Here is a 47,637-nt window from a genome sequence, read left to right on the forward strand (position 1 = left end):
TTCTTCCAGAGACAGTACAACGATCCCAGCTTCACCATTGACCGGAACACCCTCCATCTCTCCAGAGAACGCATCGCAGACATCACCGCCTCCATCGAGCGCGGAGAGACCGATTTCCCGACCGTCGTTGCTCCACCCCGCAGAGAAAACCTCACCCCCGAAGAAATCTCCGACTCCGATCTCTCCCCCTCTTCTCGAGGGGGAGCTGGAGGGGGTGGTATTCCCCGCACCCTCCCCCGCGTCCTCTTCGACCGGCTTATCCGAAACCAGAACATCAAAATCTTTCCATGCACGAACCCCACCCCCGACGAGTTCCTCGACCAAATCCGCGACCTCACCCTCCAGGACCTCACCCGCACCGATCTCACCGATGCAGATGGCAATCCCGTTGCGTTCGACAAGGGCCACTGGCTTGCATACCTTACCGCGCTATACCCCAAGCTCCCGCGCCAAGGCATCATCACGGAAGACACCCACGAGACCCCTCCCCCCACTCTCCACTTCATGAAGTGGGAGAAGAATCCACCAGCCGACAGAATCATCCCAAACACCACCGAGACCATCGCAAACAAATCCCAGATAGACGCCGTCACCCACCGATACCCCCTCGCACCTCTCTCCGCATACCTCACCCTCTTTGCCCAGCACCATGAGAAGACGGGGGAACCGCTGGATGACTGGATAAAACCGGGAGGCACCTGGTCATGGCTCTTTGGTGTCATAGACCCGAGTACCGCGTCCGGCAGGCCTTGCGTGTATGCGAACTGGATCGCCGATGGGCTGAACTTGGATCGCTATCGCCCTGGGAATGCGACTGAGACTTCGCGGCTGCGGTTTGCGTGTTGAGCCCTCGTGTAGATTTTGGTTTTGGATTTTGGTTTTGGTTTTCCGCCAACACCCGTGTCATTGCGAGGGAGTCCCGAGGCAAGCTCGGGATTCCCTCGCAATAACAAAAGGAGGTCTGGTGAGATTTCTCTCTCCGCTGCGCTCCGTTCGAAATGACATGTTGGGAGGAAACGCATGCACCGTTCCCTCTGTCATTTCGAGCGATTCCGCGAGCGAGAAATCTCACATGGCGCACTTCTGGTGTCAGTGGCACCCCGAATCCCCGCGTCGTCCTCCGCAGAGCGAAGGACCTCGCACCAACAGGGGAGCGTGCACCACTCGCGGACTCGTTTCTCGCAATGAAAGAGGCATGTGATGAACTCCAACCCGTATGAGAAAACTATGACGGTGCTCTTCACTGGCGGTGGAACGCTCGGATCGGTGACACCACTCTTGGCGGTGGCGGAGGAATTGCGGCGCGTAAAACCGCGAACGTCGTTCGTATGGATCGGCACGATGCGCGGCCCGGAGCGCGCGCTCGTGGAGCGCGAAACAATCGCGTTCATCGCGCTGCCGGCGGGGAAGTTGCGGCGGTACTGGTCGTGGCAGAATCTCGTAGATCCCTTCGTTATCGCGTGGGCGTTTTTTCGTGCGCTGTTCGTCTTGCGCCGCGTGCGCCCGAACGTCGTCGTGGGTGCGGGATCGTACGTCCAGGTTCCGGTGATGCTCGCCGCGCGCGCGCTCCGCATCCCCATCGTCATCCACCAGCTCGATGTCCGCCCCACGCTCGCGAATACGCTCGTGGCGCGTTTCGCCGCATCGGTGACCACGACGTTTCCGCAGGAGGAGGGGAGTCGCGCAGCCGCCATCGGTACTCCCGTGCGCCGCGCGATCCTCGCCGCGCGTAACGCTGATCAACGCGAGGCGAAGCGCCATTTTGGATTCAATGGCGACCGTCCGGTTCTCCTCGTGCTCGGTGGCGGCACCGGCGCTCTCGCGGTAAATGAGCGCGTCTGGGGCGCGCTCGCGGAGCTCACGAAGCAGGTGGACATCATCCACGTCGCTGGCAGAGGGAAGATGAACGATACGTTCGCGGAGGTCGGAGGACCGCGCTACCGGCAGTGCGAGCTCCTGACGGACGACCTCATTCCCGCGTACGCTGCCGCCGATCTCGTCGTGTCGCGCGCGGGAATCGGTACCATCGCGGAGCTCGGTGTGCTCGGTAAATCAACAGTGCTCATCCCCATGCCAGACACGCACCAGGAGGACAACTGCATTCCGCTCGAGCGCACGGGTGCCGTGGAGGTATGGCACGAGCGAGGCCTCAAGAGCGCGGATGTTTTTGCTAGTCGCGTGCTTGCGCTCCTCCACGATGCGACTCACCGCCGCGCGCTAGGCACCGCACTCGCCGCGATGTTCCCCAAAAACGCCGCTGCAGCACTCGCCGCCATCGTCGAGCGCGTGACGATCAAGCGGAAGCAGAGATGACGCGTGCGCCGTGTATGATGTAGCGGAAACCTTTAGGTTTCCATGTATGCGGTAGGGGAGATGGAGGCCTGAAGGCCTCCGCTACATCATTTTTCTGCGGTCTCAACAAACACCACTCCGATGGAAATCGGAGTGGTGTTCTCTGCCCCCGGGAGGGATCGGACCTCCGACACTCGGCTTAAAAGGCCGCTGCTCTACCACTGAGCTACGGGGGCAACGAGTGAGCGACGCGGGCGCACGTCCGCGTGTGTATATGCGTTCCATCTCTCCCCCTCTCCGCATGTACTCGTGGGGAGAGGGGGAGGTGGAGGGGGAGAGGTGGTCTGGTATGCGTGCCAGTGACATTCCATGGCCACCCCTCCCTCCCTCACCCTCCCTCCCCCCCTTGCGTACAACGGGGAGGGAGGGGAACAGGAAGTGGTGACAGCATTTGAGGTTACATGTTCTCGAGCGATGACCCCCGTATCGCCGCGATTACAAGACCGTCTCGTGGAGTGTACGGAACGTCACGTCCGGTGTCAAGGTGACGGAGTTCCCAGCGTGATCCATGGCATCGATGCGAACGACGTAGTCCACCTCTGGCAGGAGTCCGGTGAGCGCGATGTGGTGCGTGGTCTGCGCCGTTGCCGGACGGGTGATCGTTGCTTCAGGCACAGGAGTCGCTCCGGTAGGGGAGGGTGACGTGAGTGAGATGAGGAGCTCGGTGGGTTCGTTCGTCGCGACGGTGATCTCCATCGTGTTCGCGGTTGGTGCCCCGGCGTGCAGGCCAGTGAAGCGTGGCGCCGCGCGATCTGTACCGTCGAGTGTGACCGTGCACGTGCCGGACTGCACCGTTTCTCCTGTGGATACGCGGCGTGCGTACACGCGGTAATGGATGGTCGCTCCGCTCGTGAGGTGCTCAATGCGCGCGGTGTGCTCGGTGCCCGCAGTCGCCTGGGCGACGGATCCAAATGAGGGGTCTCGTCCATACATGACGTGGTTCTCCTCCGTCGCCGTGGTCGTCTGCCATGTAATGTCCAAGCCGCGATGCGTTTCCACCGGTGCACAGACGCTCCCAAAGATGTGGAGTTCCTCCGCAGCGCTGTCCACAGCCCCATGCGCCTCAATGGCGGTTGCGCCAATGAGGAGGAAGGTTGCTGCGAGGATGCTGCCGCTCACTTTCACCGCACGCTGCCGCAGTGATCCGTGGTGAAATGCGAGAAAATGCTTGAGGTTCTCCATGATGATCCGTGCGCGTTCTACAGTACCTATCGTACCGCGGACACGAATGTGTCGCAACGGCACGTGCGTGGTATACTGCTCCTACACACTACTCTCAACCTATGCAAGGAACGACGTTGCGCGACCGCGCGATCGGATTGGGGACTGCCGCCATGCTCCTCGTGGTCGTTTTGGTCGTGTCCAAGGTTGATGCGGCACAGGAGCTCGTCCACGTGGAGGAGTTCACCGTGGTACCCGCTGCGGTGCTCGATAAGTGGTCGGCGGGTTTTGATGCTGCAGGCGGTCGTGTCGTGCTTCGCAATGCGGGAGCTGGAGGGGCGTGGGCTGATTCCAGTGCCCTCGTCGGTGTCGCGGTGTACGATGCGGTCTACTCACCCAATTACGCAGGAGACCGCACCGCGCTCCTTGCGGCGGCGGATGGCATTTACCGAACGACCAATAGTGGTTCCAGTTGGACACGCACCCTCACCACGCCACATCCGGTCGTCGCGCTTGCGCGGTCGCCAGCGTTTGGGAGCGACGGTACTGCACTTGCCATCACGAACGGGAGCGGGTTCTGGAAGACGCAGGATGGCGGGGTGAGCTTCACGCAGGTGGATGCGAATCTCCACGGGTTCGGTATCGCATTCTCACCGGCATACGCGACGGACCGCACGATGTTTGTCGCGGGGTTCGATCGCGTGCTCCGGAGTAGTGATGGCGGAACATCGTGGGTATCGGTGAGCGGGTCGCTGCCGGATTACATCCTCGTCAGTGGCGACGTTCGCGGCATCGCGCTCGATCCTGCGTACGCGACGAATCAGACGGTGTTCCTCTCCACGATCGAAAAGGGTCTGTACCGTTCGACGGACGGCGGTTCGAGTTGGGCAATCGCCAATCCGGCGGGCGTGAGTGTGCCCTATGTCACCGGCCTCGCATCGGGTGGCACCAATCGCGTTGCGGCAATGTTCCTCTCCGGCATCTACGAGACCACGAACGCCGGAACGAGCTGGACACGAATCTACAGCGGCGATGATGCAAATGACCTCGCCTACGGACCATCGGGAGCGCTCTTCATCGCCCGCGCATCGGGGGTGGCCATGGTGGGTGCCGATAGCGGTGCGACCGCGATCGCACCAGGGTGGTCTGGCGGTGATGCACTCGCGGTGAGCATCGCGCCAACGTACCCCGCGGACAGGAGCGCGCTCGGCGGGCGAGCGAACGGCATCAACACGCTCGTTTCCGGTCTCGTCTCTCCGGGGATCGCCGTATCTGCAGTCGGTATTGATTCCACGACCAGTCGCATCGTTTCCGCGACGATCACGCCCACCGCGACGACTCCGGCGGGATCGTCCATCACCTATGCGTTGAGCGTCGCTGATAACGGTGCACAGTGGGAGGGCCCCATTGAGCCAGGTGCGCCGTGGACATTTACGGGGATTGGTTCCACACTCCAATGGCGGGTGACGCTCGCCTCGACGGATGGTCAGGCGGCACCGTCGCTCACTGCGCTCTCCATCGCGTACACAACCGAGAACGGTCTCGGCGCACCGCAGATCGCGACACCGACACCCAAGGCAACGTTCATCCGTTGGGCGTTTACGGGCGCACCTGGAAATCCCACGGGGTACCGCGTGCACGATGCACAAGGGAAGGTGCTCGCGGAGACCACGTCTGGCAGCGCGACATTCATTGAGGAGACAGGTCTCACATCCAACACCGAGTACTGCGGACGGCGCATCGTCGCGGTGAGCGGAACGCAGCAGTCACCGCAATCCGCGGTGTACGCATGCGTCGTCACGCTCGCGGGGATGCCGGGGGCCACCCAGGCCGCTGCGATCACCTCGTCAAGTGTGGAGATCACGTTCAGTCCCGGATTTGGGAATACCAACACGAGCACGCTCTTCGCGGTGAAGGACAAGCAGTCCGGTGCGTTCATCGGTGCCGACGGCGCTATCGGTGCTCCGGAGGCGGTGTGGAAAACTTTCGATGCGTGGAATAACGGAAACGTTCTCGTCATCGGCTTGACGCCGGACACCGTGTACGCGTTCTGCGCCGTCGCGCGGAACAGCGTCGGCGTTCCGTCGGATTGCTCGAATACCGCCATCGTCCATACGACCGTCGGCGATACGCGTGGCGATGTCTCCGTCACCTCGGGGACGTCGCTTATCCCGCCCACTGTTCAGGCGGGTGGGGCCATTCCGTTCACGGTGGTGGTGAAGCAGGTGGGTTCCGGCATCGCACGCGATGTCGCGGTGACGATCCCGATGCCCACGGGGATTCGCCATCTGCCGGGAACGCTCACGATGAACGGTACGCCGCTCACGGATGGCGTTGATGGTGATGCGGGTTCCGTGAGTAGTACAACACGAGCAGTGACGTTCAACGTCGCGACGCTCGGCGTTGGTGCGCGTGCGACGTTTGGCATCACCTTCACCACGATGCAGGACGCGGCGGACACGGTGACGTTCGCGCCGATCCTCACCTACGTGCCGTCCGTCGGCGCAATGTCGCGCATGGCCGCGCTCAACACGACGAGCGTGCGCGTCATCGTGGCAGCAGCTCCGGAAGTGCCACCAGAGGTACCGAGACCACCGGAACCATCAGAACCATCAGAGCCAGTAACGCCACCAGACGAAGGTGCGCCAGAGGTGCCACAACCGCCAGTACCGGAGGAGGGCGCACCGCTCACACCGACCCCCGAGCAACCTGGCGCACCTCCAACACCGATCCCTGAGGTGCCGACAGGTGATGTGGAGCGCGCGTCTGCGGAAACACGGTTCGAGCTCTTCGCTCCCACGGATGGCGCAGTGCTCCCTGCGGGTGATCTCGAGGTGCGCGGCGTAGCAGTCGCAGGCGCGAGCGTGACCATTTCGCTGGATGGTCGCTCGCACTGGCGTGTGACGGCAGGTGCGGACGGCGTGTTCTCACTGACCATTCGCAGCGTTGAACCGGGCACCCATCGCATTGCGACGACGGCGGACGGTGCAGCCGATGCAGCGCAGGTCCGCATTGCGGCACCGCCGGAGCGCGAGCTCGTGCTCACGAGTCCCGTTACGGGATCAGCGACGAACGCGCAGACCATCATCGTGAGCGGTCGTGGCCCCGCGAACCTCGTCGTCACGGTTGCACTTGATGATGTCGTCGTGACAACGGTGACGAGTGGTGAGCAGGGCGGATTCACCGCGCTCCTTCCGATCGCGGTGACGGAGGGTGCGCACGAGGTGAAGGTACAGGCCGTGACGACAAGCGGACTCACGCTCGTGTCCACCGCCGGATTCCTCGTTGATCGCACACCACCATCGGCGCCACCGGTGGGCGAAGTGCGGACGGTGCGGCAGGGAGCATCCTCGGCACGCGCCGATGCGTTCGATGTGCAAGTAGAAGTGGGAGGGAGCATCTCCGTTTCCGAATTCGTTGCACTTGATGCACTCCTCATTACCGTTTCCTCAGACCCTGTGACATTCACGTACCGTCCGACAGAGCCGACGTGGTCGTACCGCACGACCGTAGCACTTGAAGCGGGAAGCCACACCGTGCGTGTTGCCGCGCGTGATCGCGCGGGGAACATTTCGCCGCTCCCGCAATCCCTCACGTTCACCGTCGCGCCGGCGCTGTGCGCGGACGGACTCGATAACGACAGCGACGGGCTCGCAGATTTCCCCGCGGATCCTGATTGCACTGGCCCCTTTGATCAGAACGAGGCCACGGAGGGTGTTGCGACGCGAGCGGCAACCGCGGTTGCCGAGGCGACCACGGCAACCGCGAAGGCCGTTGCGACTGTGACGCAGCAGACCGCGAAGACCACCGCGAAGGCGGCAGAGCAGGCGGCAACCACGGTGCAGAAACAGGTTCTGGACAATCCGGCCGTGGAGGTGACCACCGAGCGCATCGTTGCTCCGGCGGTCGTTGTTGCGGTCGCTGCGAACACCGCAACCGCGGTGCATGGGTTCCAGCTCCTCGCCTACGGTCAGTACCTCATCGGCTTCCTGCTCTCCCCGAGCCGGCTCTTCGCGCGGCGGAAGCGTCAGGCGTGGGGGACCGTCTACGGATCACTCTCCAAGCGTCCGATTGATCTTGCGACGGTCCGTTTGGTGGATGCAAAGACCAGTCGCGTCATTCGTACAGAGGTGACCGACCACCTCGGCCGCTACCACTTCGCGGTGCAGCGGGCCGGCACCTACCGGATCGAAGTGAAGCACAGTGAGTTCACGTTCCCCTCTGAGCAGCTCGCGGGGAGGAAGGAGGACGGGGAGTACAGTGACCTCACCTTTGGAGATGCCTTTGCGGCAGCAGAGGGCTCCTTCATCACGAAGAGCGTGCCGATGGACGTGAGCGCGAAGCGTGCCGTCACCTCGGACGCATCGGTCGTGCGGAAGCACTACGGACGCATCGTGAGCGGTGCCATCTCCGACGCGGGACTCGTCCTGTCCATCGTGGCGTTCGCGGTATCGCCGCGCCCGCACGTGGGCGCGATCCTCGCCGCAAACCTCATCTTCTACGTGCTCTTCCGCCGTCTCGCGCTGCGCGAGCGCGTGAAGAAGTCGTGGGGTGCGGTGAAGGATGCAATGACGAGTGCGCCACTCCACCTCGCGATCGTTCGCCTCTTTGACCAGGAGTTCGGCAAGCTCCTCGAGACGGCTGCGACCGATCGCTACGGCCGCTACCGATTCCTCGCGGGGAAGAGCGTGTACTACGTCACCGCACAGAAGACGGGCTACGAATCCGAGAAATCGCACGAGCTCGACCTCCGCAAGCGTGAAGGCGTCGTCGGGGTTGATCTCAAACTCAAGCCAATCGGCAAGCGTGCCAATCGAGCGGCGAAAGGCGCGAAGGAGGACGCGGACCTCCCCTGATGTCCGTATGCGTAGAGAGCACTGGGCAGACCTCCTCGACCGTATTGCGGAACGGTTCTCCGTCACCGATCGCGGGACGACGACGCTCGAAGATGTTCCGAGCAGCGAGGTGCTCTACGTCGAGTTCACTGGGCCGATGGGTCACATGCGCGTGGAGTTCATCACGAAACCGCGCACGCTCGGCGAGCGCGCGCTGGGATCGCGGCGCATCGGCGGCGAGACCACGGTGCAGAAACGCTACGACGAGAACGACCTCGTCTCGTTCCTCCGCGCGTTCCGGTGGGATGATGCAGAGGCCGCCTGGGAGGAGATCAACGCCGATGCCATTCCCACATGAGTACGCGCACCGTGAAGAGCACCCCCAAGGCATCGTTGCTGATGCCAATTCTCGTGATCGTTGCGGTCCTCACGGGTGGCGCGGCCATCGCGTTTGTCGCAACGGGAACCCTGCGTTCCCCGGTGGTTCGTGACCCCCAGGGCGCGCTCGACGTTGCTTGGGAGAGTGCCCTGGATGCCACGTCGGTTCACACGCGAGCGCGCGTGGTGTTTTCAGATGAGGGGCCCGGAGCGGGGCCCTCTGGCATCATCACCTACGACGGGACATCGCAGAGAGATGGGGACGCGTCTTCGAGTGACGGCATTTTTACCATTGCGCTCGCAAAGGACGCGGACACGCTTGAGGCGGTGCTCGATTTCCGATCATTTCCAGATGCGCAGTACGTTCGCCTCACGGAGCTCTCGATGGTGGGGGACAGTCCGCAGCCGCGCGCCTCGGCGAGCGCGATCCAGCTCATATTCGGCGGGCGGTGGGTGCTCGTGGATGGCGAGAGTATCGCTGCGTTGCAGGAGACCTTCGCACCGTCATCTTCTGCGGTTCCGTTTGTCGCGTCCGCATCACCGCAGGCGCTTACGGAGCTTCGCACCGTTGCGCGTGCGCATCGGCCGTTTCGGTTCGTCGGAGACCTCGGCCGTGAGCGCGTGGACGATACATGGGCGCAACACCTCCGCGTGACGCTCGACCCCGATGCGATGCGCGTCATCATCCCCGCGGTCCTCGGTGTGCTCGATCGTGACGGTGCCGCGCGTTGGAGCCGTGATGCGGAGGGACTCCTCCCCGATGTCATCGGTGAGACCGAGTCGGACGTCTGGCTCACGCGCCGTGGCGGGGAGCTCGTCCGCATGCATATTCCTCTCGCATCGCCTGCAGGAACAGCGGCCACCCGGGTTGGCATCGAGCTCTCCTGGTCTGCATGGAATGTGCCGGTGACGATCGTTGCACCGGAATCTGCACTCCCGCTCGAAGAGTTTCTCATTGTTGCGTTCGGTCGCAGTGCTGCAGCGCGCGCGGCGATGGGACAGCCGGATGCCGACGGCGACGGCCTCACCGACCGCATGGAGGAGCTCTACCGGAGCGATTCGAACAATCCGGACTCGGATGGTGACGGCTACACGGATGGTGATGAGGTGACGAACGGCTACAGCCCCGTGGGACCGGACCGCCTCTAGCACCTCGCTCACTCCATGACTCCCGCACGGAAAACGAGAGGCGCGTGGAGCGGACACGCCGCTGCGCCACACGCGGCTGTCCGAGATCCGCGCCTCGCGGTGGTGGCGGGGGCGTTCGCGTTCTTCTTCGTCGTGATCGTGGCCCGGCTCTTCGTCGTGCAGGTACGCCAGCACGCGTGGTACACCGGGCTCGCCAATGGACAGCGTGAGTTGTTCCAGCAGCTCTCCGCAGAACGCGGAGAGGTTTTTGTACACGATCGGCAGCGGCCTGGCGGTGTGTTTCCGATCGCGACGAACGAGCGCACGTATACCCTGTACGCGGTCCCCGCCGAGATCACGGAGCCCAAGCATGTTGCCGGGCTCCTCGCGCCGCTCCTTGAGCTCTCCGAGGAGGCAGAGATCGCGCTCGCCGAGCGACTCGCGAAGCAGCGCGACCCGTACGAGCCGATCGCGCGCGATGTCTCGTCGCAGCTCCACGATGCTGTCCTCGCGTTTGGGCTCGACGGTATCGCGTTCGAGCCCACGCTCTCGCGGCTCTATCCCGATGGGCCACGCATGGCGCACGTGACGGGTTTCCTCGGTGAAGATGAGCAGGAGATCGCCGGACGATACGGCATCGAGGGCGCATTCGAGACATCGCTCGCGGGTCGCACGGGGTTCTTGGAAGGCGAGCGCGATCCGGCAGGTCGCTGGATCCTTTTCGGCGATCGCTCGGTACGGCGCGCGGAGGACGGTTCCGATCTCACGCTCACGATTGAGCGTGAGGTACAGCTCGAGGTCTGCCGGCGACTCGAAGCCGCGGTTGCAGAGCATGGAGCGACGGGCGGGTCCGTCATCGTACTCCACCCCATGACGGGTGCGGTCCGCGCGATGTGTGCGGTGCCGTCGTTCGATCCCAATAACTACGCGAACGTCGAGGACATCGGTGTGTACCAGGCGCCGGCGGTCACGAATGCGTACGAGGTGGGATCGGTCTTCAAGGCCGTCACGATGGCGGCGGCGATTGAAGCCGAGGCCGTTTCGCCGGGTACGACATTTGAGGATGTGGGCAGCGTCACGTACGATGGCTACACGATCAAGAACACGTCCGATCGTGTCTACGGGCGCGTGGATATGGCCGACGTGCTCCGGTACTCCATCAATACCGGCATCGTATTCGCTGCGATGGAACTCGGGCACGAGCGCTTCCGACAGGCCGTCGAGCGGTTCGGGTTCGGCGTGCGCTCCGGTATCGCGCTCGATGCGGAATCACCCGGGAACATCGCAAACCTCGCGCAGCGCGGCGACATTTACCTCGCTACCGCGTCGTTCGGCCAGGGCATCACCGCGACGCAGCTCCAGCTCGCGTCCGCGTACGCCGCAATCGCGAACGGCGGGAACCTCATGGAGCCGCGACTCGTGGAGGCCATGGTCTCCTCGGACGGGACGCGGCGGACGTTCGAGCCGCGGATCATCCACCGCGCAGTGAGCCAGCGAACGGCGACCCTCCTCCAGGGGATGCTCGTGAGCGTCGTGCGGGACGGCTACCCCAAACGCGCCGGTGTCCCGGGCTACCTCGTCGGCGGCAAGAACGGCACCGCACAGATTCCGTACGCGGATCGGCCCGGGTATTCCGCGGACACCATCCATTCGTTCGTGGGTATCGGGCCGGTGGATCGCCCCACGTTTTCCATCGCGATCCGCATTGACCGCCCGCAGCGCAGCTTTGCCGACTCCACCGCCGCGCCGTTGTTCGGCGAGATCGCGAAGTTCCTGGTACAGTACGATGGAATACCGCCGCGAAAGGAGTGATGGTGCCTCCTTCCTCTCCGTCATTTCGACCGAGTGCGTCCGCGAGCGAGTGGAGAAATCTCGTTTCGCGGTTCAATGGGTCGTGGTACTGTAGGACGAGATTTCTCGACTCGTGGACTCGCTCGAAATGACGAAAAGACGCTATGCACAAACTCCTCGAATCCCTCCTCGCCTTCCTCGCCCGCGCGGTCGTGAGGCGACAGCGGCCGTTCATCGTGGGGGTGACGGGCAGCGTGGGGAAGACGTCCGCGCGCGAGGCAATCCGCGCGGTCGTCGAGGTGGACCGCAGCGTGCGCGCAGCACCCAAGAACTACAATAACGAGATCGGTCTTCCGGTGACGATCATCGGCGGTCGCGCACCCGGGCGGTCACCGTTCGCGTGGGCGTCGGTGCTCGCGCGCGGCGTGTGGCGCGGGCTCGTGCGCGGGTTCCGCTACCCGGAGGCACTCGTCCTTGAGTACGGCGCGGATCATCCGGGTGATCTCGGGTACCTCCTCCGTATTGCGCGGCCGAGCGTGAGCGTCGTGACGGCCGTCGGTCCGGCGCACACGGAATTCTTCACGTCGGTTGACCGCGTGTGTGGTGAGAAGCGCAAGCTCATCACCGCGCTCGATCGTGACGGCATCGCGGTGCTCAACCGCGACGATGAACGGGTGTGGGCGATGGCCGATCGCGCGCGTGCCCGCGTCGTCGCGTACGGGACGCACGAGGCCGCGGATGTTCGCGGGATCGAGTACCGTGTGACATACGGCGAGCGCGGCACCACTGCGGACGCGAGTACCCCTCCTACTGGAGTGACGTTCAAGGTGGTTTCCGGCGGCGCGACGGTGCCCGTGCATCTCCCCGGGTGCCTCGGTGAGGGGCACATGCTCGCCGCGCTCGCGGGCGCGGCGGTAGGAGTGGGGCTCGGCATGCACCTCGTGGAGATTTCGCACGCGCTGTCACAGTACGAGCCGCCGTGCGGTCGCATGCGGATCATTCCGGGCATCAAGGGGACAACGATCCTCGACGACTCGTATAATGCCTCGCCGCTCGCCGCGATCGTTGCGCTCCGCGCGCTCGAGTCACTCACGATTGCCGGTCGCACCTTCGCCATCCTCGGCGACATGCTTGAGCTCGGGCCGCTCACGCAGCGCGAGCACGAGAAAGTTGGCGAGTTCGCCGCAGCGCAATCGCTCACCACCCTCATCTGCATCGGCGATGCGAGTCGCTCTACCGCACGCGGCGCGCGGGCAGCGGGTATGCCAGAGGATTGCGTCCTCGAGTTCTCCCGCGCCGAGGACGCCGGCCGATTTGTCCAAGATCTCCTCCGTCCCGGCGACGCCGTGCTCGTGAAGGGCTCCCAGGGCATCCGCCTTGAACGCGTCGTCCGCGAGCTCATGGCCGATCCGCTCCGCGCGAAGGAGCTCCTCTGTCGCCAGGACCCAAAGTGGCTCGATCACTGAAAATGAAATCCCGCCCGGAACCCCATGAGGGTCCTAGGCGGGATGGGTGACGTTGCGGGCGCGTCGTAGATGTCTGTAGCAGCGGGAGCAGCGGCCGAGCGATTGGATGACTTTCGTCTCCCTGCAATCGGCGCACGTACCGACGCTGCTCCTGCGGTAGCAGTTCGCGCAGATTGGCTCTCCCGTGTCGGTGCGCGTTCTTACCGGTTTGACCGTCTCGCACCCGGAGCACCGCTCGTGTGTGGAGGAATCATGATACCGAGCGCGGTGGTAGCAGTTCGTGCAGATCGGTTTTCCCGTATCGGTGCGCGTTACGACCGGCTTGAGCTCGCCGCACCTGGAGCATCGTTTGTGTTTGGTGGGATCATGATGCCACGCGAGCGAGTAGCAGCTCAGGCAGATCGGTTTGCCGGTTCTCGTGCCTGAAACAATCGCCTTGATGTCATTGCACGTGAAACACTGCCGGTGCGTAGAGGGGTCGTTTCTGCGGCAAGCCCGGCAAACGAGCTTACTGTTTTTTCGACTGCGCTGGACGTCCTTACGTTTGCTGCAGACGCTACACGTACCTTCCATGGCGCGTGTTCCTTTGCTGTTGCGGTAGAGGTTGAGAAGGGGCAAGAGGGATCATGACACCCGACACCACGAGCATAGGGTATGCCGTGTCTCGTGTCAAGACCGGTCCAAAGAAAACGCATCGCGCCGCGTGCTGGCGCGCCACAACCAAAACCACCCCGATGGATATCGGAGTGGTTTTGGTGACCCCACCGGGAATCGAACCCGGGTTTGCGCCGTGAGAGGGCGCCGTCCTAGCCGCTAGACGATGGGGCCGGAGGTTGGGAGGAGTGTATGGGGCGACCGTGCTCAACAAGTATACTCGCACGCTGCGTGCTGTTCGTCAAATCGAGTCGCTCCGTACGATGCGTCATTGTGAACGGTAGCGCGCGCTCCAAGAGGAGAGACCCCGGGTGTCCGGGGTCTCAGGGGTGGCGCGTGAGCGCCTAGAGGCGGGTGACGCCGTTTGCGCGGAGCGCGATGATGTTCGCGTCGAGCGCGGTGTGTTTGGCGAGGCATCCGGCGAGGAAGAGCGCGTCGAACATGGTGAGCGTCACGCGCGGTGCGGATGCGACCGATGCGCGCGCGAGGTCAACGGGACGAACGAGCTCGCGCGCGAACAGCGCATCCATCATCGCGCGCATGAACGCGGTGGGGGAGTGCGGTGCGTGCCGTCCGCGCGTGCGCGGGTACACGGTACGCAGGAGCAATCGCACGGTGGTTGGCTCCTCCAGCGCGGTGAAATGCTTGCGCGCGAGGCGCAGGCCGCGCGCAGTGAGCTCGTGCTGTGATCCAATCGTGAGTCCGTAGAGCTGCATCGCGATGGATGAGGTGACCGGCGAGTACGTGTGCATGGGTGGCTCCTCTCGTGAAAGGTACACTCCCACGCTAGCAGTTGCGTCGCGTGCAGGCAATCGTGTGCATTGAACCAATACAGGATTTGCATTGGCCCCATGTATGGGCTTGCACCGCGCCCATGCCTGTATTATGGTGGATATTGTCGAGTGGAAGAAAGCAACATGCGATTCCCACGCCTTGGAGTGGAGGACGGAAATGGCCTCTGCGGGCGTGCAAGCAGTTGTGAAAAGCTCAAACCTGACCTCCTCGGTCAGGGGTTAGAGGGGCCGACATCAACGCAAGCCCGAATGCAGTCGGTACGCTCGCACGAGCTCATGCGCGTCTTTCCCTGTCCGTGCATGCCCGAGTAGTATGGTGCCGTGATGAGAGCGGCAGCATGCGAATCAAGGTGTTTCCCAGTCGCATTGATAAGTGGCGTATGTGCGAGGCGCGTAAAGGCGCTGCACAAGGAACACCTAAAGCTAAACCCACGCGGTTGGGCAGTCCGCGGCTCGACATTGTACCCGTCACCCTCGTGGTGACGGGTACTTCCTTTTTGTCATTGCGAAAGGGAACTATAGACAATACTACCCCAAAATACGCTATCGTTGATGTATCAACAGCATAGCTTTTATGGACGAAAGAATAAGCACAAAAGAACACCATACTACAATCGTTATCATCGGAATAGTTTACGCGTTCCTTGGTACGACTTATCCAGTGACAACCCTTTCATTCTTGAGGGAGTTTGCGCTGAAATTGTTAGAAAACGGAATGGTAATCACTTTCGCATTGTTCATAGAACTCATTTACAACGACTTCAAGAACAGGAAGCGTCCGTAGGAAAAAATCAAAAACACTACGGGCTTTTTCTTGACTTTCAATCGTGACTTGACAACCCTAAAATGGCATTGTACAGTATGAATATATGAAGAAAGCAGCCAAAAAGTCACTATCCGATTTCCTTACAGAGTTTCCCAACGAGAACACCTGTCATAAGTATTTTGAGGCGATTCGTTTCCGTGATGGCGAGTATTGCGCACACGGATGCGGGAGCACGAAGATATACCGCTTCAATGACGGTAAGCGGTTTCGGTGTGCGAAATGCAAAAAGGACTTCACGCTCAAAACAGGAACGATATTTGGCGAAAGCAAGGTGTCACTTCGTAAGTGGTTCATTGCGATCTACTTGCTCACAACATGCAAAAAGGGCATCTCCTCCGTGGAGCTTTCCGAGAAGGTGGGCGTATGTCAAAAAACGGGATGGTTTATGGATCATCGCATCCGTACTGCTATGCAACAGGGCAGCAATCCATTCGTCGGTTCCATTGAGGCAGACGAAACTTACGTCGGTGGTAAGGAAAAGAACAAACACGCATCAAAGCGAACGAGTGGAACAAAGGGGCGATCCACAAAGACCAAGGCGCCTGTATTCGGGATGCTAGAACGTAAACAAAATGAGATGCCGCATTCACGCGTCAAGGCAACGGTGGTGAGCGATGTGCGCCGAAAGACACTAGAGCCGATGATCAAAAACGCCGTTTTGGAAGGGTCAAACCTATACACAGACAAGTTGCTCTCCTACGCAAAAATTGGTATAGTATATACACACGAAACGGTGAATCATGGCGTTGGGGAATACGTCCGAAATGATGCCCATACCAACGGAATCGAGAGTTTCTGGGCGATCTTCAAGCGTGGGTATGTTGGCGTGTATCATCAGATGAGCGAAAAGCATCTCCAGCGGTATGTGGACGAGTTTGCGTACCGCTTCAATTCCCGCATACTCGGATTCGATGACCTTTTCGCCGATATGGTCAATCGAGTGTCTGCAAGTGAGAACCTTTCGTACAAGAAACTGACTAGATAACCTATGAGCCGCGAGAGGAAAACGCACAAGCCGCTCGCATCAACGCTCGACAAGGTTCTCGGAGCGATAGCCGACAAGGGAAGACCGAAAAAGAAGGAACGCAAAAAGAAGGCCAAGTAACTTGACATTGGCTTTCCTGGGTGATAAGAAGTATCTATCCTGGACGCCTACTACAGGATTATCATCAAGACGGCATGAAAAATATTCTTCAGAAAATCACGAATAAAGTGTGGCTGAGCGTGCTTGTCTGGGCTGGTTTATTGCTAGTAAGTAGGTACGTCATCAGAAATGATATCTTTGGGACAGTTGCAGAACTCGGTGGAGTATTCTTGTTCATTGACGCACTGTATAAGTGGTCAAAAAAAACAAAATCAAACAAACAATCTGTTGATCGTTCCAAGAGTGGATGAGAGAAGTGACGGAGGGGAAGGGATTCGAACCCTCGGACGTGGTATCAGCACGTCGGTCGTTTATAAGACGACTGGTTTAGGCCTCTCGCCCACCCCTCCTCATCTCTCTCACCCGCTGTTGGAATGATTGTCACAACACCCTCTCACAGGGGATCGCGATTGTGCTGCGTGCTGCTGCTTATACCCAGCCACGCATGTCACGACCCCCTGCGAGAGGGTGTTTTATTGTTCCTGCGTTGGCTGTTCTTGTCTGGCGTCCTTTTTTGCGTACACCCCACGCCTTACAATCTCGATTTTTCCTTCCGCTTTGAGGTTCGATAGCGCACCCTGTACTTGATCCGCCGAAACAGAAACACCATGCACCGTCTTGATCCATGGAACGATGCCTGACTTTGCAGCTCCAGCCGACCCCTTTGAGTCAATGTATGCAAAGACGCTTCCTTTCAAGCTGAACCCACGGGGCAGCGAGGATGATTTCTTCCTGCCACTTTTTGTCTGCGGATGATAGATTTTCCGTAGCTCGTCCTCCAAACGAGCGATTTCCGCGATGATCTCGTTCGCTCGTTGGTGTTTTGCTTTGATCCCTTCGTCTACCATAGAAACGTATTGTACCAAATGCACGCCGCCACTTGCAACAGCTAACCGTACCGTATCCATTCAAGTATACGGACTACCAAAAAATCATGCAAGCACGCACCTAGCCACGGAAAACAAAACAGCCCCGAAGGGCTGCTCTACTAGGGTAGTGTTGTCTATAGTTCCCTTGCGAAATGGTGGACGGGAGGGGGTAAACCCCTCCCCTACGTTTGCGTGCAGAGAGCAATCCCAAAGGAGAAGCCCCCGCGCGCGTGGCGTCAGGGGCTAGGAGGTCTCGTTGGGGTTGGGGAGGGGCGTCTCACGCACGGTGAGTTCGGCTGCGTAGCAGTCGCAGAGGATAGAGGAGAGGCGATGCGTCTCCACCTCGAGCTGGACACCGTCCGTGATGATGCGGCACTGATTGCGCGTGAGCAATGCATCAATGGCGAGCGAGAAGTCGCCCATGGCCTGCGCGTGGTCGAGGAGCGCGGGGAGATTCGTCCGGAGCAGCACTGCGTCTTCTGTATTGACATCCAAGCGCATCCAGCGTCCGTGTCGCAGTGCGTTGACACGCTCTTGGGCAATGACTTCGGCATCAGCGCGGTGCGGGGTGTCCGGTCCAAAGAGTTTCGCAGCGATCGCATGCATGAGGTCGCGAACTTCCGCGGCCTGCAAGTGATCCGTATCGCGCGCCTCGATGATTCCGCGCAGGAGCATCGCCGCGGCTTCGAGGGCACCATCGCGCAGGCCTGCCTCGCGGCCGCGCACCCATGCAGCATTCCTGCGCGCGGTGGCTGCGTCCGCAGCGGACCTTCTGATCGCGTCCACCTCGCGTGCGGTTTGCTCCTCGAGGACGTGGATTTGGAGGTTCGCGTCGTGTGCTTCGCTCTTGATGACGAGTCGGCTGCTCGTCTTGGGTTGTTGCGCGTTGCCCTCACCATGCTTCGTATCGGAGTGTTTGAGGATGCGGACCATGAGTCCTCCTTGGGAATGTGCGTGCGAACACCATGATGATAGCGCGTATGCGTTGCGGAGTCAAGGTGCGAGCGGGGGCGTGCTATGCTAGACAAAGAGGTGAAAGCATCACAAAAGTGATTGGCATCGAACACTATGCACAAGGCACGCATCGTCGGGGCGGCGCTCATCGTTATTGCGGTCGCGGGGGTGACGTATGCGATGCGGCCGGTGGCGGTGCCGTCGGAGGCCATCGCGGAAACAGCGGCGCGGTTGGGAGGAGAGGAGGGAGTCGGCCAGGTGTACACCATCATCCCCGAGCAATCCCAAACACTCTTCCAGCTCGATGAGGTGTTGCGCGGGGAGGCGATTGTCGTCGAGGGGAAGACGAGCGCGATTGCCGGTCAGGTGACCGTGGGAGGCGGCGCGACGACACTCGACCTTGGCACCATTGCGGTGAACGCGCGCACGCTTGAGACCGATGACGCCAAGCGGAACCGCGCGATGGCGAACGTCATCCTCAATACGGACACGTTTGAGTTCATCACATTCACGTCGGACGGCGCGATTTCGTTCCCAGGCCCGCTCGTGGTGGGTGTGGAGTACGCCGTGGAGATCCCGGGGACGCTCACCATTCGTGACATCACGCGCCCCGTCACCTTCGCGGCGATGGTGACCGCGGCAGACACCGATACCATCTCCGGCACCGCGACCGCAACGGTGCTCCGGAGCGACTACAACCTCATCATCCCCGACCTCCCGTTCATCGCGAGCGTTGGTGACGAGGTGACGATCGTCGTCGCGCTCGTTGCAGTGCGCGTGCAGTAGCATATGGCGTTCACCCGGAGCGATTGGAATGACGTGGCCGCGCAGGAGCGGCGTCTCGATGTGGCGATCGCGTCGTTTACCGCGGGCGAGGTGGAGCGCATCCGCCATGCGCTCGCGTTCGCGCGCGATGCGCACGCAGGGCAGCTGCGGAAGGGGAGCATCGGCACGCCATACATCGTCCATCCCGTGCGTGTTGCGGCATCGCTCGTTGAGGAGCTGGGCATTCGAGACGCTGACGCGATTGCCGCGGCACTCCTCCACGATGTCGTGGAGGACTGTGACGTATCCCTCGACGCGATTGCGGCGTCCTTCAGCGATGCTATCGCGGGCGCGGTGCGATGGCTCACGTGGGTGCCGGGCCGCGATGCGAAGTGGATGCAGGCACGCGCGCTCCTCGACGCGCCGATGCACGTGCGCGCGGTGAAGGCAGCGGACATCATCGACAACGCGCGCGACATCGCCGCGACGCCGTCCGTGGGTCGTCGCATCGCGCTGCGATCTTATTACGGGTATGGACGTTGGGGCCGCCTTGTCGTTGCATCACTCGATCGAGATGACGCGCTCCGCCTGCTCGATGACGCGCTTGCCGCCGTGCGCGGGACGCACTTTTCGGGCGACCGCGAGCCGCTGTTCCGTGCGAACGTCGGGAAGGTGCTGACGGTGCGCGTGTCCGACGCCAACGGTGCGGAAGTGCCCGTTACGCGCTACCCCGTGCGCACGAGCGTCATCGCGGCGGGGGACGACCTCTTCGCCCTCGTGCGGAAGTACGCGCTCGAAGCGCTGCATCCCGATGATACCCTCGCGATCTCCGAGCGCGTCGTGGCGATCACGCAGGGCCGCGCGTACCGCATTGACGAGATACGACCGCGGTGGCTCGCCACGCAGCTCGTACGGTTTGTCTCCAAGAATCCCGCGGGCATTGGACTCGCGATTCCGCAGACCATGGAGCTCGCGCTGCGCGAGGCCGGCACTGCGCGCATCCTCCTCGCCGCGTTCGTGTCCGCGATCACCAGGCCGTTCGGGGTGCGCGGGCTCTTCTACCGCCTCGCCGGTCATAGCGTGAATGCGATTGACGGACCCTGCGACTACACGCTCCCGCCATACAACGCGTACGCGGTGCTCGGCCCCAAGGACCCGGATGACGTTGCTGCGCACCTCGCGCGGCGCATCGGCGTGGACATCGCGATCATTGATGCGAACGATCTCGGTGTCGTCGTGCTCGGTGCGTCGGACGGCGTGGATCGGGATTTCATCCGGCGCGTGTTCAAGGACAACCCGCTCGGCCAATCCGCAGAGCAGACGCCGATGGCCATCGTGCGCCGCAGAGACGAGAAAGCCGACCTCTGAGAGGTCGGCTAGGAGCGGGGGATAATGAGCGTCCGGTGGAATCGGCGGATGCCGGCACGCTCGGCAGGTGGACGGGTGTCGAGGAGTTCGCGTGCAGTGCGGCCACAGACCGGATGTCTCCAGTCCGGCGCGCAGGCGGCAAGGGGAACGAGCACGAATGAGCGTTGTGCCAGGCGCGGATGGGGAACGATCACTCCATCGTCTGTGATGACACGCTGTCCGTAGTCGAGGATGTCAATGTCCATCTCGCGCGGCGCATTGCGCGTGCGCTCGTGGCGGCCCAGCTCGCACTCGATGCGCTTGAGGACGGCGAGGAGCATGCGGGGTGCATACGTCGTCCTCGCGATGAGCACCACATTGAGGTAGCGCGCTTGCGGGGGACCGATCGGCTCGGTCTCATAGACCGGACTCGCAGCAACAATGCGCAGGTGTCGTGCGAGTATCGCCATCGCGGATGCACAATGCTGGAGACGCGGCTCGATGTTCGAGCCCAGCGCGAGCAGAACGGTTTCCTCGTCCATGGTTCCTCCTGTTGAAAGGATCGGCAACGTTGGATCGAGTATAGCCGACGACGCGCGCATGGGCAAGTGTTTTTTTCATGAATGACAGGAACGAACGTAGGGGCGGGTTTTACACCCGCCCGTGTGCAGGCGGATGCTCGGGTATGGTGGCGTTCCAGCGATACAGGAGGGGGTAAACCCCTCCCCTACGAGGGAATGTATCAACACGTTGTAATCTGATTAGCACTCCTCGGTGATGAGTGCTAATGTAGAAAAGTAGCTGGATATGCTCACGAATCGTCAAATCGCTATCCTCTTTGAGGTTATTGCAGCGTACGTCGCGGTGCCGGAGCCCGTGTCGTCCGGTGAACTCGCGCGGCGTGGCATCGCGGCGAGCGCGGCGACGATCCGCGCAGACCTCGCGGTACTCGAAGCGCAGGGCTACCTCGTGCAGCCGCATACGTCTGCGGGACGCATCCCGACGCCCGCGGGGTATGAGGTGTATGTCGCACACGTTCGCCAGTACACATGTCAGGTTGCGGAGCAGCGCGTGGAGCAGTTCGCGCGGCTCATCGCCGAGGTCATGGCGGACATCCACCTCGCCGGACAGGCCATCGCGCGCGCCATCGCGTCCGAGGCCGGACAGGCCGTCGTCGTGGGCGTGAGTCGGGACAATGCGTACGCGACGGGACTCTCGTACGTCATCGTGCAACCGGAGTTCCATGATCCCGCCGTGCTCCGCGCGTTCACCGCGGCGATTGATGACCTCCGTGCGTCCGTTGCGGTGATTGACGCGCACCTCACGGATGATTCGACAGTCATCATCGGCACCGAGAATCCGTTCGGCGAGCAGTGCGGAACCGTTGCAAGTCGGCTTGAGCTCCCGGAGGGGCACCGCATCACAATTGGGATCACCGGCCCCATGCGCATGGCCTACGATGCACAGCTCGGCTTGCTCCGCGATGTGCGCGCGGCTGTTGCAACGATGTAGCGGAGACCTTCAGGTCTCCATGGTGAACAGGATATGGAGAGCGATCAACCAACAAACACCACCGAGGCACAGGATGCACACGCAGCGTGCGAGGAGCGCGCTGCCGATCTCGAGCGCAAGTGGAAACGTGCGCTCGCGGATCTCGTGAACAAGGACAAGGAGTTCGCGCGCGCGCGCGAGGAGCAGGCGAAGTTCGCAACGGCCAACTTCGCTCGCGACCTCCTCCCGATTGTGGATGCGGTGGATGCCACATCTGGCTCTCCCCCTCATCTTGAGGGGGAGCAGGAGGGGGTGTCTGTCGGTCTCCAGCGGGTGCGTAAGCAGCTCCACGATTTTCTCGCCGCGCACGGCGTGACACCCGTTCCCGCAGATGGACATCCCGACTATCTCCTTCACGAGGTCGTCGGAAATCGTGAAGACGCAACTGCCGACCCCGGCACGATCGTCGAGGTCGCCCAGCAGGGCTACGCGATGCACGACCGCTGCCTCCGACCCGCAAAAGTCATCGTCGCCGCAGAGAAAGACGCATCATCATCGGATGGGACGGTGTAGCGGAAACCTTCAGGTTTCCACGATCACGTCATGAGAACCTTTCAACGGAAACCTCACCGACTCGCACCGACGATCTATCGAGACATGCGAGCGTACTCACTCACTACCTGCACCGCAGATCGACATGCGGCATTCCGTGATGCACGAGTCGCTCGATACTGCATTACCGCACTGCGCGCTCTTGAGCCGTTCGATGTATACCTCTACTGCTTCATGCCAGACCATCTTCATCTTCTGCTCGTCGCGAGCAGTGGTGACGCAGATCTCATTGAGGCAATGAAGCGATTCAAGCAGGGTACCGGATTCACCTACAAGCAGCAGGAGCGGCAACCGCTCTGGCAGAAGAGCTACTATGATCATGTGCTGCGTCGCGATGAGGACATTCGTTTCGTTGCGCGGTATATCGCAGAAAATCCCGTTCGTGCGGGGCTGGTGGAACATTACGGCGAGTATCCGTTGACTGGTTCGTTGATCGGTCGGGTGGAGGATCTCGTCGCGTGATCGTCCGGATGGAGGCCTGAAGGCCTCCGCTACACGTCGGTACTTGTCAAATGTCCACGCTCATGGTAGTGTATGACTTTGAACACGTCAAGAATAAATACGGATCATTCCGCGCGGAGCGAGTGATCGCACGGTGCCGGGTGGTGTGTGCGATTGTTCGCTTCGCTCGAGATGACGCAGCAACACTATGCCAAAAATCATCGGTATTGATCTCGGGACCTCCAACTCTGCTGCGGCGGTCATGCAGGGTGGGTCCGTGAACATCGTTCCGGCGGCGGAAGGGGTATCCATTGGCGGGAAGGCGTTTCCGTCGTACGTCGCGTTCACGAAAGACGGGCAGAAGCTCGTGGGAGAACCGGCGCGCCGTCAGGCCGTGTCCAACCCGGGACGCACGTTCCACGGGTTCAAGCGTCGGATGGGGACGGACTGGAAGGCGACCGTGGACGAGAAGACGTACACGGCACCGCAACTCTCCGCGTTCGTGCTCCAGAAGATGAAGCAGGATGCCGAGCAGTACCTCGGCGAGTCGGTAGAAAAGGCCGTCATCACCGTGCCGGCGTATTTTGATGATGCCCAGCGGCAGGCGACGAAGGATGCGGGCAAGATCGCTGGGCTCGATGTCGTGCGCATCATCAACGAACCCACGGCCGCCGCGCTCGCGTACGGACTGGATCAGGATCGCAAGGAGGATCAGCACGTCCTCGTTTTTGATCTCGGCGGGGGAACGCTCGATTGCACCATCATGGAGATTACCAAGGAGGGCACATTTGAGGTTCGTTCGACATCCGGAGACACGCAACTCGGCGGACGCGACATGGACAGCGCGCTCCTCACCTTCATCGCGGACACATTCAAGCAGCAGGAGGGCATGGACCTCCGCAAGGACCCCATGGCACTCCAACGTCTCCACGAGGCGGCGGAGAAAGCGAAGATCGAACTCTCCACGACTATGGAGACAGAGGTGAACCTCCCGTTCATCTCCGCGACGCAGGAAGGTCCCAAGCACCTCCTCGTGAAGGTGACGCGCGCGAAGCTCGAGGAGCTCGTGCGTCCCACGGTGGACAAGTGTCGTCCGCCGGTGGTGCAGGCGCTGAAGGACGCGGGTCTCGACGCGAGCGCGATCAACCGCGTCATCCTCGTTGGTGGCCCCACGCGCATGCCCATCGTCCAGCAGCTCGTTGAGGAGATTGTCGGGAAGAAGATCGAGCACGGCGTAGATCCCATGGAGTGCGTCGCGAAGGGCGCGGCGATTCAGGCGAGCATCCTCTCCGGTGAGGACTCGAGCGTGAAGGACATCCTCCTCCTCGACGTCACGCCGCTCACGCTGTCCATTGAGACGCTCGGTGGTGTGGCGACGCCGCTCATCACGCGCAACACGACGGTACCCACGAGCAAGTCCCAGGTGTTCTCCACGGCGGCGGACAACCAGACGAGCGTCGAGGTGCACGTCCTCCAGGGCGAGCGTCCCATGGCGAAGGACAACAAGTCGCTCGGGCGTTTCATGCTCGACGGCATCCCGCCGTCGCCGCGTGGTCTCCCGCAGGTGGAGGTGACGTTCGACATTGATGCGAACGGCATCATTACGGTGTCCGCGAAGGACAAGGCGACGAACAAGGAGCAGAAGATCACGATCAGCGGATCCGCGAAGCTCTCGGACGAGGAGATCGAGCGCATGAAGCGCGACGCGGAAGCGCACGCGGAGGAGGACAAGAAGCAGAAGGAGCTCGTCGAGCTCCGCAACCAGGCGGAGGTGGCAACGAGCGCCGCGGACAAGGCGGTACGGGAACTCGGCGACAAGATCGAGGCATCGCTCAAGGCCGACATCGAGGAGAAGACGCGCAAGGTGCGCGAGGTGAAGGATGGCCAGGACGCAGCGGCGATCAAGCAGGCCATGGACGACCTCCAGCCCGCGCTCTCCAAGATCGGCGAGCAGATGTACAAGGAGGCGGCAGAGAAGGAGAAGCAGCAGAAGGAGCAGGGCGGAGATCAGACAAAGGATGCTGGCGGGGAGCGCGTGAAGGACGGTGATTTCTCCCCCAAGTCGTGAATTGGGCACTCGGGAGCACCATTACCCATGCATGGGGTAATGGTGCTCGTGGTTTGTGGGTATTCCGTGGTTGCGAGTCGTGGAAATAAAGACGAGACCGTAGAAAAATGCGTCATTTCGACCGAAGGGAGAAATCTCACACGCCTCAATATATTGAAACATGTGAGATTTCTCCTCGCGGATTCGTCGAAATGACAAAGATATGCACTTTTTCTATGGTCTCAAGATTCGCTGGACAGCGCGCGTGCTCTGCGTGTAGGGTGGAGGTGCGGGATCGGGTCGTCCCGCGCTGATCGCTTGATGCCTCTCGAGGCATTTTCTTTTACGGAGGATTGTATGATTGCGTCACGTCGTGTCGTCGTGGGATCACTGGTTGCATTGGCATTGGCACTGCCTATTGTCGCGTTCGCGGAGAGCGAAGCTGTGGGCGGTGGTGGTGAGCACACGAACTACGCGTTCGTGTTTGGTGCGATCGCGCTGCTCCTGCTCGCGGCAAAACTCGGTACGCTCGTGGAGCGCATCGGGCAGCCGGCGGTGCTCGGCGAGATTCTCATCGGTCTCCTGCTTGGTAACCTCGCGCTCGTGGGCGTTCCCTTCTTCCATGCATTTGCGAATCACGCGCTCCTCGTGTTCCTCGCGGAGCTGGGTGTGGTCATCCTGCTCTTCCAGATTGGTCTGGAGAGCGACATGAAGAAGCTCGGGAAGGTAGGTGTTCCGGCGTTCATCGTGGCGATTGTCGGAGTGATCGTCCCCATGGTGCTCGGATGGAAGGTGGTGGGGCCGTGGTTGTTCCCCGGACAGAGCGATATCGCGTACTTGTTTCTTGGAGCGGCGATGACGGCAACCTCCGTGGGTATCACCGCGCGCGTGTTCCAGGACCTCGGGAGCATCCAGACGAAGGCGGCGCAGATTGTCCTCGGTGCCGCGGTCATTGACGACGTGCTCGGTCTGCTCATCCTCGCTGTAGTATCCGGTATCGCTGCGACCGGTGCGGTCGCCGGTGGTGCGGTCGCGGTGATCATCGGCAAGGCCTTCGGGTTCCTCGTGGTTGCCGTCGTGTTGGGACGGTTGCTCGCGAGTCCCCTCGGCACACTGTTCTCCAAGATCCATACCGGTGTTGGCATGAAGCTGGGTCTCGCGCTCGCGTTCTGCTTTGGATTTGCGGCTGCGGCACAGGCCGTGGGTCTTGCGCCGATCGTGGGAGCGTTCGCGGCGGGTCTCATTCTGGATCCGGTGGCGTTCCGTCGGTTCCGCAGCAGCGCGTTTCTCGATGACCTCAAGCAGTTCATTCCCAGGGCCGCAAGCGCGGAGTCCCGTACGGGACTCGAGGAGCTCGCACGGAAGCATGAACATCGCCACATCGAGGATCTCGTGGCGCCGATCGCGCACTTCCTCGTCCCCATCTTCTTCGTGATGACCGGTATGCGCGTGGACCTCGGCGTGCTCGCCGATCCCCATGTCGTGCTTGTCGCGGCAGGCGTGAGTGTCGCGGCGATTGTCGGGAAGATCGTCGCGGGTCTCGTCGTGCGCAAGGGGGATCGCCTCCTCGTGGGGATCGGCATGATCCCACGCGGCGAGGTCGGTCTCATCTTTGCGAACATCGGAAAGTCGCTCGGTGTCATTTCCGACGCGCTGTTCGCGGTCGTCGTCATCATGGTCATCGTCACCACACTCGTCACTCCGCCGCTCCTCGCCATGCTCCTCAAGAAGCGCACGGAGCCCGAGCACGTCCCCGGTGCCGTTGCCGCGTGAGGAGTTGCACCGCTGTCCTTGCAGGACCCTCGAGCATGTCTCGAGGGTCCTTGTCATTGCGAGGAGTCCGCGCCTCTCTGTCATTGCGAGGAACGAGTCCACGAGTGACGCGGCAATCCCGGTCATACTGGTACAAGGTGAAAGCCGGGTGCACTGCATGACCGGGATTGCCGCGTCGCGGACTCCTCGCAATGACAGAGGGGCGTGGACTCGGCTCGCAATGACAGCGTCGGGCCTTGACAATCGTACAAAAACGTGCTTTACTAATGAGTACGAGTCCGTAGGAAAACGTCACCGTTTTGCGGATTTGTACCGATCAGCTGTTTCCCAATAGAACGTAGAGATGCGGGGTATGATCCCCGCGAGAAAGAGGAGGTACGATGGGCAATGTCAAGGATCTCCAGCGTGAGATCGAGGTGCTCGCAGTGCCACAGGATTTTGACGATCTCGTGGCGCGTGCGCTCGCGCACAAGCAGGCGCGCGATGGGGCGCGCATCCACCCACCGCAGTCGGCGTGTCCCCAATGCGACGAGCTCTCGCTGCGCGCGAATCTGGCCACACCCGCGAATCGTTTTCGCGACGGCAAGACGTGGTGGCATCACGTGTTCAGCACCGCGATCACCTGGGCCGGCGTGGTCGTCGGCACGTTGTATCTCACGTTCCTGCCGAAGCTCTTCACCATGCAAGCCGTCACGCCGGGGCTCTGGGTCCTAGTCCTCATGTTCATCGGTGGGATGCTGCTGCATCGCAACACAGAGACCGCCGACGAGTTCGCGAAGGAAGACGGCTTCAGCACGTTTTGGATATCGTGCGTGTGCGGCTTCGCCAACTGTTTCTCGCCGCTCTGGCTCTGGTACCGGCCGTTCCGACTCCTCTGCCACAAGATCGGGCACGGGGTGCGGCGCGTGCGCGCGTGGTTCCGCAAGCGGTTCGTGGAGGAGTGCGACACCTGTCGGAAGTGGCAGCTCGATCGGCGCGTCGTCTGGTCGGCGGTCGCGGTGATGAGCGGGTTGGTGGCGGTGCGTGTCGGCGCACTGTTCTTTGCCGCTGCGGATCGGCGCGTTGGTTCATCAGGAATGGGCTTCGCGGAAATCGCGATGTATTTTGTGCTGTTGGTCGGTGGTGCGGTGGTGGGTTTCTTGGGCCTCCTGGACCTTCGGTGGCGACTCTTCACCTCTGTCTTCGGCCTCCGGAGCATCCTCCATCGTCACCTTGACGAGGTTCGTCAGCGAGATGCGATCGCGTACCATCGTACGAAGCTCGCGGCGCGCCACGCGAACCTCTCCGATGACGACATCGCCACGCTCGTGCGGGAGTACCTCACCGAGCAGCTCATCGTCGGATCGCGTGAGCAGCTCATCGGCGGGACGAGTTCGTATGGAGCGCTCATGGCAGAGACCCTGTGCAACATCGCGCAGGGCAAGGCCAAGGAAGCGCGGTGCAACGGATTCGCCAAGAGCCTTGATCCGTTCCTACGCGAGCAGAGCGCGTCGCTCCAGGAGAGCATCGCGACGTACCTTCGGGAGAACGAGGAGTGCCGTCTGATCCTCGAGGACTTCAAGGCCAAGGTGACCGCGCGCTTCGAGGAGCTGGAGAGTCGTCTCGGTGGCGTGTCCGATCGCATGCAGTTCCTCGCGCTCTCGCGTGACACGGACGATCTCATCGCGAGCGGTGAGGATCACGCCGCGCGGGTTCGCGAAGCCGTCGTGCAGCTCACGGTGGACCTCTACGAGGCAACCGCGAAGATCCGCGTCGCCATTGATACCGCGCTCAGCCACGCAGCGGGTGAGGCCGAATGCGAGGTGGCAACGGCCGACGGTGCCGCAGGGGGCGATCTCGTCCGCCTGCGTGCGTCCGCACAGCGCCTCCAGGCGAGCATGGACAGCGACGACGAGCAGCTTTCGGGCGACCGCGCCCGCAGCGTACCTCAGGCGCAGACCACCTGACGCAGTATCGAGAGCTCTCCCTTCATCGGGAGGGCTCTTCTCTTGGAATATCTCCGAGCGCATTGCCACACACGCGCAGCGATGCTACGGTGAGCGGTGTATGGCGAACGACTACTACAGCACGCTTGGCGTTGCGAAGGGCGCGACCGCCGACGAGATCAAGCGGGCGTTCCGGAAGCTCGCACAGCAGCACCACCCCGACAAGGGTGGTGATCCTGAGCGTTTCAAGGAGATCAACGAGGCGTACCAGATACTCTCAAATGCAGAGAAGCGGCAGCAGTACGATCAGTACGGTCACACGTTTGAGCAGGCGCGCTCGCAGGGCGGCTTCCGCGGGTTTGAGGGCTTTGGTGATTTCTCCAACTGGGCCGAGGCAACCGGCGTGAACTTTGAGGACCTCTTCTCCGGTGTGTTCGGTGGTGCGCGGGGCCGCAGCCAACAGCGTCGCGGGCGTGATCTCGAGGTGCGCGTGGATCTCGCGTTCAGCGACGCCGTGTTTGGCGCGACAAAAACGTTGAAGCTCGAGCGGCGTATCGCCTGTGGTTCCTGTAGCGGTTCCGGCGCGGAGAAGGGGACCGACCTCGAGAGTTGCTCAAGCTGTTCCGGCGCGGGCCGCGTGCGGCAGGTGCAGCAGACCATCTTTGGCGCATTCCAACAGGTGCGCACGTGTCCGGCGTGCGAGGGTGCGGGCAAGGTAGCCAAGACGAAGTGCGCGACGTGCCATGGAAGCGGCACGCAGCTCAAGGAGGGCGAGGTCTCGCTTGAGGTTCCCGCAGGCGTTGAGGACGGCACCGTGCTCGAAGTGCGCGGCGGCGGCGAGGCCACAGGCCACGGCGCACCATCCGGCGATCTCTATGTACACCTCCGCGTCAAACCGGATGCGCGCTTCGAGCGCGACGGCGACACCATTCGCTCGCGTGTCACCATTACCGCAGCCCAAGCCACACTCGGCGACACCGTGGACGTCGTGACGGTAGATGGCACGGTGGCACTCAAGGTCCCCGCCGGCACCCAACCCGGCGACCACCTCCGTCTCAAGGCGAAGGGCGTTCCAAGGCGCGGCTTCGGTCGCGGCGACCACATCGTGACGGTGGAGGTGAAGATTCCGGAGAAGCTCTCGCGCACGGAGAAGAGGATATGGGAGGAGCTGCGCGATACAGAATGATGCACGCAGCGTGCTTCCTCTTCCGTCATTTCGACCGAAACGAGTCCTCGAGTGCAGTGGAGAAATCTCACAAGGTGGTACGAGGGTGCCGGAGGTGTGAGATTTCTCGACTCCGCTTTGCTTCGCTCGAAATGACGGAGGGGAGGATGGGCTCGCTCGAGATGACGAGGGAATTTGGGAATATGGAGTGTGGCGAGCTATACTGTGTGCATAACTCACACAGGAGGAATATGCTCGGTTGGCTCCCTGCGTTCAATTTTGCGTCTCCGACGTGGGATTTGTTCATCATCCTGTTCTTCATCGTGTTCTCGTTGCTCTACGGTGTCTCGCTCGGGCGTGATCGCATCCTCGCGATTATCGTTGCGATCTACATGGCGCTCGCGGTGGTGTACACCGTGCCGTGGTTCCACGAGATGAGCGGAACGACGGTACAGTTGGAGGTGGGATCGTCGTTCGTGTTCCGCGTGACGGTGTTTCTCGGCGTGCTCCTCTTCATCTTCTTCCTCCTCTCGCGCAGCGCGATGTCGTGGGCCGTCGGCGGGACAGATGGGCCGTTCGTCCAGACGTTCCTCTTCAGCATCCTCCACGTCGGCCTCCTCGTGTCCGTCACGCTCTCGTTCCTCCCCGCGGTTATCACGCAGCAGTTCGCGCCGATCACGCGCACGGTGTTCCTCACGGATATCGCGCGATCGTGCTGGATCATCCTTCCTATCCTCACCATGGTACTCGCGAAGCGACCACGAGAGGAGCGGTACTAGGAGCGACATGCACAAGCAACAGCATCTCATCCGCATCGGCATCTGCACCCTCGTCCTCGGGGTTGCGGGTTTTGCGTCCGCGACGCACGCACAGTGGGTAGAGCCCACATCACCGGCACCAGATGGGAATCCGCCGGGATTCGTGTGGCTTCAGGGCGGCACCACCGTGCCGCAGACCGGCAGCATCCACCTGGACAGCACGATTCGCACAAACGAGTTTCAGCTCACTGGTGCATTCGCGAGCGCATTCCGTGTGATGCGGAAGGGCCTTCTCGATGGCTACCCTTCCAGTGGATCGCTTGTACAGATTTGGCCGGGCGAGTTGGAACTCCTGAGTGGCCACGATGGGACGTTCTACGGTGAGATGCGCGGAGTCGGCGGTCTCCAGTTGACCACGGGTTCCGGATTATCGCCGTGGACAACATGGACGCCGCGATTGCGCATCGAGCATGACACCGGCAACGTCGGTATCGGTGCGGTTCCGGACGCGACGCATCGCGTGCTCGTCGGCGGAAAGCTCAGCGCGACCGAGCTTTGCATCCAGGGTGTCTGTCAGGCGAGCTGGGACAATCTCGGCGGAGGTGGTGAGGTGACGGCACCGTTCATCGTGAACGACAGCGCGGGCAACATGGTGTTCCTCGTGGGGGATGCCGGCGATCTTCGCGGGAGCGGTCCTGCCGGTGCACTCCATATCAGGACAGCGCAAGGCGAGCTCACGATCGGCCCCACGAATGCGCAAGCGGCCCACTACACCACGAGCACGCCACTGCACTGGTTCAATAAGGGCATCGAGGTGCAGCCGGGAACGTTGAGCTCCGGGATGGTAGACGGTGTCGTGAGTGATCTCGACCTCCAGACCGCTGGTACATCGCGGCTCAAGATCAGCGGGACGACGGGGAGTGTCGGGATCGGAGGTTCTCCACCCACGGATGGAATCCGCCTCGGCGTTTTTGGGGACGTTGGTGCGGAGGGCATCAAGCTTTTCGGTACGGGTACGCAGGCGAACCTCGACGCGTATGTGGACGATTTCTACATTGATGCGCAAGGCGATGTCCAGGTGAAGATTGATGCGGATGTGTCCGTGGGGACAGAGGAGTTTCGCGTGAACAACGGAGCAAACGCGACCGTGTTTCGCATTGACGAAAGCGGCACGGTGGGACTCGGCGCAACGACCAACCAACCGCTGGATCAGCACGTTCGACTTGGCGTTGGCGTGAGTGGGGGCGGTCTGCCGACGCTGGACATCCTCCATCCGAACGCTGCGAGCAAACTCTCCATTGGTGCCGATGCCACGACGACGTTCTTCGAGACCGGACGGAACAGCTACTCCTTCAACAAGCGGCTCCGCGCGGCGGATGCGGTGGAGATCATGCCCGCCACGCCAGGCGGGAGTGCCACCGTGCTCGGGGATGCAGATGTCTTCACAGTCGCCTCCACCGCTGATGTGCATATTCAGCTCGATGAGGATAATAACTCTACCGGCAGTCCCGAGGTCTTCCGCGTGCTCAGCGGCGCTGACATCGTTCGCCATTACATCAATGAGTACGGCGAGTTTTGGTTTCAAGTGCAGGACGGTGCGGGCGGTGGCGGTGGGCTTCTCTTTGGAATTGCCAATGTGGCGACGGGAGGGCAACAGCGGCTCGGCGTCGGTGCGTTCACCGCCACGAGTCCTCCGCAGGAGTTGCTCCACGTTGGCAAGACGCTCGTGGGCGGAGTGCTCACTCCTGGTAATGCGCGTATCGAGGGCAATCTCAGCGTTGTTGGGACTTCGAGTATCGGATATGAAATCGTGAGGAGCGCGCCGTGCACGATTGGATCGAATCAGCTCATGAATTGCGTCGCGAGCTGTCCGTCCGGAAAGAAGCTCCTCGGTGGCGGATGTATGTTTAGTCCGAGCAGCGGTAGTTCTGGATTCACGTTCTCCAGCATGGGTCCGCAGGATCCAACATGGACGAACGCATCGGCGAGCGTATCCGAAACAACGTGGTCCTGCGGTGCTTCCAATCGGACCGTATCAAGTACACAGTTTGCTGTATACGCCATCTGTGCCCGCGTGGTCCCTTGAGACCGAAGCAGTATAGCGTTGGTTTGGTGCTTGCATTTTTTATGAAACACGGAAGTTCCCGCGCATCAGTACACTGTCACGTGTGCTCTTCATGGGCTTCCCTTTGATATGCTCTCCCTCTCCAATACCCTCACGAAGCAGATTGAGCCATTCCGGCCGCTCCGCGGTCGGAGTGTTCGCATGTACAGCTGCGGGCCGACGGTGTACGCCCCCGCGCACATCGGGAACATGCGCGCGTACCTTTTTGCCGATGTCCTCCGGCGGGTGCTTCTCCTCAACGGGTATCGCGTGAAGCACGTCATGAACATTACGGACGTGGGGCACCTTACCGACGATGCGGATGCGGGAGAGGACAAGCTCGAGCGCGCGGCGGCGCAGCAGGAGAAGACCGCCGCGGAGCTCGCGGATTTTTACACCCAGGCGTTCCTCCGCGACCTCACGCGCCTCAACATTCTCATGCCGGATGCGTTGCCGCGCGCGACGGAGTACATCACGGAGATGATCGCGCTCGTGGAGCGATTGGAGCAGCGCGGCTACACCTACACGACCGCAGACGGCGTGTACTTTGACACGTCGAAATTTGATGCATACGGTCAAGCGTTTGGTCTGGAGAAGGCACTCGCCGGCGATCAGGCCGGCGCGCGCGTGGCGGTGGGGGAGAAACGCTCACCGCATGACTTCGCGCTCTGGAAGCTCACTGCTCCTGGCATCAAGCGTCAGCAGGAGTGGGAAAGTCCCTGGGGGAGGGGATTTCCGGGTTGGCACATCGAGTGCTCGGTCATGAGCCGCGCGCTCCTCGGACAGCCGTTCGATATCCACACGGGCGGCATTGACCACGTCGCCGTGCACCACACGAACGAGATCGCGCAATCCGTCGCGGCGTATGGGAAGCCCCTCGCGGCGTTCTGGCTCCACAGCGCGTTCCTCACGGTCAACGGCGGCCGCATGGGGAAATCCGAGGGCAACCTCATCACGGTGGATGAGCTCATCGCGCATGGCATCGAGCCGCTCGCGCTCCGCGTCCTCGTCCTCGGTGCACACTACCGGTCCCCGCTCAACTTTACGATGGAGGCGCTCACGGGCGCGCAGCATTCGCTCGATCACCTCCGTGCGATCTGCCGCGATCTGCCCAAACCGCCGGCGCGGGTGAACGCGCAGCTCAACGCGAAGGTGCGCAAGTGGTCGGATGCGTTTCTCACCGCAGTCAACGATGACCTCGACACCCCGCACGCGCTCGCATTGACTTGGGAGGTCGCAAAATCTGGACGCGACAAAACGGCTACGAGCGCGTGCCTTGCCTATGCCGATGCGGTACTCGGGTTGGGACTCTCGGAGGTTATCGGGAAGCAGCTCGTCGTTCCCGAGGAAGTCATGGCGCTCGTCACTGCACGCGAAACCGCGCGCATCGAGAAGGACTGGGCGCGCGCGGATCGGCTCCGGTCGCAAATGGAGGCACTCGGCTACACGCTCGAGGATACAAAAAACGGCCCGAAAGTTCGGGCGGTGGAGAAGGGGAACACGATGCCAACATCGCGCTAGAACCACCGGCGGAACTTGAAGAACGCGAACATCACCACGCCGATCGTGGCGAGGCCGCTCGCGATGATCCAGAATCCCTCCGGACGATCCACGAACGGCGTCCCACCCGCGCCGATGCTGAAGATGGACGCGAGCATGGAGATCGGGAATGTGAGGACGGCAATGACCGTGAGCGCCGTCGTCACGCGGTTCGTGCGGTGTGTGACGAGTGCCTGCTGTGTCTCATGGATGTGACCAATGGCGATGGAGAAGTCGGCGAGGAGCGCCATGATCTCAATCGTTTTATCCGCGACGCGTTCGGCGCGCTCGCGGAGGTCTCGGCGGTTCGTGCTCCCGAACGCGGCGCAGAGATGCTCGATGACGCGGACATCTGGCGTGAACGCTCGATTGAAGGACACGACGTTGCGGCGGAGGATGGCGGTCTTTGAGATCTCGCGTTCATGGAAGTGCTCGGAGACCCGCCCCTCCTGCTCGTCAATGTCACTCTGGAGGTGGACGAGGATCGGCGCACAGTAGTCGAGGAGCCGCTCGAGGAGTTCGAGCATGACATCCGAGCTCTCCGGAAGCGTCACGGTACCATCCTTCCGCACGACGTGCGCCTGGAGTTCGCCGAACACGGGGATGTGGCCGCTGTGCATGGTGATGACCGTCTGCGGGAGGAGGAAGATATCCACCTCCTCGACGGTGAGCGCACGGCGCTCGCGGTCAAACCACGGGAGGAGGAGGACGATGAAGCGGTAGTCGTCGCGCTCGACGTACTTCGGCCGCTGCTGTGGCGGCAGTACGTCTCGGAGGTCGCGCTCATCGAGCATGGGGAATCGTTCCCGCAGCACGAGACATTGTCGGAGCGAGACATCGTTCACGTGAACCCACGTGGTGGTGCGCGCGCGTTTCATTTTTGTTGGTCGAGGCATAGGCATGAACGATGCTTCTCTCTTGCAGTGTACCAGTATGCAGCAGTTGATGCGCTGTGGAGAGCGTGCGCATGGTACACTGGATGGGAGAAATGCTGCGATTGCGTGCGTCGTATGGATATCATCCACACCCCCGAACAGCCGGCGAGCGCGCGTGCACAGGAACTCGAGCGCGTTGAGGCGCAGATCACGGAGCGCCCGAGAGCACCTGCGCAGCCAGTGCATCGCAGCGACGCTCCACCTGCTCCGGCACCGCAGCCCGTTGCGCCCCCGCGCGTGCAGAAATCCGCGCTCCGCGATGCGATTGAGTTCGCGCTCGCGGACGACCAGCTGCGGACGCTCTACCTCGCGCTCGACCCGTCCGTGCAGCAGGCATTCCGTGCAGCCGCAGCGCGTCTCACCGCTCGCATGGAAACCATGATCGCATCCGGTGAGATGGACGTACGCGCGGCGCACGCGGATATCGAGCGTTGGCTCCACATCATCCCGAAGGTCAACCGGTGGTTCCTCACCCAGGAGGCAAAAGTGAAGACCGATGCGCTCCTCGCGCTCGTTCGGATGCCCGCATGACCACCCTCCAGCTCCTCATCACGCTCGCGGTCCTCCTCACGCTCCTCGGCGTTGCTGTTGCGGTGCTCTTCGGTGTGCGCGCGTTCATGCGACGGCACGTCTCGCTCAAGCGTGCGTTCGACCTCGTGGTGTTCAAGGTGCTCGTCCCAAAGGAACGGGGAGAGGAGCAGCCCGGGCAGGAGAGCGCGCAGCACGTCCAGGAGTCCATCGCGCAAACCGAGGCATTCTTTACCACGATTGCCGGTCTCCGCGCGCAGCGTGGGTTCCGCGCGTGGCTCACCGGCCGCGATGACGTGTTCGCGTTTGAGATCGTCGCGCACCGCGGGAACGTCCTCTTCTTCATTGCGGCACCGCGGGCGCATCGCGGGTACATTGCCGAGCAGCTCCACGCGCAGGAGCCCGACGCGACGATTGAGGAAGTGCAGGACTATAACATCTTCCATCCTCAGGGTGCCATCGTCCACGCGACGCTCCAGTTCAAGCGCGCCGGATACTTTCCGGTGAAGACCTACCGGAAGATGGAGTCCGATCCGCTCGATTCGCTCACGAACGCCATGAGTCAGATTCGCGCAGATGAAGGTGCCGCGATCCAGTTCGTCGTGCGGTCCGCGCGGGCATCGTGGCGATCCGGCGGGGTGAAGATTGCGCGGGAGATGCAGCAAGGAAAGACGCTTGCGGAAGCGAGCGGAAGTGGTTTTTGGAAGTTGTTCCTTGATTTTTTATCAGAATTCTTTGATGTATTGAAGACGAAAAAACAGGATGCCATCGAGCGCCAGCACCAACTCTCGCCCATGGAGCAGGAGATCGTGAAGGGGCTGGAGGAGAAGGCGTCCAAAGCGGGTCTCGATGTGAACCTCCGCGTCATTGCGTCATCGGAGACCCCTGCGCGCGCCGAGCTCATCCTGAACTCCATTACTCAGGCGTTCGCGCAGTACAACGTGTACGAGTACGGCAACATGTTCACGGTGGGCAAGCCGAGGAGCGATGACACGCGCATTCGCCAGTTCGTCTACCGTCAGTTTGACGATCACCGTCGCGTCGTGCTCAACACGGAGGAGATGGCGAGCGTGTGGCACCTGCCGCTCACGACGACGCAAACGCCGAACATCGCCTGGCTCGGTGCGCGCCGAGCACCGCCGCCGGTGACCATGCCGAGCGAGGGGATCGTCCTCGGTGATGCGCTGTACCGCGGGAGGAGCGTCACGGTGCGCATGAAGCCAGAGGATCGTCGCCGCCACATGTACATCATCGGCTCCACGGGCGTCGGGAAGTCCACGCTCATGGAGGAGATGATCAAGCAGGACATCGCGGCGGGACGCGGCGTCGCGTTCATTGACCCGCACGGGACCGCGATTGAGGAGAAGATCCTCCCGTTCATCCCGCGCGAGCGTGCGGACGATGTCATCCTCTTTGATCCATCCGATGTCGAGCGGCCGGTGGGGCTCAACATGCTTGAGGCGGCAACGCCGGAGGCCGTGGACTTTGCTATTCAGGAGATGATCGCGATTTTCTACAAGCTCGTCTCCGACCCAAGCATGATCGGGCCGATGTTCGAGCACTACATGCGCAACGCGATGCTCGCGCTCATGTCGGACCCTCGCAACCAGGGAACGATCGTGGAGATTCCACGCATCCTCACGGACGAGGCGTTCCAGAAGGAGAAGCTCAAAACCGTAACGGATCCCATCGTGCGCGCGTTCTGGGAAAAAGAGCTCCCGCAGACCGCGTCACAGACAAAGGGTGAGATGCTCCCGTACCTCGTGTCCAAGATCGGTCGGTTCATCGAGAACACGATGGTGCGGAACATCATCGGCCAGCAGCACTCCGGGTTCGACTTCCGCGATATCATGGACAACAAGAAGATTCTCCTCATCAATCTCAGCAAGGGGAAGGTCGGTGAGATGAACGCAAAGCTCCTCGGTCTCATCTGTGTGACGAAACTGCAGGTTGCGGCACTCGCGCGCGCGGACATGCCGGAGGCACAGCGCCATGATTTTTACCTCTACATTGACGAGTTCCAGAACTTCGTTACCGACTCCATTGCGACGATCCTCGCGGAGGCGCGGAAGTATCGCCTCGACCTCATCATGGCGCATCAGTACGTCGGGCAGCTCGTCCAGAACAACGACACCTCCGTGCGCGATGCGATTTTTGGCAACGTCGGTACGGTCGTGAGCTTCCGCATCGGCGTGGACGATGCGGAGACAGTTGCAACGCAGCTCGGCCCACCCGTCACCACGCACGATGTCATGAACATTGAGAAGTACAACGCGTACATTCGACTCATGATTGATAACTCCGCGCAGCGCGCGTTCAACTTCAAGACCCGCGGCGGTGCGGGCGGAGACCAAAAGGTCGCCGATGCGATCATGCAGCTCTCGCGTCTGAAGTACGGCCGCGATCGCATGCTCGTGGAGCAGGAGATCATGGAGCGTTCGCGGCTTGGGTGACGTTCCGTGCGGGCAAGAGCATACCCCGCACAGATGTTGTGCGGGGTTCATGGTGTTCACGCGGTGTTCGCTGGGGCGCGTGTCGCGCTCAGGCGGGATGGAGGAGGTGGGTGAGCGTCGCCACGGCGGATTCCTCGATCGTATCGGTCGCGGTGCGGAGCGCCTCGAGGAGCTCGGAGGTCGCGAGGGATCGCGGTGCGCGCATGCGGATCGCGCGTGCGGCTCGGGCGATTGCGCGTTGCGCGAGCGTGGTTGCCGGCGCGATGTTCGGGTCAAGGATGATCTCCGCAGCACCGGTGATGATGTCGAGTGCATCGTCCACGTGCACGTTCGCGATCGCGCGAGTGGCGCTTGCCGCAGCGTCGTGCGCGCGATGCTCCAGGAGGCACACCTTCGCGAGCTGGAGGTTCGTGAACGGGTCGCAGGCATCCATCGCGTAGGCGATCTCCACGTAGCACCGTGCCCGATCAATCCTCCCGATTCGACGCGCGGCAATCGCCGCATTGATGAGGAGGTCGCGGTGCTCCTCCGCATACGCGATGGGGTCGCTCTCCGCGATGCCGTCCTCTGCGTATGCGAGCGCGTCGTGGAACTTTCCGAGTCGGATCGCGATATCCGACTGCGCGAGCGCAATGCTCGGCGTACGCGGCGCGTGCTGCGCTGCGCGCTCGAGGACGGCCTGCGCTTCGTGGAAGCGCCCCTCGTTCCGGAGTGCGAGCGACTGTGCCACCGTTGCTTCGGTTACGTCTGGCCAACGTTCCATGACTCCCTTCCTCCCTGGCGTTCATCGGGTGGACGAACACGTGAATACCGTAGCAGAGGCCCGCAGGGGTGTCAAGGCCGTGCAGGATGTGTGTTCTCCACGGCTTTTCCACGGTTCTGAGCATTGCGCCACCGGTCATCGCGACGTATGCTGGAGACAGTGAACAACTTTCAGCAACAAACACCTATGCCGCCATTTCCCTTTGACGCGATGGATACATCGTTCGATGGTGAGGACTTCGATCCAGCAGAGCTGTTCCCATCGGTATCCCGTGAATCGTTCAATGCCCCGCCGGTATCGCTTGAGCTCGTCCGCCAGAAGCTCCGCGAGCTCGACGAGCACATTCGCAACGTCCTCTCGCTCATGGACCATGAGGTAGCTGCAGCGCCGGCGATGGCCATGGCGGCGGTTGCCGCAGCATCGCGCGAGGTCGTGCCTCCAAAACCTATGGCGCAGGTACGCCCCGTTGATCCGCTGCAGAGCAGCATCGCGAACGCAGACCATGAAGCAGCTCGCATTATCGAGGGTGTCTTCGACGGGCAGCACATGATCGGTCCCGATGGGAAGCAGTACAGTGTGCCCGCGAACTACTCATCGAAGTCCAAGCTCGTCGAGGGCGACATCCTCAAGCTGCGCATCACGCAGCGCGGTGCGTTCGTGTACAAACAGATCGGGCCCATCGCGCGCGAACGTCGCGTGGGGGTCCTTGAGCGTGACGACTTGAGCGGCGAGTTCGTCGTCATCGTGCCGGACGCGGAGGTGGAACGGAGCAGCATCAAGCGTGCGATCCAAGAGCGCAGCGACCTCCCCATTGTCGAGTATAAGCGCTTCCGCATCCTCCGCGCATCCGTCACCTACTACCGTGGAGAGTCCGGCGATGAAGTCGTCGTCCTCGTCCCCAAGGGCGCCCCGAGCACCTGGGCGGCTGTGGAGAACATCATCAAGGGCTAGGTTTTTGCTGCGAGTCCTCGATCATGCCCGTACTCTATCGCAAACACCGTCCGCAGACGTTCGAGGATGTCGTGGGACAGTCGCACGTCACAACGACACTCGTTTCCGCGATCGCCGCGGATCGTGTTGCGCACGCGTACCTCTTCTCCGGTCCGCGCGGCGTGGGGAAAACGACGACCGCGCGATTGCTCGCCAAAGCGGTGAATTGCGAGGCGGGTCGGGGCACCGCGCGCGAGGCGCAGCAGGTGCCGTGCAATGCGTGTCCGCGGTGCATCGAGATCACGGAGGGACGCTGCATGGACGTCATGGAGATTGACGCGGCGACGTACACGGGCATTGATGCGGTGCGCGAGCACATCATCGAGACCGCACGCTTCGCGCCGTCGGTTGCCGCGAAGAAGGTCTTCATCATTGATGAGGTGCACATGCTCTCCACGTCGTCGTTCAACGCGCTCCTCAAGACCATCGAGGAGCCGCCGGATCACGTCCACTTCATCCTCGCGACGACGGAGCTCCAGAAAGTCCCCGCGACGATTACGTCCCGCTGCCAGCACTTCATGTTCCGTCGCGTGGATGAGGAGACGCTCGTGCGGCGTCTCGAGCGGCTCGCGGGGGAGGAGGGGATCGCGGTGGAGCGCGACATCCTCGATCAGGTCGTGCGAATCGCCGACGGCTCGGTGCGCGATGCGGAGTCGCTCCTCGGGCAACTCTTCGCGGCGGGCGGAACGGCGGTGGATGCGGCGAGCGCGGCACTCGTGCTCCCGCGGCCCAACCGCGAGCACGTCCGCGTGCTCCTCGATGCCGTTGGTGCCGCCGATGCCGCCGCCGCCATCGCCGCGCTCGACGCAGCATCGGCGGCGGGGTGTGACGCGGATGCGTTCTGTCGCGACACCATTGCCGAGCTCCGTGCGATGACGCGCGCCGCAGCAACCACGGGGCGCCTCACGTCGTCCCAGGTGCTCGCGCTCCGTATGTTCACCGAGCTCCCCGATCGCCTCGCCCGCTCGGATCGTCCCTTTTTCCTCATCGAGGTCGTCGCGCTCACGCTCATCGCGCGCACACCGGCCGCCACCCCCGCACCGCGAACGCCGACCACGCACGATGATGATCGTCAGTCGTCGCCCCCGTCCTCCCCGCCTCCCGTCGTGAGCCACAAGCCATTGAAAGCGAAACCCGCCACCGCACGCGCCACCGCATCGCATACCTCCCCCTCCGCGCAAGGGGGAGTGAGCATGGACGCTGCGCAGGCGCTCGCCACCGTGCAGCGCGCATGGCACGGCATCGTCCGCGACCTCGCGTCGGTGAATCGCGCGATTCCGTACCTCCTCGAGGGTGGTCGGCCGCAGACGATGGACGGGACGACGCTCACCATCGGCTTTCGCTACAAGCTCCACGCGGAGAAGGTGCGGCAGCCCGGGATCACCGATGCCATCATCGCCGCGATCACCAATATTCTCGGGGTTCCGATACGCCTCGAGCAAGCGGTCATCCCCCCCGATGAGTTCCAGGCCCTTGACCGCGCCTGTCGCCCCGCAACCGGTGACACCACCGCCGACGCTGCCCTCGAGGTCTTCGGCTCTCGCGTCCTCGATGAGTTCCCCGCACCGAGCGGCTAGTGCCTCGACAGCACAAGAGCACTATGCTACGGTTTTTCTAGGGTCTCGCGCCGAGTGCTTCACAACCTATTCGGGGATCGTCTAACGGTAGGACTATGGACTCTGGATCCATCAATCGGGGTTCGAATCCCTGTCCCCGAATGCAAAACGCCTCTGCACAAGCAGTGGCGTTTTGCGTGGGGGATATATGATACGCTGAAATATCAACCAGTCCTTCGGCGGCCGCGGCGATGCAATGGATGAATAACTACTATGCCATATAACGTCGTGTTGTTTGATGGAGATGGCGTCACCATCAAAGAAGGAAGATTGTTTAGTGAGGTACTGCTTGAAAGTCACGGCATTTCGATGGAGGCCATGCAGCCATTTTTCAAAGGTCCGTTTCAGCGGTGTGTAGTTGGGGAAGCAGATCTCAAGGAAGAATTGGCAAAAGTGATTGGAGGATGGGGCTGGTCGGGCACTGTTGATGCGCTCATGCATTATTGGTTCTCGACCGGTGACAATCTCAATGAGGAGATTGTATCGCTCATCAAGAATCTGCGTGCTACAGGAGTACCATGCTACCTCGTATCAAATAATGAACATTATCGTGGCGCGTATCTCTGGAACCGGCTTCGTCATCTGTTTGATGGTGCATTCATTTCTGGGGATGTAGGTTTCAAGAAGAATCAAGAGGCATTTTTTGCGCATGTGGTCCAGAAGGTGCATGTGACAGATCGAGCATCCATCTTGTTGATTGATGATGATCAGGAGAATGTTGAAACTGCGAAATCCTTCGGAATAGATGCGGTGCATTATCGTCAATTTTCTGATTTGGATGGCATCATTTCTCTGTAGGACGACGAGGGGATCTATAAGAATTTTTAAGGTGGTCAAGGGTGGAGTGAGGTTATGCTTCGTGGTCTCCGCATGATTACTGCGATCGTCGGAATTTTCGTTGTTCCTTTTCTCCTCGTGGAGATTGGCGTTATTCCGGTTGAGCTGCGACGGTGGGTGTATGTCGCAGTGGGGATTGTGGCGCTCGCGGTTGCTGTGAAGCGGTACTCCATGCGGGAGATGGGGGTGCAGTGGGCGAATGTGCGAGTCGCCGTGCTCGCGTATGGTCTCTTCGCGGTGGTTGGAGCTGCGGGGATCGTGGGCGTCGCGCTTGCGACGGGTCGCGTGCTGCGGCCGGAGTGGTGGCTCGCGCCACACTTCCGCTACGGCGTCCTCATTCCGGTGAGCGTCGCGCAGGAGTTCTTCTACCGGAGCATGCTCATGCCGATGCTCCGCGAGGTGCTTCGGTCGCCGCGGATGGTCATCGTCGTCAATGCCGCGCTCTTCACGCTCCTTCACGTCGTGTTCCCCGATCCGGCGATCGTGCTGCCGCTCTCTTTCCTCGGTGGCATCGTCTTTGCCACGCTCTGGACGCGATGGCCGAACATTTGGCTCGCATCGGCAACGCACGTGGTCCTCAACGCCGCGTTTACGTTGTTCTGTTTTGGCGGTTTCGAGACGAGCTGTATCGTGTAGCTCGCCACTCGCCACGTCTCGATTTCTTTTAAAACATCAAGGTTTCAGCCATCTTCGGCGCGTCTTGCGCAGGATGGGATTCTCTGCTACTCTTCAGGTGCGTCAGTGAGGCGAAAGAAATAGCCGTCCTGTGGAGTAGTATCGTTGCTATGGAGATTTCCTACAGCTTCAAGAAGATGGGCGAGTTCGATCAGCACTTCTGCCGACAGTACTTCATCCCAAAGGCGAAGATGATTGAGCGTGCGCTGCCAAAACTTTCTGCGGATGCGGATGTGCACCTCACGTTCCGTGCGGAACGCTTTGCGAAGAAGAAGGCGTTCAAGGTGACGCTCACGCTGTTCGCGGATACGCATCGTTGGATCGCCGAGGAGGACGACCACACACTCCGTGAGGCGATTGATCTCGCGAAGGATAAGCTCGTGCTCCAGATGCGCAAGCGCCACCGCGTATTCGGTGCCGTACAGGGACTCCCGCACCAGGAGAAGGTCGTAGCGTAGGAGCACGCTTCGATGTTCCGTCGCTGTCACACGTCTCCGAGAGACGAATGACGACGAGGGGACATCGGAGTTCGTTCGTCCGCGTGCGACACGCACGTTAGCGACAGGGCGGCCGTCCTTGGTACGAACGAGTCGGTCATCCGATGTCCTCCATCCCCCAAAGACGCGCTCCCCCGAGCGCGTTTTTCCATTCCCTGTGGCGGACGCGGTACACTACAACCATGCGTACGAACGGACAATCCATCACCGCGGTAGCGGCGCTCATTGCGGCGCTGTCGTTTGCGAGTCGGCTCCTCGGCCTCGTGCGGGACCGCGTCCTCGCGGGGACGTTTGGCGCGGGCGAGGTGCTCGATGCGTACTACGCGGCGTTCCGCATACCGGATGTCGTCTTCAACTTACTCGGTCTCGCGGCACTCTCCGCGGCGTTCCTGCCGATCTTCATGCGCTTGCGCCAGCGCGATCGCACCGATGCCCACCGGTTCGCCTCGCGGGTGTTCTCGAATGCCGCGCTCCTCCTCATCGTGCTCGCGGCTATCGGTGCGCTCGCTGCGGGGCCGCTCTTCGCGGCTATCGCACCCGGCTTCACCGCGGCGCAGCTCGCGCTCACCGCATCGTTTGGCCGCGTGCTCTTCATCGCGACCATCCTCCTCGGCCTTTCATCGGTGGTCGGCGGCGTGCTCCAGGCCGAGGAGCGTTTCCTCGCGTTCGCCGCAGCGCCACTCCTCTACAATATCGGCATCATTGCCGGCGTGCTGCTCCTCGTGCCGGTGCTTGGCCCGATCGGCATTGCGTGGGGTGTCGTCGCGGGTGCGGGTGGACACCTCGTGCTCCAGGGGATTGCCGCGCGGCGCACGGGGTTGCGGCTCCGTTGGTCTCCATCGTGGCGCAACGAGCACGTCCGCGCGATGGTGCGCCAACTCCTCCCGCGTATCGCCGCACTCGGCGCGCAGCAGGTACAGCTCCTCGTCATCGCGGGGATCGCATCTACCCTCGCGGCGGGTTCGCTCGCGGTGTTCACCCTCGCGGTGAATATCGCGATGGTTCCGGTCGCGCTCTTCGGGTACTCGTTTGCGATCGCAGCGTTCCCCCGATTCTCGGGAGCGGTCGCCGCGGGTGACCTCGCGCAGTTCCGCGACCACTTCTCGCAGACGTTTCGACAGATCGCGCTCCTCGCGTTCCCCGCGATCGTCGCGCTCCTCGCGCTCAAGGCGCAGATCGTGCGCGTGATCCTCGGGACCGGTGCGTTCGGATGGGCCGACACCGTGCGCACGCTCGAGACGCTCGAGGCGTTCGGTTTTGGACTCTTCTTCCTCATGATCGTCCCGCTCTGCACGCGCGCATTCTACGCGTGGGAGGATACGCGCACCCCGTTTGTGGTGAGCATTATTGCCGACGGCATCGGCATCGTTGCGGCGTGGTTCCTCGGGCGGGCGATGGGGCCGCGCGGGTTGGCGTTTGGTTTTGCGATCGCTGCGGGCGTGCAGTCGTCGCTCCTCCTCCTCGCGCTCCGACGACGTGCCGGCGCGCTCGATGAGTCCCGCATCAACGGAGCGCTCCTGAAGTTTGGCATCGCCGCAATCGCCATGGGTGTCGTCATTCAGCTCGTGAAGCCCGGCATCGCATCGCTCCTGGGTACGGAGACGTTCGTCGGCATTGCGCTCCAGGGCGCGCTCGCTGGCGGTCTGGGGTTTGGTGCCTACCTCGGCGTGGGTGTCCTCCTTCGGTCGAGCGAGATCACCGCGCTCGCGAAGGCGCTCCACACCCGCGTGCTCCGTGCCGCACGACTCCCCACCGGCGGTGCCGACGAGGCGCGTGGGTAGGCATCCGCAGGGTTCTCTGCTACGATAACGTCACGTTATGGACATGCACGCGATCCGCAATTTCTGCATCATCGCCCACATTGATCACGGGAAGTCCACCCTGGCTGACCGGATGTTGGAGTTGACCGGCACCGTCTCCAGCCGTGATCTCAAGGCGCAGACGCTCGACCAGATGGACCTCGAGCAGGAGCGGGGGATCACGATCAAGCTCGCGCCGGTGCGGATGCGGTGGAAGGAGTACACACTCCACCTCATTGACACGCCCGGACACGTGGACTTCACCTACGAGGTATCGCGCTCGCTCGCAGCGGTGGAGGGCGCGATTCTTCTCGTGGATGCTACGCAGGGCGTGCAGGCGCAGACGATCGCGAACCTCTACCTCGCGATCGAGCAGGATCTCACGATCATCCCCGTGCTCAACAAGATTGATCTACCCGCTGCGGATGTCGAGCGCACGAAAGATGAGCTCGTCGAGCTGCTCGGATGCGACCGTGACGAGGTGCTCGCGGTCTCCGGCAAGACGGGGGAGGGCGTCGCGGCGCTCCTCGACGCGGTCGTGGAGCGGGTTCCGGAACCAAAAGAAGCCGCAAGCGGGGAGGGGCTCCGCGCGCTCATTTTCGATTCGATCTACGACGACTACCGCGGCGTCAACGTGTACGTGCGCGTCGTGGATGGCACGGTGCAGAGCGGGGACAAACTCACATTCTTTGCGACGGGAGCGACGATCGAGGCGGCGGAGGTGGGATCGTTCAATCCAAAGCTCTACGCAACGGACATCCTGGGCCCCGGGCAGATCGGCTACATCGTCACCGGACTCAAGGACATTCGCCGCGCGCGCGTCGGTGACACGGTGACGAGCGCGAAGCACCACGCAGGTGCTGCACTCGCCGGATACAAGGAGGTACGGCCCATGGTGTATGCCGGTGTGTTCCCGAAGAACTCGAACGAGACCGAATCACTCCGCGAGGCCATCGGCAAGCTCCAGCTCAACGATGCCGCACTCATCGCCGAGCCGGAGCAGTCCCAGGCGCTCGGAGTGGGGTTCCGTTGCGGGTTCCTCGGCCTCCTCCACCTCGACGTGTTCCGCGAGCGGTTGATCCGCGAGCACGCGATTGACGTTGTCGTGACGGTGCCGTCCGTCGCGTACCAGGTGAGTCGCACCTCGCAGACCGACCGCGGTGATACGGAGATCATCCGATCGCCGCAGGGGCTTCCGGACCCGTCGTACATCATGCGGATCGAGGAACCGTGGGTGAAGATGGATATCGTCACCCCCGAGCAGTACGTGGGCGGGCTCATGCAGCTCTGCCAGGAGTACCGCGGCACCTACCGGACCACGGAGTACCTCGGTGGCGGCGCCGAGGGTCAACGACGCACGCTCCTGCGTTACGAGCTGCCGCTTGCGAAGGTGCTCGTGGATTTCTACGACCGCCTCAAGAGCGCGTCGGCGGGGTACGCCTCCATGAACTATGAAATCATCGGTTACCGCGATGCGGCGGTGCGCAAGCTCGACATCATCGTTGCGGGTGAACCGGAGGAGTCCCTCGCGACCATCGTGTACGAGGATGAAGCGCAGCAGGTGGGCCGTCGCATCGTCGCGCGGTTGAAGGATGCAATTCCGCGCCACCAGTTTGAGGTACGCATCCAAGCCGCGCTCGGCGGGAAGATCGTCGCATCGGAGCGCATCGCGCCGCTCCGCAAAGACGTCACCGCGAAGCTCTACGGTGGCGATGTCACGCGCAAGAAGGAGCTCCTCGAGAAACAGAAGAAGGGCAAGAAGGCCATGCGCGCCACCGGCCGTGTGGATCTCCCCCCCGAGGCCTACGTCGCGGTCCTCAAGCGGTGAGTGTGGTACGATGGGCTCCTATGTCTTACAAGACAATCAAGGTGCTCTGGACCGTGGTGAGTGTCATGGTCATCGTGAGCATGCTCGCATTCACGGTGGGGGTGGGATTCTCGCGATGATCCTTGGTGCTGAATCTTCGGCACTGAATTTTTGACGCTCACGCGCCAGCTTCGGAGGGAACAGACAATATGCTCGAACACCCCCCAACCCCCGAACGCCACCACGGCATCGCGAAGCACGACCTCCCCCGCGATGTCCGTTCCTACGTGAAAAACCTCGAACAGCAAATCCGAGACCAGTTCCGCTCCCTCGGATACCAAGGACCCCTCACGAACATTGATGAGGTGGAAACCGCCGTCGCCTCCCTCCGCACCACCGCCACCCCCCGCGACCTCCC

At 61.9% G+C, this 47,637-nt stretch carries 37 protein-coding genes and 4 tRNA genes; 31 read left to right on the forward strand and 10 right to left on the reverse strand.

Translation table 11 applies throughout. The annotated features are described in order from the left end of the window. Positions 1-846 (forward strand): hypothetical protein (locus tag Q7S96_03530; GenBank protein MDO8463314.1); only part of this gene is annotated, 846 nt, incomplete at its 5' end. Positions 847-1,227: 381 nt separating this feature from the next. Continuing rightward, positions 1,228-2,313: a UDP-N-acetylglucosamine--N-acetylmuramyl-(pentapeptide) pyrophosphoryl-undecaprenol N-acetylglucosamine transferase gene (locus Q7S96_03535; protein ID MDO8463315.1), complete on the forward strand. Its 1,086-nt coding sequence runs from the start codon at positions 1,228-1,230 to the stop codon at positions 2,311-2,313. A 143-nt stretch (positions 2,314-2,456) separates the two neighbouring features. On the opposite strand, the gene Q7S96_03540 is transcribed toward Q7S96_03535, so the two are convergent. Next, a tRNA-Lys gene (locus Q7S96_03540) sits at positions 2,457-2,528 on the reverse strand. Positions 2,529-2,787: 259 nt separating this feature from the next. Beyond that, the gene (locus Q7S96_03545; protein MDO8463316.1) at positions 2,788-3,534 is read right to left on the reverse strand and encodes a hypothetical protein; all 747 of its coding nucleotides are present in this window, start codon (positions 3,532-3,534) and stop codon (positions 2,788-2,790) included. 101 nt (positions 3,535-3,635) lie between these two features. Here Q7S96_03545 and Q7S96_03550 point away from each other — a divergent pair, with 101 nt between their 5' ends. The 5 genes from Q7S96_03550 to Q7S96_03570 all read left to right on the forward strand — a co-directional run bounded on the left by Q7S96_03550 (position 3,636) and on the right by Q7S96_03570 (position 13,111). Continuing rightward, the gene (locus tag Q7S96_03550; GenBank protein ID MDO8463317.1) at positions 3,636-8,369 is read left to right on the forward strand and encodes a hypothetical protein; all 4,734 of its coding nucleotides are present in this window, start codon (positions 3,636-3,638) and stop codon (positions 8,367-8,369) included. Positions 8,370-8,376: 7 nt separating this feature from the next. Then, positions 8,377-8,706: a hypothetical protein gene (locus tag Q7S96_03555; GenBank protein ID MDO8463318.1), complete on the forward strand. Its 330-nt coding sequence runs from the start codon at positions 8,377-8,379 to the stop codon at positions 8,704-8,706. Then, a complete protein-coding gene (locus Q7S96_03560; protein MDO8463319.1) occupies positions 8,703-9,875 on the forward strand; it encodes a hypothetical protein in 1,173 nt (390 codons plus the stop codon). The genes Q7S96_03555 and Q7S96_03560 overlap by 4 nt, the downstream gene beginning before the upstream one ends. A 15-nt stretch (positions 9,876-9,890) precedes the next feature. After that, on the forward strand, positions 9,891-11,666 hold the full coding sequence (locus Q7S96_03565; GenBank protein ID MDO8463320.1) for a penicillin-binding protein 2: 1,776 nt from the start codon (positions 9,891-9,893) through the stop codon (positions 11,664-11,666). Between the two features lie 143 nt (positions 11,667-11,809). After that, positions 11,810-13,111, forward strand: coding sequence for a Mur ligase family protein (locus Q7S96_03570; GenBank protein ID MDO8463321.1), 1,302 nt, complete (start codon positions 11,810-11,812; stop codon positions 13,109-13,111). 753 nt (positions 13,112-13,864) lie between these two features. On the opposite strand, the gene Q7S96_03575 is transcribed toward Q7S96_03570, so the two are convergent. Together Q7S96_03575 and Q7S96_03580 are read right to left on the reverse strand one after the other, a co-directional pair. Then, positions 13,865-13,939: transfer RNA gene (locus tag Q7S96_03575), tRNA-Glu, on the reverse strand. Positions 13,940-14,109: 170 nt separating this feature from the next. Next, positions 14,110-14,517, reverse strand: a complete 408-nt coding sequence (locus Q7S96_03580) for a hypothetical protein (protein ID MDO8463322.1) — start codon at positions 14,515-14,517, stop codon at positions 14,110-14,112. Positions 14,518-15,428: 911 nt separating this feature from the next. On the opposite strand from Q7S96_03580, the gene Q7S96_03585 reads away from it, so the two are divergent. Then, positions 15,429-16,370: an IS1595 family transposase gene (locus Q7S96_03585; protein MDO8463323.1), complete on the forward strand. Its 942-nt coding sequence runs from the start codon at positions 15,429-15,431 to the stop codon at positions 16,368-16,370. Between the two features lie 419 nt (positions 16,371-16,789). Here the strand turns inward: Q7S96_03585 and Q7S96_03590 are convergent. The 3 genes from Q7S96_03590 to Q7S96_03600 form a co-directional block, all read right to left on the reverse strand. Next, positions 16,790-16,879 (reverse strand) — tRNA-Ile (locus tag Q7S96_03590). Positions 16,880-17,002: 123 nt separating this feature from the next. Then, complete coding sequence (locus Q7S96_03595; GenBank protein ID MDO8463324.1) at positions 17,003-17,377, reverse strand: hypothetical protein; 375 nt, start codon at positions 17,375-17,377, stop codon at positions 17,003-17,005. Between the two features lie 264 nt (positions 17,378-17,641). After that, positions 17,642-18,331, reverse strand: coding sequence for a hypothetical protein (locus Q7S96_03600; protein ID MDO8463325.1), 690 nt, complete (start codon positions 18,329-18,331; stop codon positions 17,642-17,644). Between the two features lie 135 nt (positions 18,332-18,466). Between Q7S96_03600 and Q7S96_03605 the strand changes: the two genes are divergently transcribed. Together Q7S96_03605 and Q7S96_03610 are read left to right on the forward strand one after the other, a co-directional pair. Further along, positions 18,467-19,138 (forward strand): YceI family protein, encoded by a 672-nt coding sequence (locus tag Q7S96_03605; protein ID MDO8463326.1) that lies wholly within the window; start codon positions 18,467-18,469, stop codon positions 19,136-19,138. 3 nt (positions 19,139-19,141) lie between these two features. After that, positions 19,142-20,485, forward strand: a complete 1,344-nt coding sequence (locus Q7S96_03610; protein MDO8463327.1) for an HD domain-containing protein — start codon at positions 19,142-19,144, stop codon at positions 20,483-20,485. Positions 20,486-20,493: 8 nt separating this feature from the next. Here the strand turns inward: Q7S96_03610 and folK are convergent, their stop codons facing one another. After that, positions 20,494-21,006, reverse strand: a complete 513-nt coding sequence (gene folK, locus Q7S96_03615; GenBank protein ID MDO8463328.1) for a 2-amino-4-hydroxy-6-hydroxymethyldihydropteridine diphosphokinase — start codon at positions 21,004-21,006, stop codon at positions 20,494-20,496. A gap of 265 nt (positions 21,007-21,271) precedes the next feature. On the opposite strand from folK, the gene Q7S96_03620 reads away from it, so the two are divergent. The 10 genes from Q7S96_03620 (at position 21,272) to cysS (ending at position 34,301) form a co-directional block, all read left to right on the forward strand. Beyond that, positions 21,272-21,976: a hypothetical protein gene (locus Q7S96_03620; protein ID MDO8463329.1), complete on the forward strand. Its 705-nt coding sequence runs from the start codon at positions 21,272-21,274 to the stop codon at positions 21,974-21,976. A gap of 33 nt (positions 21,977-22,009) precedes the next feature. Beyond that, complete coding sequence (locus tag Q7S96_03625; GenBank protein MDO8463330.1) at positions 22,010-22,528, forward strand: nucleotide exchange factor GrpE; 519 nt, start codon at positions 22,010-22,012, stop codon at positions 22,526-22,528. An 84-nt stretch (positions 22,529-22,612) separates the two neighbouring features. Then, positions 22,613-23,029 (forward strand): transposase, encoded by a 417-nt coding sequence (locus Q7S96_03630; protein MDO8463331.1) that lies wholly within the window; start codon positions 22,613-22,615, stop codon positions 23,027-23,029. Between the two features lie 187 nt (positions 23,030-23,216). Then, complete coding sequence (gene dnaK, locus Q7S96_03635) at positions 23,217-25,076, forward strand: molecular chaperone DnaK (protein MDO8463332.1); 1,860 nt, start codon at positions 23,217-23,219, stop codon at positions 25,074-25,076. 336 nt (positions 25,077-25,412) lie between these two features. Further along, positions 25,413-26,828: a cation:proton antiporter gene (locus Q7S96_03640; GenBank protein ID MDO8463333.1), complete on the forward strand. Its 1,416-nt coding sequence runs from the start codon at positions 25,413-25,415 to the stop codon at positions 26,826-26,828. Positions 26,829-27,208: 380 nt separating this feature from the next. After that, complete coding sequence (locus Q7S96_03645) at positions 27,209-28,774, forward strand: hypothetical protein (protein MDO8463334.1); 1,566 nt, start codon at positions 27,209-27,211, stop codon at positions 28,772-28,774. A 100-nt stretch (positions 28,775-28,874) separates the two neighbouring features. Continuing rightward, a complete protein-coding gene (gene dnaJ / locus Q7S96_03650) occupies positions 28,875-29,939 on the forward strand; it encodes a molecular chaperone DnaJ (GenBank protein MDO8463335.1) in 1,065 nt (354 codons plus the stop codon). Positions 29,940-30,169: 230 nt separating this feature from the next. Continuing rightward, on the forward strand, positions 30,170-30,697 hold the full coding sequence (locus Q7S96_03655; protein ID MDO8463336.1) for a hypothetical protein: 528 nt from the start codon (positions 30,170-30,172) through the stop codon (positions 30,695-30,697). Positions 30,698-30,704: 7 nt separating this feature from the next. Continuing rightward, a complete protein-coding gene (locus Q7S96_03660; GenBank protein MDO8463337.1) occupies positions 30,705-32,762 on the forward strand; it encodes a hypothetical protein in 2,058 nt (685 codons plus the stop codon). Between the two features lie 108 nt (positions 32,763-32,870). Continuing rightward, positions 32,871-34,301, forward strand: a complete 1,431-nt coding sequence (cysS, locus tag Q7S96_03665; protein ID MDO8463338.1) for a cysteine--tRNA ligase — start codon at positions 32,871-32,873, stop codon at positions 34,299-34,301. Here cysS and Q7S96_03670 read toward each other — a convergent pair. Continuing rightward, positions 34,298-35,215, reverse strand: a complete 918-nt coding sequence (locus Q7S96_03670) for a CorA family divalent cation transporter (GenBank protein ID MDO8463339.1) — start codon at positions 35,213-35,215, stop codon at positions 34,298-34,300. The two genes, cysS and Q7S96_03670, sit on opposite strands and share 4 nt — an antisense overlap. 114 nt (positions 35,216-35,329) lie before the next feature. On the opposite strand from Q7S96_03670, the gene Q7S96_03675 reads away from it, so the two are divergent. Together Q7S96_03675 and Q7S96_03680 are read left to right on the forward strand one after the other, a co-directional pair. Next, positions 35,330-35,785, forward strand: a complete 456-nt coding sequence (locus Q7S96_03675; GenBank protein MDO8463340.1) for a hypothetical protein — start codon at positions 35,330-35,332, stop codon at positions 35,783-35,785. Next, positions 35,782-38,235, forward strand: a complete 2,454-nt coding sequence (locus Q7S96_03680; protein ID MDO8463341.1) for a type IV secretion system DNA-binding domain-containing protein — start codon at positions 35,782-35,784, stop codon at positions 38,233-38,235. Before Q7S96_03675 ends, Q7S96_03680 begins: the two co-directional genes overlap by 4 nt. A gap of 88 nt (positions 38,236-38,323) precedes the next feature. Here the strand turns inward: Q7S96_03680 and Q7S96_03685 are convergent, their stop codons facing one another. Next, entirely contained in the window at positions 38,324-38,998 is a 675-nt protein-coding gene (locus Q7S96_03685; protein MDO8463342.1) for a hypothetical protein, read from the reverse strand. Between the two features lie 186 nt (positions 38,999-39,184). Here Q7S96_03685 and Q7S96_03690 point away from each other — a divergent pair, with 186 nt between their 5' ends. The 9 genes from Q7S96_03690 to Q7S96_03730 all read left to right on the forward strand — a co-directional run. Then, on the forward strand, positions 39,185-39,949 hold the full coding sequence (locus Q7S96_03690) for a hypothetical protein (GenBank protein ID MDO8463343.1): 765 nt from the start codon (positions 39,185-39,187) through the stop codon (positions 39,947-39,949). A 23-nt stretch (positions 39,950-39,972) separates the two neighbouring features. Then, on the forward strand, positions 39,973-41,565 hold the full coding sequence (gene dnaX, locus Q7S96_03695) for a DNA polymerase III subunit gamma/tau (protein ID MDO8463344.1): 1,593 nt from the start codon (positions 39,973-39,975) through the stop codon (positions 41,563-41,565). A gap of 70 nt (positions 41,566-41,635) precedes the next feature. After that, a tRNA-Gln gene (locus tag Q7S96_03700) sits at positions 41,636-41,706 on the forward strand. A 111-nt stretch (positions 41,707-41,817) separates the two neighbouring features. Continuing rightward, complete coding sequence (locus Q7S96_03705; GenBank protein ID MDO8463345.1) at positions 41,818-42,402, forward strand: HAD-IA family hydrolase; 585 nt, start codon at positions 41,818-41,820, stop codon at positions 42,400-42,402. Positions 42,403-42,456: 54 nt separating this feature from the next. After that, positions 42,457-43,077, forward strand: coding sequence for a CPBP family intramembrane metalloprotease (locus Q7S96_03710; protein ID MDO8463346.1), 621 nt, complete (start codon positions 42,457-42,459; stop codon positions 43,075-43,077). 149 nt (positions 43,078-43,226) lie between these two features. Further along, positions 43,227-43,574: an HPF/RaiA family ribosome-associated protein gene (locus Q7S96_03715; protein MDO8463347.1), complete on the forward strand. Its 348-nt coding sequence runs from the start codon at positions 43,227-43,229 to the stop codon at positions 43,572-43,574. A gap of 221 nt (positions 43,575-43,795) precedes the next feature. Then, positions 43,796-45,394, forward strand: a complete 1,599-nt coding sequence (gene murJ, locus Q7S96_03720) for a murein biosynthesis integral membrane protein MurJ (GenBank protein ID MDO8463348.1) — start codon at positions 43,796-43,798, stop codon at positions 45,392-45,394. 37 nt (positions 45,395-45,431) lie between these two features. Continuing rightward, entirely contained in the window at positions 45,432-47,240 is a 1,809-nt protein-coding gene (gene lepA / locus Q7S96_03725; protein ID MDO8463349.1) for a translation elongation factor 4, read from the forward strand. 188 nt (positions 47,241-47,428) lie between these two features. Continuing rightward, a partial coding sequence (locus tag Q7S96_03730; GenBank protein ID MDO8463350.1) for a hypothetical protein occupies positions 47,429-47,637 on the forward strand: 209 nt, incomplete at its 3' end.

The sequence above is a fragment of the bacterium genome (assembly GCA_030647005.1).
Lineage (GTDB): Bacteria > Patescibacteriota > Patescibacteriia > JACPHY01 > JACPHY01 > JAUSKG01.

Bases quoted from the DNA above. Each gene is read 5' to 3' on its own strand.
- Q7S96_03535 (MDO8463315.1), top strand. From the start codon at position 1,228: ATGACGGTGCTCTTCACTGGCGGTGGAACGCTCGGATCGGTGACACCA.
- Q7S96_03625 (MDO8463330.1), top strand. From the start codon at position 22,010: ATGGAGAGCGATCAACCAACAAACACCACCGAGGCACAGGATGCACAC.
- folK (MDO8463328.1), bottom strand. From the start codon at position 21,006: ATGGACGAGGAAACCGTTCTGCTCGCGCTGGGCTCGAACATCGAGCCG.
- Q7S96_03545 (MDO8463316.1), bottom strand. From the start codon at position 3,534: ATGGAGAACCTCAAGCATTTTCTCGCATTTCACCACGGATCACTGCGG.
- Q7S96_03550 (MDO8463317.1), top strand. From the start codon at position 3,636: ATGCAAGGAACGACGTTGCGCGACCGCGCGATCGGATTGGGGACTGCC.
- Q7S96_03595 (MDO8463324.1), bottom strand. From the start codon at position 17,377: ATGGTAGACGAAGGGATCAAAGCAAAACACCAACGAGCGAACGAGATC.
- Q7S96_03670 (MDO8463339.1), bottom strand. From the start codon at position 35,215: ATGCCTCGACCAACAAAAATGAAACGCGCGCGCACCACCACGTGGGTT.
- Q7S96_03715 (MDO8463347.1), top strand. From the start codon at position 43,227: ATGGAGATTTCCTACAGCTTCAAGAAGATGGGCGAGTTCGATCAGCAC.
- dnaX (MDO8463344.1), top strand. From the start codon at position 39,973: ATGCCCGTACTCTATCGCAAACACCGTCCGCAGACGTTCGAGGATGTC.
- dnaK (MDO8463332.1), top strand. From the start codon at position 23,217: ATGCCAAAAATCATCGGTATTGATCTCGGGACCTCCAACTCTGCTGCG.
- lepA (MDO8463349.1), top strand. From the start codon at position 45,432: ATGGACATGCACGCGATCCGCAATTTCTGCATCATCGCCCACATTGAT.
- Q7S96_03555 (MDO8463318.1), top strand. From the start codon at position 8,377: ATGCGTAGAGAGCACTGGGCAGACCTCCTCGACCGTATTGCGGAACGG.
- Q7S96_03570 (MDO8463321.1), top strand. From the start codon at position 11,810: ATGCACAAACTCCTCGAATCCCTCCTCGCCTTCCTCGCCCGCGCGGTC.
- cysS (MDO8463338.1), top strand. From the start codon at position 32,871: ATGCTCTCCCTCTCCAATACCCTCACGAAGCAGATTGAGCCATTCCGG.
- Q7S96_03705 (MDO8463345.1), top strand. From the start codon at position 41,818: ATGCCATATAACGTCGTGTTGTTTGATGGAGATGGCGTCACCATCAAA.
- Q7S96_03610 (MDO8463327.1), top strand. From the start codon at position 19,142: ATGGCGTTCACCCGGAGCGATTGGAATGACGTGGCCGCGCAGGAGCGG.
- Q7S96_03630 (MDO8463331.1), top strand. From the start codon at position 22,613: ATGCGAGCGTACTCACTCACTACCTGCACCGCAGATCGACATGCGGCA.
- Q7S96_03565 (MDO8463320.1), top strand. From the start codon at position 9,891: ATGACTCCCGCACGGAAAACGAGAGGCGCGTGGAGCGGACACGCCGCT.
- murJ (MDO8463348.1), top strand. From the start codon at position 43,796: ATGCGTACGAACGGACAATCCATCACCGCGGTAGCGGCGCTCATTGCG.
- Q7S96_03640 (MDO8463333.1), top strand. From the start codon at position 25,413: ATGATTGCGTCACGTCGTGTCGTCGTGGGATCACTGGTTGCATTGGCA.
- Q7S96_03620 (MDO8463329.1), top strand. From the start codon at position 21,272: ATGCTCACGAATCGTCAAATCGCTATCCTCTTTGAGGTTATTGCAGCG.
- Q7S96_03675 (MDO8463340.1), top strand. From the start codon at position 35,330: ATGGATATCATCCACACCCCCGAACAGCCGGCGAGCGCGCGTGCACAG.
- Q7S96_03690 (MDO8463343.1), top strand. From the start codon at position 39,185: ATGCCGCCATTTCCCTTTGACGCGATGGATACATCGTTCGATGGTGAG.
- Q7S96_03645 (MDO8463334.1), top strand. From the start codon at position 27,209: ATGGGCAATGTCAAGGATCTCCAGCGTGAGATCGAGGTGCTCGCAGTG.
- Q7S96_03655 (MDO8463336.1), top strand. From the start codon at position 30,170: ATGCTCGGTTGGCTCCCTGCGTTCAATTTTGCGTCTCCGACGTGGGAT.
- Q7S96_03600 (MDO8463325.1), bottom strand. From the start codon at position 18,331: ATGGTCCGCATCCTCAAACACTCCGATACGAAGCATGGTGAGGGCAAC.
- Q7S96_03660 (MDO8463337.1), top strand. From the start codon at position 30,705: ATGCACAAGCAACAGCATCTCATCCGCATCGGCATCTGCACCCTCGTC.
- Q7S96_03710 (MDO8463346.1), top strand. From the start codon at position 42,457: ATGCTTCGTGGTCTCCGCATGATTACTGCGATCGTCGGAATTTTCGTT.
- dnaJ (MDO8463335.1), top strand. From the start codon at position 28,875: ATGGCGAACGACTACTACAGCACGCTTGGCGTTGCGAAGGGCGCGACC.
- Q7S96_03580 (MDO8463322.1), bottom strand. From the start codon at position 14,517: ATGCACACGTACTCGCCGGTCACCTCATCCATCGCGATGCAGCTCTAC.
- Q7S96_03605 (MDO8463326.1), top strand. From the start codon at position 18,467: ATGCACAAGGCACGCATCGTCGGGGCGGCGCTCATCGTTATTGCGGTC.
- Q7S96_03560 (MDO8463319.1), top strand. From the start codon at position 8,703: ATGAGTACGCGCACCGTGAAGAGCACCCCCAAGGCATCGTTGCTGATG.
- Q7S96_03680 (MDO8463341.1), top strand. From the start codon at position 35,782: ATGACCACCCTCCAGCTCCTCATCACGCTCGCGGTCCTCCTCACGCTC.
- Q7S96_03585 (MDO8463323.1), top strand. From the start codon at position 15,429: ATGAAGAAAGCAGCCAAAAAGTCACTATCCGATTTCCTTACAGAGTTT.
- Q7S96_03685 (MDO8463342.1), bottom strand. From the start codon at position 38,998: ATGGAACGTTGGCCAGACGTAACCGAAGCAACGGTGGCACAGTCGCTC.